Source organism: Campylobacterota bacterium, assembly GCA_040752835.1.
GTDB lineage: Bacteria > Campylobacterota > Campylobacteria > Campylobacterales > Sulfurimonadaceae > Sulfuricurvum.
This window is the reverse complement of sequence record JBFMGG010000006.1, coordinates 1-57,671: the sequence shown is the minus strand read 5'-3', so window position 1 is coordinate 57,671 and position 57,671 is coordinate 1. Positions and strand designations below refer to the sequence as shown.

Below are 57,671 nucleotides of genomic sequence, written 5' to 3'. Positions count from 1 at the left end.
GATTTACCGCACCAACCGCGAGACGGTGGAGGCTTTTTTGCTCACGACGATCAGTGACAAGCCCTACGCGCAATTCGACGAGTCGCAGGTGCGCGCGACGTTCAAAAACCTCCCCTGTCTGAGCGATCTCTACGTCATCGACGCGCAGGGGGTGCAGATCACCCCCACATGGCGCCGCAACGCCCACGATACGTCGATGAAAGGGGCCGATAAAGGGTATTTTATCAACCGTATCCGCTTCGACGAGCACGGGAATTACGTCTCCAATCCCTACATCTGCGCCCATTCGGGCCAGCCCAAGGTGTCGGTCGCACGGCGTTTTGCCGACGGGACGGTGGTCGTATTCGACCTCGATCTTGTTTCGGTGATGACCAGGATGCACCTGATCGACAGCGACCGGCTTATTTCGAAACTTTCGGTATGGGTCTATGCGATGCTCGGCGGCGGACTGGTGCTGCTCGCCCTCTTTTTGGGAGTGTACGGCCTTGTCGGATTCGTCAAGGCGCTTTCCTCGTTCGGCGACGAGATGCTCCAGCACGTTTTTAAATCGATCATCGGGATCACGCTGGCGATCGCGATCTACGACCTGGCGAAAACGATCCTCGAAAAAGAGGTGTTCTTCCGTTCCCTGACACTCGAAGAGGGGAACGAGTACGCGACGCTGACGAAGTTTCTCACCTCAATCATCATCGCCCTGTCGATCGAGTCGCTGATGGTGGTGTTCAAAGTCGCGATCAACGATATCGGCCAGATGAACTACGCCCTCTACCTGCTCAGCGGGGTGGGGATACTGATCGTTTCGATGGCGATCCTCACCTTCGTCAGCCGTAAAAAGGCCGAAGCCAAAGAGTGACGTCGCCGAAACGGTTCAGCTGATTGCGGGCGGCTGAAAGCGTGCGAATTTTTTGCGCATCGTTTTGATGTGCAGGAACGTCAGGCCGCTGAGGACGAGGATCAGGAGGGTAAAGCGGAAGGTATCGAGCCCTCCGCTTTTGGCTCCGATGGCCATGCCGAAAAGGAGCAGCAGAAAAAAGGTGATAAATCGGGCAAAAAGTTTGGTTGTTCTCATGGTAGCACTTGTTCGAAATTGAATCAGCCATATCGGCAGGGAGAAAAAAATCTTGAGCGGAAAATGGTACAATCGGTTAAAACCGTTCGGAAAGGGGGCTCGATGTTGCGTGCAGGCCGTATCGTGATGCCCGTTCTGGACCCTCTCTACGACGCCTCCCCCGAACGTTGGAAGGCATTCGAGGAGTGGGACCGTCCCTCGCGGACCCTCCAGATCCGTTCCGTTACCTTGCTGACCGGGCTGCTGTACATCGTTTTTTCGTTCATCGACGCTCTGTTGCTGCCCCAAGACATCCTTCCGTTCGCGACGCTGATGCACCTCTATATCCTCCCCCCGCTGCTGTTTATGATCAGCGCGATGACGTACATCGGGCGCTTGTACCGCGTCACCGTTGCGGTACTCGCCGTGTCTCCCGTCGTCGCGAATCTGGGGAACCTCTATCTCTACGGTCTGCTTTATCCGCTCTCTCCTTACCTGGCCGAGATTTATACCCCGGAGGTGTCGTTGAGCATCATCTGGATGTTTGCGATTTCGGGGCTGCGGCTCCCCCAGGCGCTGCTGAGCGCGACGGTGACGGGCGTGGCCCATCTGGCATACGAGCTCTACCTGGGGATTCCCCCCGAAGTGCTTTGCATCCATACGCTCTGGATCGTCGCGGCGGTATCGTTCGGCATTCTCAGCGCCCTCATTCTCGACAAAAAAAACAAACAGATTTTTCTCGATTCCAGAGAGCTCGAGCACCTCGCCACGACCGACAAACTCAGCGGCCTTTACAACCGGATGAAGATCGAGGCGGACTGTCTTGAGGAGATCGAACGGGTCAAGCGTTACGGGGGGACTTTTTCGATTATTCTCCTCGACATCGACCATTTCAAAGAGATCAACGACACCTGCGGGCACAACGTCGGCGACCACGTGATCCAGAAACTGGCGCAGATCATGGACGAATCGGTCCGTTCGGTTGACCGGGCAGGGCGCTGGGGGGGCGAGGAGTTTTTGATCCTCCTCCCCGAAACTGCGGGGGAACAGGCCTTCAGAGTCGCCGAACATCTCCGAACCCGTATCGAACACAGCGACTTTTCACCCGCATGCCGGGTACTCATCAGTGCCGGGGTGGCCGAATACGCCCGCGGCGATACGATCGAAAAGATCGTCCAGAGAGCCGACGAAGCGCTCTATGCGGCCAAAGAGGGAGGGAGGAACCAGACCCGTATGCAAATCCCCGCTTAGCGGCTATGGAAATGGCGAAAAGAACGCGCTACAATGGCGCATTGTAAATGAAAGCGAACCAAGGTACGAGATGAAAGAGTTGACGTTAACCGATTTGAAACTGGCATTCGAGCAGGATCTCAAAATGTCCCTGTACGTGCACGAGCGCTACAACGTCGATGCCAGCTTTGCCCTGATCGCATGCGACGAGTACGACATCGACAAAGCCCATCTGACCGAAAATATCCGCCACAGCGACGTCGCCAAGCGGCTCAACGAACACTACGTCGGCGTTTTGTTTACGTTCGTCGACCACATCGGCGCACGATGTGCTCTTGAAAAGCTCATTACCCGTTATCCCCAGTACGAGCTCAAAGGGTGCCTCGTCACTCTCAACAAGGGGGACACCATCGAGTCGGTCTGCGAACGCGCCATCGAAGCGAACCGCTACATCCACCAAAATCCGCAGGCCCGGATCGTGGACGAGTTTCAGCGGATCGGATGAGGGTGTGCGTGGAAACGATCACTCTGGATTATTTTGAAAACGTCGACGGGGAGCCCCGGAAAAAAGAGCTGGTTTTCTCTTCTTCGCTGATCCAGCACCCCTATACCCCCGCGTCGCTCTTCGTTATCCGGGTGGAAGGGCAATCGATGGAGCCTGTTATCCGGCACGATTCGCTGGTCGTTGCCGATCTGTCCCAAAAAGATTTTGAGGACGGAGCCATTTTTCTGGTCCATAAAGACGATCGGATGTGGATCAAAAAAGCATCGCTGGTAGAGGGAGAAGAGTATTTTGTTTCCATCAACGAGGGGTATGAACATCTGGTCTACCGATCCGGGGACGTCAGGATCGTTGCCAGAGCGTTGCTGACGTTTACGGGGCTGTAAATGAAAACGGAAAGTGCTCGATGGGGAAACGAGACGCTTAACCGCGTCCCGTGACTTCGAGCAGGTGGTATCCGAACTGGGTTTTGATCGGTCCGTAGAGGACGCCGACGTCGCCCGTAAAGACCGCCCGGTCGAACTCGGGAACCATCTGACCCGGTCCGAAACGGCCTAGATCGCCTCCCTTGCGTCCTGATGGGCATTTGGAGTTTTGAACCGCCGCTTCCGCGAAATCAAGACCCTCTTCGATTTGTGTTTTGAGTGCGTTGCATTCTTCTTCCGTCGCTACGAGAATATGTCGTGCGGTTGCCCATGCCATGGTATGTCCTTTTGTTTTTTGTAATTGTACCCAATATTGGAGTAGGCTTCATTTCTGCGCTTCAGAGTGGGAACGAGGGGAAAATGCCAGTTCTTTTTTATGATTAAACCATCTGAATCTGTAATCGTTTTCCCATTGCATTGACCGCACTTTCGATCGTTGCGAGGGTGATCGAGGTATTGAGTGGGTCAAGGAGACGGTCGATGGCACTGCGGCTGGTTTTCATCCGTTTTGCCATTTCGGTTTTGGTAATATGCTCTTTTTTCATCGTCTCGGCGAGCTGATAGGCGATGACGCGTTTGATCGCAACCGCTTCGGCTTCTGCGAGCATCCCCTCTGCTTCCAAAAAATCATCGAAACCGGTGCCGATTCCTTGAGGTTTCATCGTATCTCCTTGAGGCGTTTGATCGCCAAATCTATCTCTTCTTTCGGGGTTTGTTGGCTCTTTTTGATAAACCCGTGGAGCAATACCATCCAATCATCCATGATCGTAAAGATCACCCGCGCGATCCGTTTATCGGAAATATGACTCCGCACCTCGTAGAGTCTGTTTCCGAGCGGACGTGATACGGGCATCCCGATAGGCCATCCGTATTCGACGGTTTTTATATCACAGCCGACGATCTGACGATCATGCGGTTCTAATGATTTGAGCCATTCGCGCACGGGTTCGTTACCGGATGGGCTTTGATAAAAAACGACATTTATTTTTTTACTCATCGGATTGTACCATTTTTGGTACGATGTGTCAAAAGTTGAAGATATTTAGGAGAAAAAGTATGTAGCATCAAAACTCCCTTTTTAAAGATGAGTGTAATACTTTGATAGGGTGTTTGGAAAATATATTGCAGCATGAAAGATTATGTCCCTTTCTTTTTAGAAAAGAAAGGAACCAAAGAAAAGCGCCCCCGCAACAGGTCGCTTGACCGGCCGCTTCACCCTGCGGCGAGCGGCCTGGCTCTGGGTGTGTTGCGGGGGCAGGGAGTATTTGATGGGACTGATTTTCGCGGTACGCGAAAATAAATCAATCGACAGTTTTGTCCCCCGTGCATCCTTGGAAGCCGCACGCGAAGGCTCTGCCGAAAGTCGTGCGAGCGATTTGCTCGGGGGACGAGGTTTTTTGGGTTACTTTTTTTGCCGGAACAAAAAAAGTGACAAGGGTTTTAAATTTGTCGGAGAGTCTGCATTCCCAACGAGGACGTTGGGAACGAGGGAAAAATTATATTCCTGATGGTTTATCAAATTCATCAAATAATTCTTGCTTATTAATATTTTTAAGGAAAAAGTAAAGAGTTGAATCAATTACCTTTAGTTTCCGAGTACTTCTGTCATAATCAAAAAGAGGAGGAATAATATTTTTTTTAATTTGGTTTGTAGTCAAATTATGTAAAAAATAGCTCATATCGGATGGCCTTACATCATCAGGTCGGTGATGAAGAGCCTGTATTCCTGATTGGATATCATTACGTTTGAGTCCTTCTTCAATTGTTTGTGAAGCTAGATTAAAAAGATACTTAACGAAATAATAAGCAATATATAGTGGTATTTCATCTGCTTTTTTCACTTTTTGTTCAACAAAAGTTTCTAAGCTTCTTATATGTCTTCCTGAATAATCTTCAACTTTTTTTTGAATAGCTGAATCTAAGTTATCTTTAGTAATGACTTTATGATTAGATTGAATTGTTTCAATTCCTGCGGATAGACAGCATTCTTTACATAATTCTTGAAAAACTCCAATACTATCATATGAATTTTCAATGATATCTTCTAAAACATTCTCAAATGATACATGTAATAACTGCCCACCTTTATCAGCTACCATTTGAAAATGATGTTTAGTCCATGGTTCAACAGGAATTTCAATTAATCTATCCTGTAGATCACCATTAAACTGAGCTAGACGATTTTTTTCTCTCCATATTCCTAAAATAATGAAAAGGATATTATAGTCTTCAAAGATTCTTAGATGAAATGCCATTTCTTGTTGAGCTGATTCTTCGAGATAATGAAAGTTTTCAAGAATAATTCTTTTTGAAAAAGAAATGCTTTTCAAAATTTCACTAATATCTTGGGGTAATGCTAAATTATATTCAACATTCTTATATTTTGTATGCTCTTCTGTAGAGCTTTTCCCACCAACACCACCATTTAATTCTACTGATACAATTGGAATTTTTACTGTTGTTTTAATTCCTGCTTGACCTGAAGATTCAGAAGATGATTTAATTGTTCTGTCTTCGATAAACTCAAAGTTCAGTTGTCGAAGAATAGACTTATAGATATCGATGGGTGCAGTTTCAGGAGAACAATTGATTCTTACAAAATGTTCTTCTGATAGATGCTTATTTGTCAGTGATGTTTTACCCTGCTTAGAAGAACCGAAAACAATTATATGTTTGTTGCGTTCGAGACCCTCTAAAAATCTAGCATCAACATCTGGCCTTTCAATATAAGATTTGATATTACTATTTGATACACCAAAAACTTCAGTAGTTTTCATATTTTGTATCCTTAATTAAATAAACCAGTGATTGTAATAATCTTTAACTGAATGTATTATGAATAGTGTTAAAGTAATATCCCGCAATTGCGGGAATTTGAAGTAAAAAAGAAGAAGAATTTTTACAGCGCCTTAGCCATAATCCGATTCAACCGCGCGATAAACCCAGCGGTATCTTCGAGAGTTTCCCCCTCATAGAGTTTCGCCTGATCGAGCAGCACATGCGCCGCATCCTCGATGAGGTTCATGTCGGCTGAATCGCTGAGTTTTTTGATCAGCTCGTGGTTCGGGTTGATCTGCAGGATCGGTTTGATGGGGGGTACGTCGCCGCCCATCTGCCCGAACTGCTTCATCATCTGCGCCATCATGTAGCCGGGGTCTTCCTTGTCGATTTTGAGGCATACGGCGGACTCGGTCAGGTCAAACGTCGTCTCGACCTTTTTGACCTTCTCGCCGAGGGCGTTTTCGAGCTGCGTCGTGAACGATTCGAGCCCTTTGGCTTTCTCTTCCTGCTCTTTTTTCTCCTCTTCGCTCGCTTCGAGTTTCGCGTCGGCGACGTTGATAAACTTGTACTCATTGTACTCGCTTACCATCGGGAAGACGATCGTGTCGATCTCTTCGTTGAGGACGAGGACGTCGATCCCTTTGGCCTTGAAGCGCTCCAGCGCCGGAGAGTTTTTGAGCATCTGGAGGCTCATTTTCGCCGTGATGTAATAGATCTCTTTTTTCTCTTCGTCCACATTTTTCACAAAGTCACCGAACATGACGGGGGTGTCGGAGTTCAGGGTATTGAGTTTGAGGAGTTCGAGGATCTTCTCGCGGTTGCCGAAGTCGCTGTAAAGCCCCTCTTTGAGGACGTTGCCGAACTCTTTGTAGAACGCGTCGTATTTGGCTGCATCGTTTTCGGCCAGTTTGGCCAGTTCGCCGAGCACTTTTTTGACCGAAGCGTTTTTGATCTTTGCCATCACCTTGTTGCTCTGGAGGATTTCGCGGCTGACGTTGAGCGGCAGGTCGGCCGAGTCGATCACCCCGCGCAAAAAGCGCAGGTAGGTCGGCATGAGCTCTTTTTCATCGTCGGTGATGAAGACGCGGTTGATGTAGAGCTTGATCCCGCTTTGGTAATCGACGCGGTAGAGGTCCATCGGCGCTTTGGAGGGGACATAGAAAAGGGTGGTGTATTCGAGCGATCCCTCGGCTTTGTTGTGCATCCACAGGAGCGGTTCGGAAGAGTCGTGGGCGATGCTGGAGTAGAAATCCTTGTACTCTTCGTCGGTGATGTCGTTTTTGCTGATGGTCCAGAGGGCGTTGGCCTTGTTGATCTGCTTGTTGACGGTTTCGTTGTGCCCTTTCTCTTCTCCCTCTTTGGGAGCGACCCACTCTTCTTTGTCCATGAAGATCGGGAAGGGGATGTGGTTGGAGTATTTTTTGATGATGTTTTCGATCCGCCATGCGTCGAGGAACTCGGACTCGTCTTCTTTGAGGTGCATGATGATGCTCGTACCGTGGCTCTCGCGGGTAGAAGGCTCGATCTCATATTCGCTTCCCGCCATGGACGACCATTTGTAGGCGTTCTCTTCGCCCGCTTTGCGGCTGATGACCTCGACGCGGTCGGCGACCATGAACGACGCGTAGAATCCGACCCCGAACTGACCGATGAGTTTGGAGTCTTTTTTCTGATCGCCCGTGAGCTGCTCGAGGAACGCTTTGGTCCCCGATTTGGCGATGGTCCCGAGGTTCTCGACAAGGTCGGTTTCGTTCATCCCGATTCCGGTGTCGCTGATCGTGAGGGTTTTGGCCTCTTTGTCGATGGAGATGTCGATGCGGGGTGCGAACGCGATCCCCTTGTACTTATCGTCCGTGAGGACAAGCATGTTGAGTTTGTCGAGGGCGTCGGAGGCGTTCGAGACGAGTTCGCGGACGAAAATCTCCTTGTTGGAGTACAAAGAGTGGATCATGAGGTGCAAGATTTGTGAGACTTCAGTCTGAAACTGATGTTTTGCCATGTGACTGTTTCCTTAGTAAAGATGAAATTTTTGAACGGTGATTTTAACGAAATAGATTTAATAATGCAAGAAATATCAAATAGTTTTAGTGCTATTGACTCAATAGTTGACGCGGGAGAGGTACAGCCCGTTGTGCGGCGCGAGGTCGGAACAGTGACGATAACGGCATGCGAGCTGATCGATGAGCTGCTCTTTGGTCGCTTTGCCATCGCTGATCCGCAGCAAAAAACCGACCATAAGGCGGATTTGGGAACGCAAAAAGCCGTTGGCGTCGAAACGCAGGATCAGGTAGCCCCGTCGACGGTAGGCGTAGGCGCGGAACACGGTGCGGACGTAGTGGGTCGTGTCGGAGCCGGTTTTTTTGAAAAGGTCAAAATTGTGCTCTCCCTCGAAAAGGGCGATCGCATCGATGATCGACTCCTCAGCCAGGCGCGGAACGAAGGTGACGAAATCGGCTTCGAAAGGGTTGGATTCCCCCGCTTTGAGGATGTAGCGGTACGAACGCACCCGGGCGCCGTAGCGGGCGTGGAAATCGTCGCCGACGTGCTCGATGCGCCGGATGCGGATCGAGTCGGGGAGCTGGAGCGAGAGCATTTCGCGCAGCTTTCGCAGGTCGTGCCAATAGGGGGGAAGATCGAGGTGGACGACCTGGCGCGTCGCGTGGACGCCCCGGTCGGTCCGCCCGCTGCCGATCGGGACCGAATCGATACCCAGGCGCTTTAATGCGGCGCTGAGGGTTCCTACTACGGTGTTGTCGGTCGTGGTCTGGGACTGGAAGCCCATGAACGCCGCTCCGTTGTAGCTGAGGGTGAGTTTGGCGCGGCTCAAAAGCGTCGGCCTACCAGGCGTCGGTAAAAACCGTACGAGAGGATGAACCATACAAGGGCGGTAGCCCAGATCGTGTGGAAATCAAGCCATTTCTGGATCACGATCGCAGCGGCGTAGAAACCGACGATGGAAAGAAACATCCAGAGGTAGATCCACCGTTTCTGGTGGCGGGCGTGGACGACTCCCAGCGCGATCATGAGCCATACCGAGAGGAGGGGAAATAGGCTCAGCAGCGTGTTGGTGATGAGCAGCTGGTCTTTTTTGTCGCGGCGGTCCGTATTCGTCCAGTAATCGAGGGTATCGACGTAGCGGGTCTGGTCGGTGCTCATCATGTCGTTGATGTAGGCCGTTTCGAACGGCATCTGCTTGAAGACTTCGTCGTTGTAGCTGTAGCTTTCCCCTTTGCTCAGGCGGAACTGGAGTATGCCGTTGTTGTTGATCAGTTCGGCGCTTTTGGCCGAAATCAGGATTTCGTCTTTCATCTCTTTGCTGAACAAGACGATGTCGCCGTAGGCGCGCTCGGCGTTGTCGCTTTTGTTGATAAAGAGCATCCACTCGCCGAAGTTGTGCCCGAACTCCGAAGCCGAGAGGTTGAATTTCGCTTCGGCTTTTTTCTGGTCGAGGAAGTTGGCCGAGATCGTTTTGATGTAGGGGGTGACGACCAGATAATCGATAAACAGCAGCAGCGAGAGCAGCAGTGCGGGGGCGGCGAGGACCCGGGCGATAAAGCGCGGAGGGATCCCGAGCGAAAAGACGACGACCATTTCGTTGTCGTTCGAGAGGCGATAGAGGGTCAGCGCACCGCTGACGAAAAACGAGATCGGCAGGGTGTAAAACAGCAGTTCGGGGAGGACGAAAAGGTAGAGTTTTCCCATCTCGGCGAGGGTGAGCTGGATGACGGCGGTATAGGTCGCCAGCTTGATCATGAAAATGACCGACGCGATCGCAAACAGCGGCAGAAAGATCGAAAAGAACAGCAGCGAAAGGTTCGAGAGGATATAGCGACGTAGTTTATCCATAAAGGCCTGCCAGATAGGTAGTGATGTATCCGTCGAACATGAGGGCGATCCATGCCCCCATCGCCAGGAAAGGGATGAACGGGAGCTGCTGCGATTCTTCATCCTCGCTGCGGGTGAGGAGGAGTGCGGGGAGGGCAAGCAGCGCCCCGATGAAAATCGCCGCCAGCGCGAGCTGGATTCCCAACATCGCCCCCATCGTCGCCGCGATCATGATGTCGGCTTCGCCCATCGCCTCTTTTTTGATCGCGTAGGAGAGGTAAAAACGCAGCAGCGTGAATCCCCCCGCGAAGAGGAGGGCGTTTTGAAAATTGTAGGCCAGATGGGCGAACGAGGTCGCGCTGATCACCGCGAGGGTGAGGGCGGCGAGGTTGAGGCTGTCGGGAACCATCTTGTAGCGGTAGTCGATGAGCGAAAGGGCCAGCAGGAGAACAAAGGCCAGAGCGATTCCGGCCGCAGGGAGGGAAATCCCCAGCTTCATCGCGCAGAGGAGGAAAATGAGCCCGCCGAGCAGCTCGACGAAAGGGTACTGCAGCGAGATCTTCGCACCGCAAAAGCCGCATTTCCCCCGGAGGAAAAGCCACGAGAAGATCGGGATGTTGTGGTAAAAACGCAGCGGCGTGTTGCAACTCATACAGTGGGATGCGGGAAACGAAACGCTTTCGTCTCTGGGGAGACGGAGGATGACGACGTTCATGAACGAACCGATCGCCGCACCGAGAAGAAATACCAGTATCCATTCCATCAGTTAAGCCCTCCGAAGCGTCTTTCGACCGTTTTGAATTTTTTGATGATCCGTTCAAACTCCGCGGTCGTAAAATCGGGCCACAGCGTATCGGTAAAGAACAGCTCGGCGTATGCCGACTGCCACAGCAGGAAATTCGAGAGGCGGTGGTCTCCCCCTGTGCGGATGAGGAGGTCGACGTTTTCGTCCGTATCCAGGGCGCGCCCGAGCGATTCGGCGCTGATTGCCTCGCCCCGCTCGAGCAGTGCGTTCGCGGCCCGGACGATCTCATCCTGTGCGCCGTAGTTGAGCGCGAGGCTCTGGACGAGTCCGCTGCATCGGGCCGTCTCTTCGCGCACCCGTTCGATCGTCTTGCGCAAAGAGGGGGAGAAGTGGGAAAGATCCCCGATCGGCTCGAAGCGGATATTCCCCTCGAGGTAGGTTTTCAGCTCGTTTTTGAGATATTTGTCGAGGAGCTTCATCAAAAATTCCACTTCGAGTTTGGGACGTTTCCAGTTTTCGGTGCTGAACGCATAGAGGGTCAGGCGCTCGATTTCGTCGTTTTCGGCGCAGAAAGTGGTGATTCTGCGTACCGTTTCGGCCCCTTTTTCATGGCCGGCGGTGCGGCTTTTGCCCTGGGCCTGCGCCCAACGGCCGTTACCGTCCATGATGATGGCGATGTGGCGTGCGCGGTTGCTCATAAGGTACAGGCTTGTGCGTGATGTAAAATTTTGTCGGCAAGGTCGAATTTGGTATGGCGTCCCAGATCGATCTGCTGTTCGGGGGTGATGAAGGTGATCGTGTTCTCTTCCCCACCGAAACTTTTGGCGTCATCGAGCAGATTGTAGCAAACGGCGTCGACCGCTTTTTCCCTCAGCAGCTTTCGGGCGTTTTCAAGCCCCTCTTGGGTATCCATTTCCGCTTTGAAAGCAATCGTGGTGACCCCGTCGCGTTCCTGCGCTAGGGTACTTAGGATGTCGGAGGTCTGGGTGAGCTCGATCTGCCAGTGCTCTCCGAGGGTCGATTTTTTGAGTTTCCCCCGCTGGGGGAATTTGGGGGTGAAATCGGCAACCGCCGCGACCATGAACAAATAGGGGCGTTTTTGGATGAGCCGGATCGCTTCGGTGCTGGTGAGCGAAGGTTTGCTCAGTTTCCCTTTTTTGGCGACACGGACCGCATCGCGGGTATACTCCAGCATTTCGGCGGCATCGTCGACGTCGATCGTATAGATCCCTTTGGGGAGGCCTTCGGCCCCTTTGGTCGTGATGTAGCAGACGTCCGATCCTTTGAGGTAGAGCGAAAGGGCGATCGCTTTGGCCATTTTCCCCGAAGAAAAATTGGAGACGTAGCGCACTTCGTCGATTTTTTCTCTGGTTCCGCCGCCGGTAACGACCACGCGGCGGTCTTCCCAGAAAGGGTCTTTGAGCAATACTCTTGCCGTTTCGTAAAAGATGTCGAGGGGTTCGGCCATCGCACCGTCGCCCGTCGTCTGGCAGGCGAGCTCTTTGGTCTGGGTCGAGACGCTCTCGTAGCCCGACATCGCAAGCATTTTGAGCGATCCCTGGATCATGGGGTTTTGGATCATGTTCGTATTGGCGGAGGGGGCCAGCACTTTGGGCCCCGCAAACGCCAGGGCACACTGGGTGAGGATCGTGTCGGCGATCCCGTTGGCGAGTTTGGCGATGGTGTTGGCGGTGGCGGGAGCGATCACCATGACATCGGCCCACTGCGAAATTTTGATGTGGTTGAAATCGTCCGACCACGATTCGTTGGTATCGTCAAGTACCGCGTTGCGGCTGAGGGCTTCGAAACTGAGAGGCTGGACGAATTTTTTGGCCGCGGGGCTCATCACCACGCGTACGTCGGCTCCCGCTTTCGTAAAGAGCCGCACCAGCTCGAGCGTTTTATACGCCGCGATCGATCCGGTCACCCCCAAAAGGATTTTTTTGCCCGCAAGCAGGGTCGGTGGAATCAGCATTCTTTCCCTTTGCCGAAAAATTTGGCGAAGAAGCCCGCGACTTTACGGACAGGGGTGCGGCTGAGGACGAGGATGCCGCTTTCGTATTTGCCGGCGGTGAGGGTGGTTCCCGCGGCGATCATGACGTTGTCGGCGATTTCGACGGGGGCGACGAGCTGGCTGTCGCTGCCGACGAAGACGTTTTTGCCGATCACGGTGCGGTATTTTTTCATCCCGTCGTAGTTACAGGTGATGGTCCCCGCGCCGATGTTCGTCCCCTCGTCGATGTCGGCATCCCCCAGATAGCTCAGGTGCCCGGCCTTCACTCCGCGGAGGTGGGATTTTTTCACTTCGACGAAGTTGCCGACGTGGGTGTTTTCCAGCACGCTCTGCGGGCGCAGGTGGGCGAGCGGCCCGACGTCGGAATTTCGGAGGGTCGAATCTTCGATGACGCTGTGGGCTTTGACGTGCGAATTCTCGATGAGGCTCTCTCCGCACAGACGGGCACCGTTTTCAACGATGCACTCGCCGACGAAGCGGACCCCTTCTTCGATGTAGATCGTCTGGGGAAGCTGCAGGATCACCCCAGCGTCCATCCACGCTTTGCGAATCCGTTCCATCATGATCTCTTCGGCGTGGGCGAGATCGGCTTTGGAATTGACCCCTTTGAACTCCTCTTCGCCCACATACAGCGGGGCGATGGAGAGGCCGTCGCCCCGCGCCATCTCGATGACGTCGGTGAGGTAGTATTCCCCCTGCGCATTGTTGTTGGAGAGGCGGGGAATGTAGTTTTGCAATACGTGGTGTTTGAACGCGTAGACTCCGGCGTTGACCGTATTGATCGCTTTTTGCGCCTCGGTGGCGTCTTTTTCTTCGACGATCCGTTCGACACTCCCCGCTTCGATCACGACGCGGCCGTATCCGCTGGGATCATCGAGGGGGATGACCGACATGACGATGTCGGCGGGATTGGCGAGGAAACGCTCGATCGAGCCGCGCGTGATGAGGGGCATGTCGCCGTTGAGGACGAGGACGTCGTCGTATTTGGGGGTCACTCCCTTCATCGCTCCGCCCGTTCCGGGGAAGTTTTCGGCATCCTGCACGACAAAGGTCAAGCCTTCGAAATGGCGTTCCATTGCCGCTTTTACCGCCTCTTTTTGATGGGCGATGACGACGATAACGTCGTCGGTGATCTCCCGGGCCGCCTTGATGCTGTAATAGAGCATTTCGCGCCCGCAGATCCGATGGAGGACCTTGGCTGTGGGCGATTTCATCCGACTCCCTTTTCCGGCGGCGAGAATGACGATAGAAAGAGAATGGGACATAAAAGCTCCTGCATTGATTTGATGCAATTTTATCAGAATTTAATCGAGATACACCCTTAGTTTGTGGTATTATCGCCTCATTAAAAACAATTCATTTTCGAAAGTGCGGGGTACGGTTTGGGTCGTTTGGTCTTTTTGCTCTTGATGATCCCGTTGATGCTGTGGGCCGAAGACGCCCAGGTACCGGCGATGAACTTCAACCTGACCGCCCCCGAAACGCCCGAAGAGGTGGTGAGCTCGCTCAACGTCCTCCTCGTCCTCACGGTCCTTTTCCTCGCCCCGAGCCTGGTGCTCGTGATGACGACTTTCACCCGTTTTGTGATCGTGTTCGGGTTTTTGCGCCAGGCGCTGGGAACCCAGCAGGTCCCGCCGACGCAGCTGCTCGTGATGCTCGCGCTCATCCTTACGGTGTTCGTCATGGAACCCGTCGCTACCAAAGCCTACGATGAAGGGATCAAGCCCTACAGCGAAGAGCTGATCACCTACGACGAGGCGTTCGAGAAAACGACCGAACCGTTCAAAAACTTCATGGTCCGCAACACCCGCGAAAAAGACCTTGCGCTCTTTTTACGGATCCGGCACATGGAAAACCCCCAGTCGATCAAAGAGGTGCCTCTTACCATCGTGATCCCGGCGTTCGTCATCAGCGAACTCAAAACGGCTTTTGAGATCGGGTTTCTCCTCTTTCTCCCTTTCCTCGTTATCGACATGGTTGTCGCGTCGATACTGATGTCGATGGGGATGATGATGTTGCCCCCCGTCATGATTTCGATGCCGTTCAAGATACTCGTCTTTGTGATGGTGGACGGCTGGAACCTCCTCATCGGCAATCTTATAGCCAGTGTCAAATAGCGCTTTAAAGGTCTTTCGTGCAGTGTAATTATTTCGGGGTCTGCGGCAGCTGCCGCGATTATGAAAGCGGATACGAGGGGCAGCTCGAACACAAGCTCGCACACGTTCGCGACATGTTTGTTCCGCTCTACGGAGGGGAAATAGAGGTTTTTCGCTCCCCAAGCCAACGCTTCCGCTCCCGCGCCGAATTCAAAATCTATCACGACGACGAGGGGATGAGTTATGCGATGAATCGCCTCGATCGGCAGGGGATGCTCCGGATCGCAGGATGCGGCATCGTCTCAGAACCCATCGCGGATGCTATGGAGCGCCTTCTCCCGGCCGTTTCCGAGCTCGGAATGGGATACAAACTTTTCGGCGCCGATTTTCTCGCCTCGCGGGATAATGAGGTGCTGGTCAGCCTCCTGTATCACCGCAGACTCGACGACGCGTGGCTTTCGCAGGCACGGCAGCTCGAAGAGCGGCTGGGCATCGGGGTCATCGGGCGCAGCCGCGGGCAAAAGATCGTTGCCAGCCGCGATTACGTTACCGAAACGATTCGGGTAGGGGAACGCGATTACCGTTACGTCCATATCGAAAACAGCTTTACCCAGCCCAATGCACAGGTCAACGCGGAGATGATCGGCTGGTCGCTGCAACAGCTGGGTGGAATCGGCGGCGACCTCCTCGAGCTTTACTGCGGTGCGGGGAACTTTACGATACCGTTCGCGTCACGTTTCGATCGGGTCCTCGCGACCGAAATTTCCAAATCCTCCATCGCCGCTGCCAGAGAGAACATGAAACTCAACGGCGTCGACAATATCGATTTTGTCCGGATGAGCGCCGAAGAATTTACGATGGCGCTCGACCGCGTGCGCGTGTTCAACCGAATGGAGGGGGTCGATCTGGATGATTACCGCCTCAAAACCCTTTTCGTGGACCCGCCGCGCGCGGGGCTGGGTGAAGAGCCCTGCGCGTTTGCGGCACGGTTTGAGCATCTCCTGTATATTTCCTGCAACCCCGAGACTTTGGTGCGCGATCTCGAAATCCTCGAACGGACCCATAAAATCACCGGGATGGCGGCATTCGATCAGTTTCCCTATACCCACCATCTGGAGATGGGAGTCAAACTGGTCAAGAAAGAAGGGGTGTTATGAAGACGCTGTTTGCAAGTTTGATCGCCGCGGGGTATCTTTACGGGGCAGGCGGAGAGACGCAGAGCATACTGGGCGACGTCGCGAAACTGCGCCAAAAATACGAAGAGTGCCGGCAGTCCCAGGAAGCCAATCCGAAGATCAAAGGGTATCAGACCCGAATTGCACGCCTCGAAGCGCAGATCAAAGAGAACGCCGAACAGCTCAAATCTCTCCAGCAACGCAACCGCGAGATCGAGCAGGAAATCGGGCGTAAAAAAGGGGTGATCCAAAGCCTGGAAAAAACCCTCACCTCGCGCGACGAGCAGTTGCGGTCGGTTGCGGCCCGCAGCGAACGGCTGGCCAAAGAGGCCAATGCGGTCAAAGTAGGCAAAATCGAGCGGGAGAACCTCACCAAAGCACTGGCCAAGGCCAAAGAACAGGTTCGTCTTCTGGAAAACGACCTGAAAAAGAGTTCTGCCGCATCATTGCGCAAAGAGGCTGCCGACGCACGGGTCGAAATCGCCCGGCTGCGAAAAGAACTTGCCGCCGCACATACCGCGGCGAAACCGGCGACTCCCGCCGTATCGGCCGCCGAATCCCAGCAGGTACAGGCGCTCCGGCGGGAACTGGAAAAAGCCAACGCCGCGATTCAGCGGCTACAGAGCGCTCCCGTGCGCGAAAAAGTCGTCACCAAAGTGGTCGAACCGACCGACAAACTCGCATCGCTCCAGCGCGAGCTCTCTGCCGCCCGTGCCGAAATCGCCAACCTCAAAGCGTCCAAACCGGTGACGTCACCGTCGGTCAAGGTAGTTGAAAAAGTCGTTTACCGCGACCGTCCGGTCGAGAAAATCGTGACGAAAACGGTACAGCCGACCGAGCAGATCAAAGCGCTGCAAACCGAACTCGCATCCGCGAAAACGACGATCGAGAAGCTTAAAAAAGCTCCCGCAACGAAAGAAAAAGTGGTCGAAAAAGTAGTTTACAAAGACCGCATCGTGACGCAGGAAAAAGTGGTTTACAAGGACCGTCCGGTAGAGAAGATCGTCACCAGAACCGCCGAAACCCCCCAGCAGGTGAAGGCGCTCCAAAGCAGGCTTGTACAGGCCGAAGCGCAGATTGCCAAGCTCAAAAACGATCTTTCCGCCGCCCAAAGCCGCAAAACGTCGGTCGCCGCCGTCCCGGTGCGCGATGCTCGCCCCGTGGCCAGAAGCGTCTCTCCGGAGCCGGCGAAAGCGGCGGCTCCCGCACCGAAAAAAGGGGGATCGTCCGCCTACCGGATGGCTTCGAACGCGCCGATTTACAATGCTCCGGGAGGGTCGGTCGTCGATACGTGGGAAGCGCGCCGCTCTTTCACTGCCGGTTCCCCCTCGGGAGGATGGGTCCACATTACGGGGTATTTCGTCAACCGTGTATGGCAGCCGACCCGTCCGGATGAAAACCTGTGGGTTCGCGAGAGCGACGTTATCCGGCGATAGAACGCAAAAGCGGTAAAAGTTCGACCAGCTCGAACGCCAATACCGCCAGCCACGCAAAGATGCTAATTCCCGCCGCTGCTGCGGCAATGTCCTTGATGATGAGGATTTTTTCGTTGTAGCGGGTCTCCATGAAATCGCACATCGCTTCGATTGCCGTGTTGAAAATCTCCGCCGAGAGCATTACCCCTGTTGCCAGAACGATCAGCGACGCATTGAGTTTGTCGCTGAAAATCATCACGGGAATCAAAACCGCGACCGAGAGGATGATTTTGTAGAGGACGCTGAAGTCGTAAATAACGGCAAAGCGCAGCCCCGAGAGGATAATCCGAAACTTCCGCCACGGATGGTATCCGCGCTCCCCCGTTCCCAGGAATTTGTTTTTCATCGCACCGCTCCCGATTTGACCGCCAAAACTGCAATGGCGGCCCAGATCAGCGCAATCAGGGTTCCCGCCACGACGTCGGTCGGAAAATGGACCTGCAGGTACATCCGCGAGAGCACTACCCCTACCGATATCCCCAGCAGCACCGCACTCAGGACCAGATTGCCCAGCGTCGGCCCGGTGTAGACGACGATCCACAGCAAAAGGCTAAACGCGATGATCTGGGTCGTGTGGGCGCTCGGAAATGCCGGATCCAGCGGCAGTTCACCGATCGGCCCGAAAAAATGGGGACGTTTGCGCTCAAACAGGTACTTAATGACGTAGGTCGTAATGATCGCGCCGAAAAAGCCGATCCCCATCACCCGTTCGACGTGTTCGAAACTTTTCGAGAGGCTCAGGACCAAAACGACGTAGGCGGGGAGGAGGACCCAGAGCGATCCAAGCCACGTGATCGACGAGAAAAAACGGTCCAGAGAAGGGTTTTTGAGCTTGTGAAATCCCCCCAATACCGCCTGATCCAGGTGCAACAGATGTCCGCCCCGAACCGCGAGGGTGAGAGCGCCCAGCGCCCCCAGCGCAAGAACCATCACGGCGAGGAGCAAAAAACGCTCATCCGGCGTGAGCTTTTCATGAAAGTTCATGATTCCCCCCTTATTCTTCGACACATCATTACGGAAGAATCCTTAAAGAACGCAATAACAAAAAAGGGGACAGGTAAAAAAAATGGGGAAACAGGGGAGAAAGGAGGGGGAGGGGTTAGAACCCGTCCCAGGGCATTTTGGAATCTTTCCAGCCGAACATGAAGCCGTTGTCGAGGTTGTAGGCCTTGATCCCCTCTTTGGCCAGTACGTTTGCGGCCGCTTTCGAGCGCGGGCCGCTGCGGCAGACCAGGATGACCGACTGGACGTTGCGCAGTTTCATCGCCTTCATGACGTCGCTGACGAAGTTTTTATTGAAGACCTCTTTGGCGTCGTAGAGTTTCTGTATTTCGACGTGCCCTTTGACCTTGTCGTTTTTAAGTTCGTATTCGGCACTTTTGACCCGTTCTTCAACCGATTTGGGGATATAGGTCCATTCGTAGGCGGGGATGTTGATGAACCCTTCGCCGTGTCCGGTGTAGATGAACTCAAGGGTGGTGCGTACGTCGACGATGATCGCTTCCCCTTTTTTTTGCATTTCGTGGGCTTCGGCAGCGGTGAGGTCCCCTTCGTAAACGTCTTCGGCGCTGAGCGAGACGCAGGCGAGCAATACAAGCAGCAGTTTTTTCATGGCGTGTGTTCCGTTGTGCAGGTAAATTTTTCGGTGATTGTATCGGAAAAAGATTACACCCAGATGAAAATCGAACCATAAATATAATCAAAGTGATGCTTTAGTGATATTTTTTGGATATTATTACCGGAAAAAATTAGTTTTAATGATTTGTGTTAATTAAAGGAAACGTGTTGCAAACGGACGATCGGCAGGGTTGGCATGATTGAAAACATCGGGATCACGTATGTCACCGACTGGGAAACACAGGGGGAAAAATCGACCGAGCTCGATCCTTTCGTCGAAACGCTTCGGACCCTGGGATGCCGCCTGGAAATCCTCCCCGAACTCCCGTCCCATCTCGAAACGACCGATCTGCTGATTCTCCATCCGCGCACGATGGTCCCGGAGATATTCGAGACGATCCGCATCAGTAAAGAACGCTATCCCGCCATCAAAACGATCGTGATTTCGAGCGCCCACGGCAGCGACCTCTTTTTGCGGGCCATCGACGTCGGGGTCGATAAATACCTCCTTAAACCCCTCTCCGCCAGTGCCGTGCTCACGGTGGCCCAGCGGCTGGTCCGACAATCCGTTTACGCCAAAGAGGCGCAGCGGGCGTTCACCCACATCCAGCTGATGCACGCCGCGATCTCGAAAACGTCGTTTGCCGCCCATCTCGATCACAAGGGGATTATCCTCGAGATCAACGATCTGCTTGCCGCCAGACTGGGAAGACCCGTCGAAGAGATCGTTGGGGTCCACTGGTTCCATTTCATCGCGCGCCGTTTCCGGGTTTTTTTGCGTGCACTGGTCAACGAGCGGCTCAAAGCGGGAGAGATTTATCGCGGGATTATTGAATTCATCGATCCGCACGGCGATTCGGTGATGGTCGATACGACGCTCTACGCGATTCTCGGAGACAGCCGCGAGGTCGACGAAATCGTTTTCATCGGGCACGACATGAGTGAAATGAACCGCTCGATCGTTTCGAGCATGAAGCAGATGATCGACCACGATACTTCCCCCGCGGTTCTGTACAACTACCGTTACGAACCGATCGCCGTCAACCGCAATTTTTCCGAGCTGGGCGGCTATGCGGGGAGCGATGAGTGTTTCGCCGCCTACAAGGCGTGCGACTGGTTCCGGGAAGAGGGGGAGAGTCTGATCCCGATCCTCGAACATCACAAAAAACCGAAAAAAGCGCTCGAGAAGATTTTCGCCCTTTACCGAGGGGGGCAGTTCAACAGCCGTGCGGTTCTGGTACGCCCCGATCAGGACAAACGCTATTTTCAGCTTCATACCGCCGAAATGCCCAATCCGATGATCGCCGACGATCATTATCACATCCTCTATTTTGTCGACGTGACCGATTATGAACGCCTCAAGGAAGAGAAACTCAGCGACGCCAAACTCATGACGGTCGGCAGGCTCGCGGCGAGTATCACCCACGAGATCAATACCCCCATCACGTACATCAAAGGGAATCTTGAGCTTCTGAAATTCGAATGTTCCGAAAAGCTCCCCGAAGCGGAGGGGTTGTTCCGTCCCATCGAAGAGGGGATCGAACGGATCCAGTCGATTGTCGCGTCGATGTATGAATTCGCCGGCACCGGCAAGGAGGAGATGAAGTCCTGCAATCCCTACACGACCCTGGTTTACGCACTGCGGATCGTCATGAACCGTTCCCGTCACATCGTCCCCATCACGATCAACGGGGAGCCTTTTTCGTACGAAACGAAATACGACCGGTTCGAAGAGTGCAGAACGCTGGGGATCGCGACGCGGCTCGAGCAGGTGTGGATCATTATCGTGAACAACGCGCTCGATGAGTTCGAAAAAGGTAAAATAGCGTATGCTGATCGACGGTTGGACATTGCGTTCGAGTGCGACGATGTGCGGATCCGGGTCAAAATTTCGGATAATGCCGGAGGGATTCCCGAGGGGATACTGCCGACGATTTTTGATTTTGCGGTCGGAGGGGAAAAGAAAAAAAGCATGGGAATCGGATTGAACGTGGCCAAGGCGATCATCGACAAACACGGCGGGAAAATCAGCGTGGCCAACCGCAACCGGGGTGCGGAATTTGAAGTCGTATTAAAAACCTATCAGGAGAAGGAGTAGTATGTTTTTCGGAAACGAAATCAAAAGATACCGCGACGAAGCCGCCGAGCTTCGCGCCGAACGCGACCGTCTGGCCGCCGAGCTGGAACTGTACAAGGAGATCGCCGCGCTGAGCGACAAGGAAGCGGTTGTCGTCGTCGATGCGAACAACGAGGCAGTGTTTTTCAACACCCGTGCCGAAGCGATTGACGACAAGGCTTCTCTCGTCCGCGCCCTCTCATCGGGAGTGCACGAAGTGATCGTCGGCGAATGCGAAGCCGACGTCGTCCAAAAAAGCCTTCGTAACGGCTTCAAAGGGTTCGTCCTGCACAAATCCTCGACGGTCAGCGGCGAAGAGGGGGGATTGCTCGAGATGCACCAAAAAAGCATCCGCGGCGCACTTGGTGCCACGCAGAAAGTCTTTATCGACATCCTCGAAAAACTCAAAGACATGACCGAACAGTCGCGTGAAACGGCCAAGGGTTCCCAAGAGGGGCTTCGACTGGCCAAAGAGGTTGACGAGGGGATGAACAAACTCGCCGAACTGATGGAGGGGACGATGGCGACGACGGCCAACCTCGTCAGCCGCTCTCACGAAGTCTCGAGTGTCGTGGCGCTGATCAAAGACATCGCCGACCAGACCAATCTCCTTGCCCTCAACGCCGCGATCGAAGCGGCACGTGCCGGCGAACACGGACGGGGATTCGCCGTCGTCGCCGACGAGGTGCGCAAACTGGCAGAGAGGACCCAGAAAGCCACCAAAGAGATCGAAATCGTAATCCAGTCGATGACGCAGGATACCAGCGAGATCGAAACGGCGACCGGAGAACTCTCGGGGATCGTTTCGGAGACCAAAGACGACGTTTCCCAGATGGGCGGGCGGATGGAAATATTCCAGCGTAACGCGTCGCGCAGCGTTTATGAGATCATGGACATCAGCAACTATATTTTCAGCAACCTCGCCAAAATCGACCACGTCATCTACAAAAACAACGTCTACGCTTTCTTGTTCGGGCAGGAGAGCGATTTCAAACCCGTCGATCACCACTCCTGCCGTCTGGGCAAATGGTACGATGGCGGCGTAGGCAAAGAGCAGTTCGGGCACCTGAAATCCTACAGCCGGCTTGAAGGCCCCCATGCGCAGGTCCATACCCAGGCCAATGCCCTCATTGCCGATTGCGGCGACGGCAAAAAACTGTGTTCGCGTACCCAGATCGAGGAGCGTATCCGCAAAATCGAGGAGGCCAGCCACGGTGTCTTCGAAGCGCTTGACGTGCTGGTAGCGGAAAAAACCGAGGACTTGATGGAACACGCGATTGATAATTTGTTTGGAGGTAATGAATGATCCGTTTGATGATTGTAGACGATGAAGCGTCCATCGGGACGATGCTGGAAAAAGCGCTTGGGCGTGCGGGAGACATCAAAGTGACCTATTTCGACAATCCGTTGAGCGCCCTGAGCCGTTTCAAGGCCGGAGAGTTTGACGGCGTGCTGCTAGACATCATGATGCCGCAGCGCGACGGATTGAGCGTGCTCGAAGAGATCAAGGCCAAAGACCCCGATTGCGTCGTCATCATGATGACGGCTTATTCGACGCTCGACAAAGTGCTGCAAAGCCATAAAATCGGTGCGGACCACTACGTCCTCAAACCGTTCGATTCGCTTGCCGCCGTGGAGAAAAAGGTTCGGGAACTGATCCCGAACCGCTGATACCGCAGAAGGGGGGAGAAATCCCCTTTTTTTATTTCCCTCCTTTTTATACCTTAGTAATTCTGTATGGATGCTTGACAATAAGAAAAATCTATTTTACTATGGCGAAAAAAAAGAAGGGGTCTTTCATGGCTCAACAATGCCCACTGATTTTCCGGCAGGTCGATGCTACGGTGACGCGGATCAACACGCTTTTCGTGATGAGCGGGGTAGTCGCGTACCTGGTAAGCGGGTTCGTAGCGATCCTGTTTTTTTTGACGATTGATTTTGCACTTCGTCTTTACGGCGTCAAACATCTCAGCCCGATCCAGAACGCTTCGCTGTGGATACAGCGCCGTCTTGCATTGCCCAGCCGGATGGAAGATGCCGGGGCCAAACGGCTGGCATCGTTGTTCGGGGTCGGGTTTGTCGCCGCGATGGCGCTGTTTCATCTTCTGGGAATCGCATGGGCGGTCAACGTCGTCGCGGCGATTTACCTTTTCTGCGCGGCACTGGACCTGTTTTTCGGCTATTGCATCGCGTGCAAACTCTACCACTGGGCCAAAAAAATCTATCCGAAGGGGTTTGAATAATGGCAATGCTCTCTTCAAAGACGATTTACGGCCTTGCCGCCATGCATGTTCTCTCCCACGCGCCGTACGGCCGCGCGATGCAGGTACGCGAAATCGCCGCGATGACCAAAATTTCCCACGGTTATCTTGAACAGCTTCTTTCGATGTTGCGCCGCAACCATCTGCTCAACAGTACGCGGGGTGCCAGCGGCGGTTACAAACTGGCGCGCGCTCCCCATGAAATCGAAGTGCTGGAAATTATCGAAGCGTTGGAAGGGCCGTTCTACAAAATCGACGGAAACGTCGGATCGAGTCTGATCCTTGAATATTTCTGGGGCGATATCGAAGAGAAGATGCGCCGTCTCTTCGGGATGAAACTCTCTGAAATCGACCAGGCGTATCAGCCCTATCATTACGACATCTAAGGCTTAATTCCCCCGTCCCCGTTTGGCCTCGATCAGTTTGCGGTTGTTCCGCATCATCGATTCGATCTCGGAAGCGTCTTTGACGAGATACTGCTGGCGGAAACTCTGGGCGTTTTTGGCGTCGACTTCACGGTAAAACTCTTCGAGGGTAGCCCCGCGACTTACGGTTTGGGCAACGAAGGGGCGGGTTTCTATTTTTACCGAGGTCGGGGTATAGCGGTCGATAATCAGGTCGCGGGCCGTTTTTTTACGCATGGACAACTCTTTGTGGATTCATAGTTGTTTATGACAAGCAAATAGTGTACCCGAAATGAGAGCTTAAAGCCCTTCGTTGATGACGTACCACAGCCGTTCCACTTCACGATCGTCCAAAAAGAGGGTAGACGCGTGTTCGTAGAGCCATTCGAGCCCTTTGGGATTGATGCTCAGGGTATGGGAACAGTGGCGGTGGGCGGGGAGAAAAGCGCGGATCAGCGAGATTTCCCCTTCGATGGGGAGGTCGCAGAAAAAGCAGTGCATCTCCCGGTGCAGCCGCCCTTCGTGTTCGAGGAGGCGTATGTAGGCCTCGACGGCTACCCGCTTGGGGTTTTGCTCTTTCCATTTGGATGCCGCGTCGTCGAGAAGGGCGAAGTAAAAGCCGCCGATCTCTTCGGAGTCTTTGAGGTGAGGGTAGAACAAGGAGATGAACTGCTGCCACAGCCGCATCCGTTCAAAGTCTCCCAGCCAGGGATACCCAAGATGAATAACGTCGCGCAGGCGGGCAATGGAGGATTTGAGGGAATGCTCCGCTTCGAAATCGATTTTGTAGCCGACGTTGATCGGGCTGTGCCGTGCACCGTAAAAACGATAAAGCGTCTGTAAGCTTTCCTCGGCTATGATGGTAACGATCGTATCTTCTTCCCGCGCACGGTTGAGGCGGATGATAAAGCCCTGCATATCTGGTTCTACTCTACACAAAAATCTGACAAATTTCTAAATCGGTCCGTTATTTTAACCTTTTTTAACCTGACAAGCGGTATAATTTACAAAATTTTGACCTCTATAAACTACTTATGTTTAAAAAGAGATTAAAAAATAACAATTTGCCGAAATTGTTCCGGTGAAAGGTGACGATTCCAGTGGAATACCGAGATTTATTACGTTCATTCAAAGACAACTGCGGGTTTGGTCTGATCGCCAACATCAAAAACCGCCCTTCGCACGAAAACCTCGAAAACGCGATTACCGCGCTCGAGCGGATGATGCACCGCGGCGCCGTCGCGGCGGACGGTAAAACGGGGGACGGCAGCGGACTGCTCCTCTCCCTCCCCCGCGAGTTTATGCGCGCTACCGCGGCGGAGCTGGGGGTCGAACTCCCTAAAATGTATGCCGTGGCGGTCGTTTTCACCCGTGACGCGTCCCAACTCTCGACGCTGGCGAAAGTGTGTGCCAACAACGATCTGAAAGTGGTTCTGGACCGTGTCGTTCCGGTCGATACGAATGCGCTCGGAGAACAGGCGCTCGCCACCCTGCCTGAAATCCACCACATTTTTATTACCCCCAATTCGCTGATGGCGTCCCAGCGTTTCGACGCGCTCGTTTACCTGAGCCGCAAGGAGACCGAACACGCCCTGGTCGACGATCCCGATTTTTACATCGCGTCGATGTCGACCCGCGTCGTCTCGTACAAAGGGTTGATCATGCCGACCCACATCAAAGAGTTTTATCCCGACCTGCAAAACGAGAAATTCAAAATCTCGTTTGCGCTCTTCCATCAGCGTTTTTCGACCAACACCCTTCCAAAATGGCGTCTTGCCCAGCCTTTCCGCGCGGTTGCCCACAACGGTGAGATCAACTCGGTCGAGGCGAACCGCTTCAACGTCGCGGTCAAATCCGAATCGATCAAAAGCGACGTTTTCACGGACGAAGAGATCGAGCGCTTGTTGCCGATCCTTCAGCCGGGCGGTTCGGACAGCGCCAGCGCCGACAATTTTTTCGAATTCCTGATCGTCAACGGTATGGATTTCTTCAAAGCGGCACGGGCCGTCATCCCCGCACCGTGGCAGAACGCTCCGCACATGGACCCCGAGCTTCGTGCATTCTACGAGTACCATTCCACCGTTTTCGAAGCGTGGGACGGTCCCGCGGCGTTCTCGCTCACCGACGGGCGTTACATCGGGTGTGTTCTCGACCGTAACGGACTGCGTCCTTCCAAATACATCATCACCGACGATGATACCCTTCTTATCGCCAGCGAATACGGGGTTATCGACATTCCCGAGGAAAAAATCCGCGAACGGGGACGTCTGCAGTCGGGGCAGATGATCGGGCTTGACCTCAAGTTCGGGAAAGTGCTCAAAGACGAGGACATCAACAACTACCTCAAAAGCTCCAACCCGTACATGAAATGGCTCAACGACCACATGATCTACCTTCAGGAGCACGTCGAAGAGCAGTACGTTACCCGTTGCGACTACGACGCCGCCAACCTGGTTGCGCGTCAGCGCTTTTACAACATCACCCAGGAGGTGGTCGAACAGGTGATCGAACCGATGATCCGCGACGGCAAAGAAGCGGTCGGATCGATGGGAGACGATACGCCTCTGGCCGCATTCAGCAGCGTTCAGCGTAGTTTCAGCGATTATTTCAAGCAGCGTTTCGCGCAGGTGACCAATCCGCCGATCGACCCGATCCGCGAAAAAGTGGTGATGAGCCTCAACACCGGCTTCGGAGAGACCCACAACATTCTCGACGAAATCCCGTCGCATGCCCACCGTCTGAAAGCGACGTCACCGGTCATTACCCGCGAAAAACTCGACGTCCTCAAATCGTTCGGAGACAAAAACTCTCCACGGTTCGAGCCGTTCTATGCCAACCGCACGTTCTCGACCGCGTACAAAGGTCCTTTGAAACCGGCTCTGGAAGCGTTGGTAGACGAAGTGGTCAAGGCGGTTCGCGAAGAGGGGATCCGTATCGTCATCCTCGACGATGCGGGATTCGGCCCCGAGCATAAAACCATTCCGATGCTGATGGCGGTCGGACGCCTGAGCCGGGCGCTGCTGGACGAAAAAATCCGTCACCTCACGTCGATCGTCGCCTGCACGAGCGAAGTGATCGATTCGCACGGTGCGGCAACCCTGATCGCCTACGGTGCGAGCGCCGTTTATCCGTCGCTTCTGTTCGCGACCGTTGCGGCGCATCTGGATGAGCACAACAAAGAGATCAGTTGCTCCGAAGCGTTCAAATCGGTTCATCACGCCATCAATTCCGGACTCCTTAAAATCATGTCCAAAATGGGTATTTCGACGATCGCCTCGTACCGTAATTCGGGTCTTTTCGACGTCATGGGACTCAGCCGCGAGATGGTCGAGGAGTGCTTCGGCGATTCGCACGTCCTGATTCCGGGGCTCTCGTACGACGATATCGACGCCCGCCTGGAGCGCAACCACAAAGAGGCGTTCGCAGCAGGCGGATTCAACCGTATGTTCCCGCTCAAAATCGGGGGATTCTATAAATTCTACAACGGGCAGGAACATCACGATTTCAGTCCCGACGTCATTCACGCGATTCACCGCGTTTCCAAAACGGGGAAACGGGAAGATTTCGACCGTCTCAGCGCACTGGTCAACGGCCGCGGCCTGAAATTCATCCGCGATTTCTTCGAGTTCAAATCCGATCGCGCACCGATCGACATCAGCGAAGTCGAGCCCAAAGAGGCGATTTTCAAACGTTTCGCCTCTGCGGCGATGTCACTGGGATCGATCTCTCCCGAAGCGCACGAATGCCTCGCGGTCGCGATGAACACGATCGGCGCGCAAAGCAACTCGGGTGAGGGGGGAGAAGACGCGGCGCGTTTCGGAACCCTCAAAAACTCGAAAATCAAGCAGGTCGCATCGGGACGTTTCGGGGTTACTCCGGCATACCTTCGCAGCGCCGAAGAGATCCAGATCAAAATCGCCCAGGGTGCAAAACCCGGTGAGGGGGGACAGCTTCCGGGGCACAAAGTCAGCGGCCTGATCGCGCGACTTCGCTATACGATGCCCGGCGTCACGCTGATTTCTCCGCCGCCGCACCACGACATCTATTCGATCGAGGATCTGGCGCAGCTTATTTTCGACATGAAGCAGGTCAATCCAAACGCCAAAGTGGCGGTCAAACTCGTTTCGGCCGCGGGTGTCGGTACGATCGCGGCGGGGGTGGCCAAAGCCTATGCCGACAAGATCATCATCTCCGGCGGCGACGGCGGTACGGGAGCGGCTCCGCTGACGTCGATCAAATTTGCGGGGAATCCGTGGGAACTGGGACTTTCCGAAGCCCATAACGCCCTCAAAGCGAACAACCTTCGCGGACTCGTCCACGTTCAGACCGACGGGGGACTCAAAACCGGAACCGACATCGTCAAAGCGGCCCTTCTGGGTGCGGAGAGCTATGCGTTCGGTACGGGTGCGCTGACCATTATCGGATGTAAGATGCTCCGCATCTGCCATGTCAACAAATGCTCGGTCGGGGTTGCGACGCAGAACGAAAAACTCCGCAAAGAGTATTTCACCGGAACGGTCGATCAGCTGATCAACTATTTCACCTATCTGGCCGAAGACGTGCGTAAAATCATGGCCCAACTGGGATACCGGACGATGGAAGAACTGATCGGACGCAGCGACCTGCTCCGCGTCGTCGACGACGAATTTGCGAAAAAATTCGATTTCAGCTCCGTATTGCACCGCGAAGAGGGTGTGGATACCTGTCAGGCAGCCTCAAACGAGCCGTTTGACGACAATGCGTTCGAGAAAAAAGTGCTCGCCGAAGTGATGGACGCGATCAAGCATCCCGAGCGCACGGTTCGCATCGTCCGCGACATCTGCAACCTCAACCGCAGTTTCGGTGCCCGCATCAGCGGCGAGATCGCGCAATACTACGGTGACGCGGGACTTAAAGAGGATACGATCCGCATCGATCTCAAAGGGATCGCCGGCCAGGCACTGGGAGCCTTTTTGATCAACGGCGTCTCGATCCGTCTGGACGGCGTAGCGAACGATTACATCGGGAAAGGGATGCACGGCGGTAAAATCGTTATCAAATCCCAGAATCAGGGGGAGGCGTTCAGTGCCGGCGGTAACACCTGTCTCTACGGTGCGACGGGCGGTAAACTCTTTATCGCCGGTTCGGTCGGTGAGCGTTTTGCGGTTCGTAACTCCGGCGCGCTTGCGGTCGTCGAAGGGACGGGTGACAACGCGTGCGAATACATGACCGGAGGCGTCGCCGTGATCCTCGGCAAAACGGGGATTAACTTCGGTGCGGGGATGACGGGAGGGTTCGCGTTCGTGTACGACGCCGACCACAGTTTCGTTGAAAACGTCAACCGTGAGCTGGTCGACGCGTTGCGGATCGATACCGACGACGGCGACGAAGCGCGCCATTATCTCAAACGTCTTCTCAAAGAGTACGTTACCGAGACCGAGAGCGAAAAAGCGAAAGAACTGTTGAAAAATTTCCGTGTCGAAATCCGTAATTTCTGGCTCGTCCGCCCGAAAAACCTAACCAAACTCCCACTCAATCCGGACAAAGGGGACTAAACCATTATGAGAGAATTTTTAACGATTGAGCGTATCGATCCCAGCAAACGGCTGGTTGTCGAACGTCTGAAAGATTTTAACGAGATTTACGAGCAGATGGGGCAAAACGACGCTTCGGCACAAAGCGACCGCTGCATTCAGTGCGGTGACCCGTTTTGTCTGAACAAATGTCCGCTGCACAACTACATTCCCCAATGGTTGAAGTCGGTAGCCGAAAAAGATTTGAAATTCGCGTTCAAACTCTCCAACGAGCCCTCGCCGTTCCCCGAAGTGATGGGGCGCGTATGCCCGCACGACCGCCTGTGCGAAGGGGACTGTACCCTCAACGACGGACACGGGGCGATCACGATCGGATCGGTCGAGACGTTCATCAACGAAGAAGGGTTCCGCCAGGGACTCAAACCCTATTTTCCGGGGATCACGACGGATAAAAAAGTGGCGATCATCGGTTCGGGTCCTGCGGGACTCTCCTGTGCGACCTATCTGCTCCGTTCGGGAATCGCCGTAACGATGTACGAGCGCAGCGACCGCGCGGGCGGGCTGCTCACCTACGGCATCCCCAACTTCAAACTTGACAAAAAAATCGTCGAGCGCCGCGTCGAACTTCTCAAAGAAGCGGGTCTGAACCTGGTTCTCGAATGCGAAGTCGGCAAAGACGTCGAGTTCGGCGAAATTGCCGACAAACACGACGCCGTATTCGTCGGGATCGGCGCGACCAAAGGGAAATCGGCCAAAATCGCGGGCGAAAACGCTTCGAACGTATTTGTGGCGATGGACTACCTTACCGCGATCCAGCGCAAAAATTTCGGCCTCTCCTACGATAAAAAGTTCGACTTCAAAGATCTTGACGTCGTCGTCATCGGGGGAGGGGATACGGCGATGGACTGTGTCCGTACCGCACGCCGCGAAGGGGCGAAAAACGTTACGTGCCTTTACCGCCGTGACGCGCACAACATGCCCGGATCGGTCAAAGAGTACAAAAACGCGATCGAGGAAGGGGTGGAATTCGTATTTCACGCTTCCCCCAAAGAGGTTATCCTCGGAGACAACGGCAGAGCGGTCGGCATCCTGATGGCCAAAACGGTCCTGGGCGCCAAAGACGAAAGCGGCCGTCAGAAAATGGAAGAGGTCAAAGGGGGCGATTTCAAAGTCAACGCCGACGTCATCATCATGGCGCTCGGATTCGATCCGGTCGTTCCCCCCTTCCTGGCCGAAAACGGGATCAACGTGAACGGCTGGGGCGGTATTGTCGTAAATGAGAAATACGAGACAACGACCCCGGGTATTTATGCCGGCGGAGATTGCCAGCGCGGTGCCGATCTGGTCGTTACCGCGGCCTACGACGGCCGTGAGGCGGCCAGAGCGATCGCCAAATCACTGCTGGGCTGATGAGCCGCTTTATCGATTCGGCCGTTGCGGCGTGCCTCGAAGTGCGCCGTATCTGCGGCGAGGAGGGAATTTCCCATTTTACCGCACACGACCGCGGCTTCGGCGGCGACGTCAGCAGCGGCATCGACCTCAGAGCCGAATCGGTCTGTTACGCGCACCTGCACCCGTATGGATCGGTGTTTTCCGAAGAAGCGGGATGGATGGACCCCCCATCTTCGGTGAACATTATCCTCGATCCGATCGACGGCAGCGACAACTTTCTCTCCCGTTTCCCCTATTACGGCATTTCCATCGCCCTGGAAAAAGAGGGCAAGACCCTCGAATCGCTGGTGTGCAACCTGGCCAACGGCGACCTCTTTGTCCGTACGCCTGATGCATATTACCGTACTTCGCTCGAAGCCCCCCAAAACAGAGAAGCGGTCGCATCGAATCCTTATGCGAAAATCGGCCTTTTCGAAAAGTCTCCGAACCATCCCGAACTTGCGGCCAAACTGATCGACGAGGGGTTTAAATTCCGCTCTCCCGGAGCATTGGCCCTCTCGCTCGCTTACGCCCCTTATGTAAAATATGTGCTATTTTTGGGTACAATGCGCCCATACGATATACAGGCGGGTCTGCATCTGAGCCGCCATCTGCACACGTTTCAAAACGACCGTTTCTTGCTCGTAGCCCAAGAGGTCGAAGTGTTTGAGCGTATTCTAGCGATTGTACAAAAGGAGATTTTTTGAGTCTATTCAACCTGTTCGGTGACTCCGAAAAGAAAAAACAGCCTACGAAAAGCGAGGCACCTTCGCACTGGGTCAAATGCCCATCGTGCCAGTCCCTGATGTACTACAAAGAGATCGAAAAGCAAAATCACGTCTGCCCCAAATGCGGCCATCACCTGCGTATCGGTGTCAAAGAGCGTCTGGCCCTTATCGCGGACGAGGGGAGTTTTGTCGAATTCGATGCGAATCTCAGACCTGTCGATCCGCTCAATTTCGTCGATAAAAAAAGCTATGCGGCCCGTGTCGAAGAGGGATACGCCAAAAATGGGACCTACTCGTCCGTTGTCAGCGGCGAATGCACCATCAACGGCGCTCCCGCCCAGCTGGTGGTGTTCGATTTTAACTTCATGGGCGGATCGCTCGGTTCGGTCGAAGGGGAGAAAATCGTCCGCGCCATCAACCGTGCGATTGACAAACGGATGGGACTCATTATCGTCAGCGCCAGCGGCGGGGCACGGATGCAGGAGAGTACCTTTTCGCTGATGCAGATGTCCAAGACTTCCGCCGCATTGGCCAAACTTGCCGAAGCGAAGCTTCCCTATATCTCGCTTCTCACCGATCCGACGATGGGCGGGGTGAGCGCCTCGTTCGCGACGCTGGGGGATATCATCATTGCCGAGCCCGGCGCACTGATCGGTTTCGCCGGCCAGCGGGTTATCAAACAGACCATCGGAAGCGACCTCCCCGAAGGGTTCCAGCGGGCCGAATTCCTCCTCGAAAAAGGTTCCATCGACATGGTGGTTTCCCGTGACGAGCTCAAAGATACCCTCGGCGACCTGCTGAACCTTCTGCTCCCCTGATATGCGCCTTTACGCACTCTGCGACGCCGACAATCTCAAGGTCAAAGGGGCGGATATCAACGCTTTCGTGAACCGTGCGAACGCACTGGGGGCCGAAGTGATCCAGTATCGGAATAAACATGCCGACATCGCCGCGATCAAAGCGGACCTGATCGTTCTGCGGCGGTTGTGGGACGGCTTTCTGATCGTCAACGACCACTACGAACTCGCCCCGTTTTGCGACGGCGTCCACATCGGGCAAGAAGACCTCTATGCCATCGACCCTGACCCGCTCAAAGCGCTCAAAATCCTCAGACTCTCAATCGGAACGGACAAGATCGTCGGCCTTTCGACGCATAACGAACGCGAGATCGCGGTGGCGAACACCCTCGAACTCAATTACGTCGGGCTGGGCGCCTACCGTGCCACCGCCACCAAATCCGACGCGAAAGTATTGGGAGAACGCCTCGACGCCATCGCCGCACTCTCGCGCCATCCGGTAGCGGCGATCGGCGGGGTACGGCTGGATGACCGGTTTCAAAACGTCACGTACCACGTGATGGGAAGCGGCATCCTGTGAACATATCCGTCATCTCCATCGCAAAAAAGGAGCGTTCGCTCTACGATCCCCTTTACCAGGAACAGATGAAAATGATCTCCCGATTCGCCAAAATCGAGGACATCGAACTCTTTCCCAAAGAGATCGCCAAGGCGCATACCATCAGCGCTGAGGCATCGCAGGGAGCGTATACGAAACTCCTTGCGCCGATGCTGGGGAAAAGCTATTCGATCGCGCTGCATCCGGAGGGGAAAAAACTGGACAGTTTTGCATTTAGTAAGCTTATAAGTGATAAAATCGCCTTGCAATTTTTTATAGGCGGCGCATACGGCTTTGAAAAAAGCTTTGTGGAGCGGTGCGACAGTGCGATCAGCCTGTCGGATCTGACGATGAGCCACAAAATCGCCAAGGCGGTCTTGCTCGAGCAGATCTACCGTGCCTATGCATTGGCTGCAAACCATCCGTATCACAAATGAGGAGCATTGATGAGAGACCATGAGTTGCATTATTTCGAGGAAATATTGCTGACCCGGAAGGCCCAGATTATCAAAAACATCACCGGCGTTGAAAGCGAAATGAATCAACTGCGCGAGCTTGAGCTCAACGACGAAGGTGATTATGCGTCCGTCAGCAACGACAACATGGTTGAAAATGCCATCGGTGCCCAGCAGATGCAGGAGTTGCAGGAAATTGAAGCCGCTTTGGCCAAAATCAAATCCAAACAATACGGTATTTGTGAAATGTGCGAAGACGACATCGGCTTCCAGCGCCTGAAAGTGAAACCGCACGCCAAATACTGCATTGTGTGCCGCCCGATCGTTGAAAAAAACAAACACTAAAAGCGAGGTAGAGAATGCAGCTTAAACGTTACACCCTGGCATCGCTGCTGCTGATGCTGCTGGTTGCGGCCGCGACGTACAGCATCAACAACGGCGCCGTATCTTTCGATCTGCTGGGAATGCACTTCCCGAACCTCCCGATCGCCTTTTGGGTCGTCGTTCCTCTGGTGATCATGTATTTCGCCAGTCTCCTGCACATGGGCGTATACGCGCTGGTCGGCAATTACAAGCTCCGCCGCCTGGGCAAAGATCACGAAAAGATGATGGACGCACTGCGCGATTCCCTGCTGGGAACGGGAGAACGCAATTACGTCTATAAAAGCGATGCCTACAAACTGATGGGGAAACTGATCGACAACAGCCTCATTCTCCCTTTCGAAACCCTCCGTTCGATCGGAAACGAAAAAATCGACGAAGCGCTTGAACTGATGCGCGACGTCAAAGAGAAGAAAAAAGTGGACATCAAAAAGTTCCACCTTCCCTCAACGGCGTCAATCGTAATCCAGAACAACCTTAACCGGCTGGAACGGGGAGAAATCGATGCGGATGCGGTGCTTTCACGTCCTGAGAGCTACGGCGACATCGTTTGCGCCAAAGCATTCGAGGAGTACGTTAAAAAAGCCTCTGCCGGCTCGATCCTGAAGTTCAAACGTTTCTTCACGAAAGCCTCTTTGCTCACGTTCGTGCAGCGGGTCAATGCGGCGGAAAACGGCATCGAGATTTCGAATGAGGAACTGATCGGTTTGTTCGGCACCCTGAAACTGCAGGGTGCGGACTGGCTGGACCTCTCTGAATCCATGGCTAAAAACATGCTCCCCGAGCAGCGCATCCGCCTTTTTGAAATGCTCAGCGAGAACAACGACGATGCGATGGAAGGGTACCTGTACACCCTTTACGATCTGCAGATGAACGATACCGCCAACGAGATCCTCAACAACACGTCGCACGACGAGTACCAGATCTTCAAAGCGTACCGCGACCTCAAAAAAGCGAACAAACATTACGACATCGCCATCTTCCTTCGCCGGAGCTGCCATTAATCACGGCAGCCAAACGGCTCTGACACTTCGCCCTCCGGGCGAAATAACCGTTTTACAGGTAAAACATCATGACTCCCAAACTCGATTTTTCAAGCCCCGTCTACGCTCTTGCACCGCTCGCGGGATACACTGACCTTCCGTTTCGCAACGTCGTCAAAAAATTCGGCGCCGACCTCACCGTCAGTGAAATGATCAGCTCCAACGCTTTGGCGTACGGTTCGCAAAAGACGATCAAAATGCTCGAACGCAGCCCGAATGAAGACCCCTACTCGGTCCAGATCGCTGGGGCGGACGAAGAGGTCGTACGTCGCGCGGTAGAGGTCCTTAACGCGCAAGAAGAGATCGACATCATCGACCTTAACTGCGGCTGTCCCGTTCCCAAGATCGTCAGCCACGGTTCGGGAAGTTCACTGCTAAAAGACCTCCCTAAAATGGCCCGCATCATCCGTACGATCAAGGAAACGTCGAACAAATCGACCCTCAGCGTCAAAATCCGCCTGGGATTCGAGTCGAAAAACCACCTTGAAATCGCCAAAATCGTCGAGGATTGCGGCGCCGATTTTCTCGCCGTACACGGCCGTACGCGTGCGGGAAAATTCAAAGCTCCGGTCGACTACGACGCGATCGCCGAGATTAAACAGGCCGTGAATATCCCCGTCATTGCCAACGGCGATATCGATTCGTACGAGAAAGCCCAGTGGGTGCTGGAACACACCGGGGCCGACGGGGTAATGATCGGACGCGGCGCGGTAGGTGCGCCGTGGATTTTCCACCAGCTCAAAACGGGATCGGCCACCGTCGATCCCCTGATCAAACACGCAATCATTATGGAACATCTTGACGGTATGGTCCGTTTTTACGGACCGCGCGGCGTCGTAACGTTCCGCAAGCACGTCCATACCTATTCCAAAGGATACGAAGGGGCTTCGGCGATGCGCGACCTTGTCAACCGGATCGACGATCCCGTCCATTTCCGGGAAGTCGTCGACGAATTCTTCCTTACCCACCGCCAGATTTCCGAAGGGTTCAGTGCATCGGATCTTGCGTGCGAGTGCTGAAGCGGACGGGCATAGGGTGAGATAAAGGGAGGCGGGATTATTAAGAGGTCCCAAAGACCGGAAGGAGAGGGGAGCTTTTAATAAACTCCCGACGCTTTTTCCTTGTAAGCGTCAAAGGGTTCGTCGGCCGCCGAACCGAGCTGAAAGAAACCGTCGAGTTCACGGTGTTTGGATTGCAGGAGCGATTCGAATTCGTTTTGGGTGACGGGAATGTTGTCCTGGAATTTGTCCAGCAGTACGGTATTCGTCCCGATCAGGACGAGATAGCTTTGGGTACCGTAGTCGAGCATCGCGACGCTGTTGATCGCGTCGAGACTTTTTTGGAAACGGATGTGTATCCCTCCGCTCTCTCCCGCTTTGATGGGGGAAATCGGCATAGCCGGTGCCGATACGGATTGTACTTCGGCGGCGGGTTTGTTGAAAAGCCAAGGTGTTTTGGGCTGTTGCGGCTGGATCACACCGGTCCGTTTGGCGATGCTTTGCTTCAGCCACAGCAGGATCCCGATCCCGATGACGAGGATCGCGATGACGACGTAATAGCTTTGCTCGAACTCATTGCTTTTTTTCGTCGGAAGGCCGGTAAGAGCCGTTTCGTCAACCGGAGAGGGAGCGGTGGAACTTGCAATCCCCGCGGCACTCATAAAGCGCAGGCGGAGGCCGTACGAATCGGAAGTTTTCGACGCCTGCATCGTGACGTCGGGAGAGACTTTGGCGATGATCTCGAGGTGTTCTCCCTGCGGTGCGATGGTGAGTTTGTTCAGATAGGCCGAATTGACGTCTTTGGTTTTGGAAGCTTCGATAAACGCTTCTTCGAGCTTTACGACGATCGTGTCGCCCTGGCGGTTCTGGCGCAGGACCCCTTCGTAGGGGGTATCGAAGGTGAGCATGACGTCGACACGGTCGTTACGATCGTAAACGTTATAGCTGAGGACTTTGGCTCCCCAGAGCATCGGGGTGAGGATAAACAGGGCGATCAGATATTTCATAGTCTCTCTTTTGAAAGATAGTAGAGTACGGCGCTCGAGTCGAGTACCTCGTTGATACGGATGGCAAGGTTTTTTTCATAGACCATGACTTCCCCTTTGCCGATGATGCGGCGATTGACGTAGGCTTCTACGCTTTCCCCCGCCGGTTTTCCCAGATCGATAGGGTCCCCTTTTTTGAGTCTCAGGATCTCCCCCAGCGTAAGGGTCGTCTGTCCCAGGTCGGCGACAAACTCGACTTCCATGTCAAGCAGCCCTTCGTAGTCCATCCATTCGAGCTCTTTTTCGAGATCGACGTGCTCGGCCTCGTGGTGGAGGGGGATTTCGGTTTCGGGTGTTTGTGTTTCATCCATCTTTAGAGCCTTTTCAACGCTATCGTCAGTTCGCCGTCGTTAATCCCGATGCATTGCAGCGCGTCGGGCCGGATCTGCGAGAGTTCCTCGGAAACGAAAAACGGGGTTGCGATCATCATCGAGGTGTCGTATGCTTCGGCGGCGAGTACTTTGGCACTGCCGACGATCATGTTCGCCGTCTCGAGGAGCATATCGGTCAGGGTCTGCTCATCGCTTTCGTCTTCTCCGAGAAAAATCTCGGCGATGGTCTGGATCAGGGTCGGATCGCAACCGATATAGGCCCTGTGCGTACTGCCGTTCGATTCGATATCGATAAAAGCAAAAAGTGTTCTCTTTTTGGGGGGCAATTCGGAAATCTCGTAGGGAAGGCGTATCTGATGAAGGCAAAAATTGGCTGCGGCTTCGACGATGATCGGTAACATAATCCCTCGTTTCTTATTCTAAAGTATCAGAAATCATTATAGCGTAAAACAAACCGATTCGAAAAGGTTTCCCTGAAGCGACAAAGGGGTATAATCGCGCGACCGGAAAATCAATACAAAGCAATGATATGACGCTGGAACTGGCACTATTGGGAATCGGGATAGGGACCCTGTCGGGTTTCTTCGGGATCGGGGGCGGGACGGTGAGCGTCCCCGTCCTGCTTTATCTGGGATTCGGGATCAAAGAAGCGATCGGGATCTCGGTGACCCAGATGGTGGCGGGGTCGTTGATGGCCGCTTTGATCCATAAACGCCGGCAGACCTATTCGGTCGGGGAGGTCAAATATTTCGGCTACGGCGGGATCGTCGGTGCAGCGGCGGGCGGTTACCTTGTCAAGATTCTGGATGCGTCGGTTCTGGAATGGCTCTTTCTGTCGATCGTCGCCTTTACGCTCGCGCGGCTGGCGTTTTCGGCTCCCGTTCCGACACGCCCCGAAATCGTCAACCGTCCCCTTTATTCGCTGATAGGGGGCGGAGTGGGGGTCTTCTCCGGCATGCTGGGGGTCGGCGGATCGATTCTGATGACCCCGATCCTGGTAAGTTTTATGGGCTTCCCGCTGAAAAAAGCTTCCGCAGTCGGGTTGTTTTTCGTCATGTTTACGTCGGTATCGGCGTTTGCCGCCCTCGCGTGGCTGGGGCTGATCCATTTTTACGAAGGGCTTGTAATGGCCCTTTCGTCGCTGGTGGGGATAATCCTGGGCATCGCGTTGCTCAACCGCATCAAGGTTGCCCGATACAAGCAGATCCTGGTGGTTTTTTACATTCTTATTTTTGCCGTCACGGCATACAAACTAATTGCGGGGTAACGTCTATGGATACGATCAAAATTATCGGTGCCAAAGAGCACAATCTTAAAAATATTTCTCTGGAGATCCCCAAAAACGCCCTCGTCGTCTGTACGGGCATCAGCGGAAGCGGCAAATCGACGCTCGCTTTCGACACCCTCTACGCCGAGGGACAGCGTCGCTACATCGAATCGCTCTCCTCGTATGCCCGCCAGTTTCTCGACCGTGTCGGAAAACCCGACGTCGACAAGATCGAAGGGCTCACCCCCGCCATCGCCATCGATCAGAAAACAACCTCCAAAAACCCCCGTTCGACGGTCGGGACGATTACCGAAATCTACGACTATCTGCGTCTGCTCTACGCCCGCGTAGGGGTGCAGCACTGCCATCTGTGCGGTAAGAAAATCTCGAAAATGTCGGCGCAGGACATCATCGACCAGGTGTTGAAACTTCCCGAAAATTCGAAGATCGTCATCCTTGCGCCGCTGGTGCGGGAGAAGAAGGGGACGTTCGCCGATATCCTCGAATCGCTCCGTCACAAAGGGTACGTCCGTGCGATGATCGATGGGGTCATGGTCCGCCTCGATGAGGAGATCGACCTCGCCAAGACGAAAAAACATACCCTCAAAGTCGTCATCGACCGCCTTGTCGTGCGCGCCGATAACCACGACCGGATCGCGCAGGACGTTGAAAAAGCACTCAAAGAAAGTTACGGCGAGGTGGAGATCGAGGTGCAGAACCATGAGGAGATGGGGCTACGGGAGGCCCTGATCCATTACAGCGAGCACAGCGCCTGTTTCGACTGCAAAGTGAGTTTCGACCCTCTCGAACCGCTGTCGTTTTCGTTCAACTCTCCCAAAGGGGCCTGTCCCGAGTGCGACGGTCTTGGGATCCGCTACGCGCTCGATTACGACAAGATCATCGATTCGGAGCTTCCCATCGAAAAGGGGGCGGTGAAGATCGTCTACGGCTTCAACAAAGGGTATTACTTCACGTTCCTCAAAGCGTTCTGCGCCGCCGGGAAAATCGACATCACCGTGCCGTTTTACACCCTTGAGGAACACGAGAAAAAAGCGATCCTCCACGGCAGCGTGGAGGAGGTCGAATTCAAATGGCAAGACCATCCGATCAAGCGGACCTGGCCGGGAATCGTCCGGATCGCCTACGACATTTTCAAGGACGAAAAAGACCTTGCCGACTACATGAGCGAAAAGCCCTGCAGCGTGTGTAATTCCCACCGTCTCAAACGCGAGTCGCTGGCGGTGCGCGTTGCCGAAAAAGGGATCGGAGAGGTGATTTCGATGCCGCTCAAAGAGACGTATGAATGGTTTGCGGAGCCGCGGACGTTCGAATATCTCAGCGATCAGAACGCGATGATCGCCGCCCCGATTCTGAACGAAATCCGCGAACGTCTCTTTTTCCTCTACGACGTGGGGCTGGGGTACCTTTCGCTCAGCCGAGACGCCCGTACGATCAGCGGCGGCGAAGCGCAGCGGATCCGGATCGCCAGCCAGATCGGAAGCGGGCTGACGGGGGTCATGTACGTTTTGGACGAACCCAGCATCGGGCTGCACGAGCGTGATACCCTCAAACTGATCCGGACCCTGCGCTCGCTGCAGGAAAAAGGGAATACCGTGATCGTCGTCGAACACGACAAGGAGACGATCGAGCACGCCGATTTCATCGTCGATATCGGACCCGGGGCCGGGAAATTCGGGGGGAACGTCGTATTTGCCGGAACGCTCGAGGAACTCAAAAAGTCCGGTACGCTCACCGCCGACTACCTCTCGGGGCGAAAGCAGATCAAGTACTTCTACCGCCGTCCCCAGGAGGCGTGGATGAGTATCAAAAACGTTTCATTGAATAATATCAAAGACCTCGACGTCCGGATCCCGCTGCAAAACTTCGTCTGCGTGACCGGGGTGAGCGGAAGCGGGAAAAGTTCGCTGATTCTCCAGACGCTTCTGCCCGTGACGCGCGAGATTCTCAATCATGCCCGCAAGGTCAACCGCATCGCGGGTGTCGAAGTCGAAGGGCTCGAGAAGCTCGACAAGGTGATCTACCTCGACCAGAGTCCGATCGGGCGGACTCCCCGATCGAATCCGGCGACCTACACGGGGGTAATGGACGAGATCCGTAACCTCTTTGCGAAAACGAAAGAGGCACAGATCCGCGGTTATACCTCGTCGCGTTTTAGCTTCAACGTCAAAGGGGGACGATGCGAGAAATGCCAGGGGGAAGGGGAGATCAAGATCGAGATGCACTTCCTTCCCGACATCATGGTCAAATGCGATGCGTGCCACGGCAGCCGCTACAACCTCCAGACGCTGCAGGTCGAGTACAAGGGGAAAACGATCTCGGATGTCCTGAATATGAGCGTCGGCGAAGCGCTGGAATTTTTCGCCCCGATCCCCAAGATCAAGGCGATTTTGCAGACCCTCAGCGACGTCGGGCTCGATTACATCACGCTGGGGCAGAACGCCGTCACCCTCTCGGGAGGGGAAGCGCAACGGATCAAGCTGGCCAAGGAACTCAGCCGCCGCGACACCGGTTCGACCCTCTACATCCTCGACGAACCCACGACGGGGCTTCATTTCGACGACGTCAACCGTCTGACCAAGGTGCTGCATAACTTCGTCGAACTGGGCAATTCGGTGCTGGTGATCGAACACAATCTCGATATGATTAAAAACGCCGACTGGATCATCGACATGGGGCCTGAAGGGGGAAGCGGCGGCGGGTTGCTCGTCGCCGAGGGATCGCCTGAAACGGTTGCCGCGGAGTGGGAGAAAACGGGAAGTTTTACCGGAAAATATCTCGCTCTTGAGTTGGATAGGGTATAATAGTCCAAAAGTGTTTTATAAGTGTATACGAGGGTGAATAATGAAAAGTTCGATTGTCAACAGTATTAAATCTCTGCCGCCGCTTCCGAAGACGGTCATCGACATGCAACGGGTTTGCAACGACCCCGACGGCTCGATACACGAGATGGTTAAAGTCGTCGAACAAGACCCTATGATCGTTGCCAACCTGCTCAAGGCCGCGAACTCTCCCCTTTACAGTTTTCGCCACGAGATCACGAACGTCGGACAGGCCGTCTCGCTGTTCGGGATGAGCATGACCCGCTCGATCGGTCTGGGGAATTCGGTCCGTAAACTGCTCAACGTCGATATGGAGCCCTACGGTATCACGTCGGAGCGGTTTGCGGAAATCTCTTCGATCCAGGCGGCATTGATGCACAAATGGTACGCCCAGATCGACCGTGCCAAGGCCGACAAGCTCTTTCTCGCCTCGTTCTTGCAGGAAACGGGGAAAATTCTCATTGCCAGCGACGTGATCCAAGAACACATGGAAACGAGCTTCCGCTCCGACATCGATACGGCGATCGATATCGCGCAGGTCGAACGCAACTACGTCGAGGAGACTACCGCGACCGTAACCGCGGCAATATTCACCCACTGGAATTTCGACGAGGAGTTCGTCGACATGATCCGTTTCTCCGATGCGCCCGAAGAAGCGCCCGAAGCGGTGGCCGAATTCGCCGTCGCCCTCAACATCGTCAAAACGATCGTCCCGGTCAACAACCCCTTCGGAGACCACCCGCTCACCCAGGGGCTTAAAAAAGCCGAAACGGCGGGGTACGACGTCTCAAAACTGCAAGAAGCCGTCGACGCGATCCGTGAAATCGAATTGGTATAACAAAGCCGACCGATGGGACAGCCGACCGTTACGATTATCGATACTTTCGGATTTTTTTTCCGCAGTTTCTACGCACTTCCCCCCCTTTCGAACCGACACGGCTTCCCTACGGGGCTTTTGACCGGGTTTGTCAATTTTATCGCCTCGCTGCACAAAGACCACGGCAGCGATTACCTGATTTTCGCCCTCGACGCTCCGGGGCCCAGTTTCCGGGCCGAGATAGATCCGCAGTACAAGGCCAACCGCTCTCCTGCACCCGAGGAGCTGAAAAAACAGCTCCCCGTCGCGATCGAGTGGATCGAAAAGATGGGATACAAGTCTCTTTCGCGCATCGGGTTCGAAGCCGACGACATGATCGCTTCCGTCGTGGCCCAGGCACGGGCCAAAGGGTATCTGGTCCGTATTGTTTCGCATGACAAAGACCTCTATCAGCTTATCGAGGACGACGTCGTCGTCCTCGTCGACGCGATCTCGAAAAAAGTGCTCAACGAGCGCCACTGCGACGAAAAATACGGCGTCCATCCGACCCAGTTTATCGATTACCAGTCCCTGATCGGCGACAGTGCCGACAATGTTCCCGGCGTCAAGGGGATCGGAAAAGTGACCGCCCAGAAGCTGCTGGCGCAGTTTGGCAGCCTGGAGGAAATCTATGCGCGTCTGGACGAAGTGGCGCCGCCGCGGATACGCGGACTGCTCGAAACGTACCGCGACGACGCGTTCCGTTCACGGGAACTGGTCCGTCTGAGCGCCGATGCGCTCGAACCGCTCGATTTCGGGCAGTTCGCGATGCATTTCGAGAATCCGTTTCTCCCGATTTACGATGATCTCGTCCATTACGAGATGAACGCGGTATTGCGCAGCCTCAAGGCCAAAGCACTTTTCGAAGAGTCCCAAAACGGTTCCGTACCCGAACCGGTGCGCTCCGTTGCCCCGACATTTCCGAAATGCGATCATCCCGAAGGGTGTGCCGTACTGATCGACACCGATGAAACGCTCTTTTCTACGATTGAATCGATCCCGAACGACGCCGTGGTCGCATTCGACACCGAGACGACGGGGCTCGATCCCCGAACCGACCGGCTGGTGGGGTTCAGTTTCAGCTGGGACGGCAAAAACGGCTATTACGTGCCGATGGCCCACAGTTATCTCGGGGTCGGACCGCAGGTGAGCCGCGAAGCGGCGAAAAAGGCAATTCTCGCACTGTTCGATCGCAGAATTATCGGGCACAACATCAAATTCGATCTCCACTTCGTCACCCGTTTCCTGGAGTGCGAACGGCTTCCGATTCTGGCCGACACGATGGTGATGGCATGGCTCTGCGACCCCGCGCGTTCGCTCTCCATGGACAATCTTTCCGCATCGCTGCTGCATCACGAAATGATCCATTTCAAGGACACCGTCAAAAAAGGGGAGAATTTCGCATCGGTCGAGATTGAGTCCGCATGCCGCTACGCCGCGGAGGATGCCTACATCACCTACCGCCTTTACGACGTCCTGCGGGACCAGCTGTTTCAGCGGGGCGGACAAAAAGCGCTGGATGAAGCCTACGATGTGGAATTCCCCTTCACCCTGACGTTACTATCGATGGAAAAAGAGGGGATTGCGGTCGATTCGGCGGTCCTGGAGGCATTTAAAAAAGAGGTTGCCGCCGAGATCGCGACGCTGACGGAGCGGATACACGCCGAAGCGGGGAGCGTTTTCAACCTCAATTCGACCAAACAGCTGGGAACGGTGTTGTTCGAAACGCTGGGGCTGCCGTCGGGTAAAAAGACGAAAACGGGCTACAGTACCGACGAACAGGTGCTCGAGGGGCTTCGCCACGAACATCCGGTGATTCCGCTGCTGTTGCAGTACCGCGAATATCACAAGCTCTATTCGACCTACATCGAGCCGCTGATCGCGCTGGCGCAAAACGATCCCGATTCGCGCATCTACACTTCGTTCATCCAGACGGGGACGGCAACGGGGCGTCTGAGCTCGAAAAACCCGAACCTTCAGAATATACCCGCCAAAACGGCCCTCGGTCTGCGGATACGCGAAGCGTTTGTCGCAGGCGGGGGGAGGGTGCTGATCGGCATCGACTACTCGCAGATCGAATTGCGGCTCTTGGCCCATTTCAGCGAAGACAGCGTCCTCGTCGATGCGTTCAATCACGGGCGCGACATCCATATGCAAACGGCGATTGCGCTGTTCGGGGAAGCCGAAGCCCCCTCCAAGCGCCACATCGCCAAAACGGTTAATTTCGGCCTTTTGTACGGCATGGGGCAAAAGAAACTTTCCGATACGCTTGGAATCAGCACCAAAGAGGCCAAAACGATCATCGAACGTTATTTCGAAACGTTCCCCAGCGTCAAAGGGTATTTTGCCGGGGTTGTGGAACAGGCCAAAGCGGCGGGTTACGTCGAAACCCTGCTGGGACGCCGCCGCTATTTCGATTTTGCCGCGGCCACCCCGATGCTCAAAGCCGCCTACGAACGGGAGTCGGTCAACACCGTATTTCAGGGGTCGGCAGCCGATCTGATCAAGCTCTCGATGAACAAAATCGACGCGATGATCCGCGAAGAGGGGATGAAAGCCTCGATGCTCCTTCAGATCCACGACGAACTGATTTTCGAAGCGGACGAAAACGAGGCGGAAGGGTATGCCCGCCGTTTCGTGGAGGCGATGGAGACGGTTGCGCAACTGCGGATCCCCCTCAAAACCTCGATGCACATCGGCAGACACTGGGGCGAACTGAAATAACAAAGGATACGGTATGGTCGAACAAATTCTCGCGAATCTGAAACAGTCGAACGTCAATACCGACAATACGTTTTTGCAGGCGGTCGGCGAAGTGCTCTCGTCGCTCGAACCGATCGTCCAAAGCGATCCGCGCTATGAACGCTACGCAATTTTGGAACGTCTCGTGACCCCCGACCGGGTGATCCAGTTCAAAGTTCAGTGGGTAGACGACCAAAGCCGCGTCCACATCAACAACGGCTACCGGATCCAGTTCAACAATTCGCTGGGACCGTACAAGGGCGGATTGCGATTCCACCCCAGCGTCGATACGGGGATCTTGAAATTCCTGGCTTTCGAACAGATTTTCAAAAACTCCCTGACCGGGCTCCCTATCGGCGGGGCGAAGGGGGGCAGTGATTTCGATCCGAAAGGGAAAAGCGACTTCGAGATTATGAAGTTTTGCCGTGCTTTCATGCGCGAGCTTTACCAGTACATCGGTGCGCGGGTGGATGTTCCCGCAGGCGACATCGGGGTCGGAGCCCGTGAAATCGGCTACCTCTACGGTGAATACAAACGGATCACCCGCAACTACGACGGGGTCCTCAGCGGCAAACCCTACGAATTCGGAGGATCGCTCATGCGTCCGCAGGCGACCGGGTACGGGGTCGTCTATTTCGCCGCCGAGATGCTTTCGCAGGAACTTCAGGAGACGCTGGAGGGGAAAACGTGCTGCGTCAGCGGGGCGGGGAACGTGGCGCTCCACACGATCGAAAAGCTTCAGCAGATGGGGGCTCTGGTCGTCACCTGCAGCGACAGTGAGGGGACGGTCTTTGATCCCAGGGGGATCGACCTGTGCGTCGTACGCGAGCTGAAGAGCAACGGCTCCCGTGCGTCGCTGGAGGGGTACGCGGCGCGTGTTCCGGGCTCGGTCTATACCGCCAAAGCCGATTATCCCGAAGGGGGGCATGCGGCATGGCACTATCCCTGTTTCGCGGCGTTCCCGTGCGCAACGCAAAACGAGCTCGGCCGGATCGACGCCGCCAAACTGATCGAAAACGGCTGCGTTGCCGTGGTTGAAGGGGCGAACATGCCGACCACACCCGACGCCATCGAGCTGTTTCAGCGCGAAGGAGTCCTCTTCTCCCCGGGCAAAGCCTCCAATGCCGGAGGGGTCGCGGTGAGCGAATTCGAAATGAGCCAGAACGCGTCGATGGAGAAATGGGATTACGACAAGGTCGATCGCAAGCTGCAGGAACTCATGGCACAGATCTACAAACGGGTTTCGCTGACGGCCAAAGAGTACGGATGCGAGCGCAACTTTGTCGACGGGGCCAACATCGCGGCGTTTAAACGGGTTGCGGAAGCGATGATTCTCGAAGGCGTGTAACTATTTACACGGGGTTAACAAATATTTACCGGATTGCGACTACAATTGCACCGATATTACAGGACAGGTCTTTCAATGAATAAAATACTCTCCCTTCTGGGGTCCATGAAAACGATGGCCGTTTTGATGCTGATTTTCGCCGTCTCAATCGGCTATGCGACCTTCATCGAAAACGACTACGGCACCATGAGTGCGAAAGCCGACGTTTACAACGCGCGCTGGTTCGAAGTGCTCCTGGCACTTCTGGCGCTTAATCTGACGATCAACATTGTCAATTTCAAAATGGCACGGCGCGAAAAAGCGCTGGTGCTTTTGTTCCACGTCGCTTTTTTGATTATCCTTGTCGGCGCGGCGGTGACCCGTTACATCGGATATGAGGGGATGATGCACATCCGCGAAGGGGAAAAGAACGACGCGATTACCAGCGCGGAGCCCTACATTACGTTTTCGGTTCTCAAAGGCGACAATACCTACACGTTCGAAGAGCCTCTTTTTCTCTCCAAGCGTTCAGCCAACGATTTCGAGCGGACGCTTGACGTCGGCGGTGAATCGGTGAGCGTCAAGCTCGAAGCTTACATGGGCGACGCGTCGTACGAGATGGTCGCCGATCCGGCCGGCAAGCCCGTTATCGAGCTGATGGTAACGGGTGCGGCGGGGGCCCAGCAGGTTCAGCTCGTACAGGGAGAGTTCGTCGAAGCCAACGACGTGGTAATCGATTTCGGTTCGGGGAAAACGTTTGAAAAGCCCGTTGTCGCTCTCAGCGTCGAAAACGACCAGCCGTACTTGACTACGCCGCAGCCGCTGATGACGCTGAGTATGGATACGCAGCAAAGCGCACCTCTCGCCGGCGGTAAACACCTTTTTGCGGGACGTACACTCTACCAAAGTCCTCAAAGCGGGTTCGTCATGCGCAGCTTCCTCCCCAAAGCGGTGAAAAAACTGGTTTCGCTCCCCGCCAAAGGCCCGATGATGAAAGGCTCCGATGCGCTTACGCTCAGTTTTACCAAAGGAGGCGAACGCGCCCAGGCACTCGTCATGGGAACGCCCGGAGAGATCGGCGAAGCGGTTCAGGTGAAGCTCGGAGAGATGATGATTCAGGCTTCGTACGGTTCGATCGAGCGTAAACTCCCCTTTGCCGTAGCGTTGCGCGATTTTCAGCTTGAGCGTTATCCGGGATCGATGTCCCCTTCCTCGTACGCCAGTGAAGTGACGGTGATCGACGAGGCAAACCAAAAAGAGTTCGACTTCCGTATTTACATGAACCATGTCCTGGATTATCAGGGATACCGCTTTTTCCAGTCCTCGTACGATCAGGACGAACTGGGAACCGTCCTCTCGGTCAACCGCGATCCGGGAACCCTTATTACCTACATCGGGTATCTGTTGCTCGCGATCGGCCTTTTTGGCGTATTGTTCGTCAAAACGGGCCGTTTCAACGCCCTGGGTGAAAAACTCAAATCGATCAACGCCCAAAAAACGGCGGCTTCGCTCCTGATTGCCCTGATGGCATTCGGATCGACCGATGCGGTCGCTTCGGACGAGTCCAACCCGGTCATCCAGACCGCCAAGGCTTTCGACAAAGCCCATGCCGACCAATTCGGCCGTCTCGTCGTGCAGGATGCCAGCGGACGGATGAAGCCGATGGACACGCTGACCCACGAAATCCTTGCCAAGCTGGGCCGCAGCGACACGTTTATGGGGCTCACCTCCAACCAGGTCGTTCTGGGGATGATGCTCCGTCCCGACGCATGGCGCGAGATCGCAATGATCCGTACGGGAGACAAGGAGATCAATAAGCTCATCGGACTTCCCGAAAATGCGAAAACGGCCGCTTTCTCGCAGTTTTTCGAATTCCCCGACGAAATCGCGGGTTACAAACTGGCCAAACTCGTCGACGAAGCCAACCGCAAGTCCCCCGGCAAACGGGACAAACTCGACAAGGCGCTGCTTCAGGTCGACGAGCGGGTGAACGTCGCCTACATGGTCTACACCGGCTCCCTCGTGCGGATGTGGCCCCGTCCGAACGATAAAAACCACAAATGGGACGCAACGATCGAAGCGCTCCAAACCCTGCAGCCCAAAGAGGGCGAAGTGGTGCGCCTCCTCGCCATCGGCTATTTCAGCTCCATCGACGCCGCGATCAAAAGCGGTGACTGGAAACAGGCCGATGAAGCACTCGCGCGCATCGACAAATACCAGCGTTTCGTCGGGGCGAGCGTCTATCCCGCCGACATGAAGCTCAAAGCCGAGATTTTCTACAACAAGGCGAACATCTTTGAACAGCTCTGGCCGTTGTATTTCGTCGTCGGGTTCCTCTTGCTGATCCTGTCGTTCGTCAAAATCCTCAAGCCGTCGTTTGCGATGGCATGGTTTACGAAGATGTCGTTCGGGCTGTTGGTGCTCTTTTTCGCCGCGCATACGGTGGGACTTGCGATCCGCTGGTACATTTCGGGTCACGCTCCATGGTCGAACGGGTACGAGTCGATGATCTACATCGGATGGGCTACGGTGCTCGCGGGATTCATTTTCTCGCGCCGTTCGGTGATGACGATGGCCGCGACGTCGATCCTGACGGGCCTGATCCTCTTCGTCGCCCATCTGAACTGGATGGATCCGCAGGTTACGAACCTCGTTCCGGTATTGCAGTCGTACTGGCTTTCGATCCACGTGTCGATGATTACGGCCAGTTACGGGTTCCTCGGTCTGGGAGCGCTGCTGGGGATGATTACCCTGCTGCTGTTCGTCTTTAAACGGGGCGAAAACGCCGGACGGCTCAACCTCGCGATCAAAGAGCTTAACGCCATCAACGAAATGAGCCTCATCATCGGTCTGGTCCTCCTGACCGTCGGAAACTTCCTCGGCGGCGTCTGGGCGAACGAGAGCTGGGGCCGCTACTGGGGCTGGGACCCAAAAGAGACATGGGCGCTCGTGACGATCCTCGTCTACGCCGTCGTCATCCACCTGCGCTTTATCAAAGGGGCGTACAGCGACTACGTCTTCAGCGTTGTCTCCCTGCTGGCGTTTACGTCGGTTCTGATGACCTATTTTGGGGTAAACTACTACCTCGCAGGGCTTCACTCGTACGCGAAAGGCGACCCTGTACCGGTTCCCGATTTCGTCCCCGTCACCTATGCCGTTATCGCGATCGTGATCGCAATGGCATACCCCAAACGCAAAACCGCGTAATTCTTTTCTTTTTTTCCTTTTTTCCTTATCGCCGCTTTGTATGGCGGCGATTTTCTCCATTAAAATTTTTCCAAAGTCTAAAAATTGTTCACATAGCAGCCTCGACAAATATTTTTAATTGTTTTAAAATATTTATAATTAATGAATAATTAAATAAAAAGTGTTTACTATTTGTTAATTTTAAACATGAGAAAACATTGATTAATAAAATATTGTCATTTTTTTTGATATTTATGTTTGGCGTTTTGACCGGACATGCAGCCACTGATACGATGGTTCCGTTTTTGAAAGAGGAACAGCGCAAACTCTATCAGAAGCTTGAAAATGTAGATACCGCTATACCTTCGTCAGAAGGTATTGTCCCCGAAGTCAATGTATCCGAAGAAAAAAACGATACGGTATGTTTCATAACACGTACCATCAACGTGAAGAATGCTACATTGATTCGAAAAGAAGAGTTTGAAGCAATCACAAAAGAGTATATCAGCCGATGTAACGGTATTCGTGCGCTCAATTCATTAGCCGATGCGTTTACAAAACTTTACATAGATAAAGGATATGTCACCTCACGAGTCTATCTTCCTACGCAGAATATCGCAGAAGGTAAGATTGAAATGAATGCGGTTGAAGGGAAGGTAGGCCGAATCCTTTCCGACAGCAAAAGAACGAGCGGAGCATTTATTGGTCTGGCAGATGCAGTGTTGCATCTCGGAGATCTTGAAAGTGCATTGGAACAGGTGAATCGGTTGCGATCCGGCGAGACACGGATGCGCTTGGTGCCTGGTGAGAGAGTCGGAAGCAGCGATATCGTTTTGAATACCCGTGAAACCGCTCCTTTATTCGGCTCATTGGGACTAAATAATTTTGGTTCGGAAGAAACGGGAAAATATCAAATTTCGGGCGGGGTAGTATGGGAAAATTTTTTCGGTTTCAGCGATATTCTTGAAATTGCGCTTAATACGACTGATAAACAACAAACCGGACGCAAAACTTTTGGAAATTCATACACCTATGGTATCCCTTTAGGAAAATGGCTTTGGGAAGCGGGATTATCCCGTTTTACCTATTCCCAGACGATCAGGGGCTTGAATGATTCATATATCTCTCATGGAGAAAGTGAAGTTTATTCTCTCGACACAACTTATAAACTTTTTCATACCCGTACCAAGAATGTTGAGCTGTCCGGATCTCTGGCCCAAAAGAAGACACTCAGTATGATCGAAGGGGCGGTGATCGATTCGTCAACTTACAATTTAACAGTCGGTAAAATCGGTGGAAAATTCGTTTATCGCAATCCGTCTTTGGAATCGTATCTCCTGTTGGATTATTACCACGGCTTGAATCCGTTTCATCCGACAACCGACGGTGCGCTTAAACATGATTTCTCAAAATGGACGCTGGCTGTTGGGAGTACCAAATATTTTTCTTATTCCCTTCCCGTGACATATCGATTTTCTGCCTTTGCCCAGTATAGCAATGATCTGCTTTATAGCGTTGAGCAGATAAGTATCGGGGGAGCGTACAGCGTTCGGGGATTTCAGAATCGCAACATCAGCGGTAACAGCGGATGGTATGCCCGTAATGATTTTGCATTTCAACTTTCAAAATATATCGCTCCTTATTGCGCGTACGATCTCGGTCGGATACGTTCAGGTGAAGATACTTCAGGCGGGATGCTTACAAGCGCTACCTTGGGGCTTCGTGGACAGTATCGTTCTTTGAATATCGATCTTTATCATGCGATTCCTCTTACCGCCCCGGATGCAACATTTGACGTAGAACCGTTTATCGGGATAAGCGCTTCGGTCAATTTTTAGGAGACACTATGTTTACTCACCTCTATCGCCAATCGATTTCATACGCACTTGCTTCGGTCCTGCTGGGGAATACCTTGTTCGCTGAAGCTATTGTTGTGGATGAAGCGGCCCCGCTTTTCAATCAGCCGCAGATGGATGTGACCGCAAACGGAATTCCTCTTGTCAATATCGTCACACCAGGCGTAAATGGTTTGTCACATAACAAATTCAGTGCGTTTAGTATCGAACAAAAAGGAGTCATTCTTAATAATGCAACCAATGCCGTCCAGACACAACTTGGCGGATGGGTTCAAGGCAACGCCAATCTGGGAACGACTCCCGCACGAGTAATCCTTAATGAGGTGACCGGGACAAATCGCTCATTATTGCAAGGTTATGCAGAAGTGGCAGGACATCGTGCCGATTTAATCATTGCCAATCCTAACGGCATCACGGTAAACGGAGGCGGATTTATCAATACCGCGCGTGCAACACTTACGACAGGTATGCCTCAGATCAGCGGCAATACGTTGTCGGGATTTTATGTACGGCACGGAGATATTTCCATCGAAGGGGATGGTCTGAACGCATCTAATATCGATCGCGTCGATCTGTATACTAAGGCATTGTGCCTTAACGCTGAAATCCATGCGAAAAAACTGGATGTGGTGACTGGGCAAAATAGTATTGCTCTTGATGGTACCGTTGTAGCTGATGAGGTGGTAGGAAATGCCGAATTTTCAATCGATTCGGGTGCTTTGGGGGGAATTTATGGTGAAATGATCCGTTTGGTAGGTACGGACAAAGGAGTCGGTATCAATCTGCCCCCGATTGCATACGCAGGAGATTCATTGGAATTGACTGCGGATGGAGAAATTGTAATTGCTACGGCAATCGCGGAACATTCGCTCCGCTCCCAATCCAGTGAACTCATTGTCAATAAAAAAATGTATGCGGGTAATATTGATGTCGAAGTGTCGGATGCTATGCGCAATAAAGGTGCCATAATCGCGGATACGCTAAATATTTCGGGTGGAGATATAGTCAATGATGGGGGAATAATAGGGACTGACACGTTTTTGGCGCATACACGGCAAATGACCAATAATGGAGTACTTTACAGTGCAAAGAAAATCGATATTGCGGCGTCTGACCTCTTACTGAATGCCGAAGGTGCTTATATCGTTTCAGGAGGTGATATTATAATCCACGATTCGGGAACGGTGCGTAACGAAGCCGCAACGATAGATGCGCAACAGGATCTCAGCATAGATGCTTTATCGCTCGAAAATTTTTCGACAAACGTTCCGGACAAATCGAGCGTTACATCCTCGATCAGTATTACCGATTATTTTGCACCCGAATTTCGTGACCATCGTACAACGACGACTACGATCGAAGCGATTGACAAAACAGGATTTTCACCCGCTTATATCATGAGCGGCAACGATATGATGATTGATGCGGCGATACATAACCGATATTCGATGATTTCGGCCAATAGAGATTTGTACTTGTCAGGTTCGTTGAACAACGAAGCGGCAGTTAATGCCCATGAAATCATTGATATTTCCCATTATGTCGAACACTGGGAAAAACATGGAAAATGGGGAAAACATGCATGGTACCATAATTACAGTTATTATGAACACTCCGATACGATTCTGGATCATGTATATTCGACAATATGGGCCGGCAGAAATCTTCATGGTAATTTGATCGGCATTAATAATGCCGATGTCGTTGCAGGAATCGCGCCGATCAATATATCATCCAATGAGATTCCCGAATCATCGCATTTTACCGATCTCATCGCTGATGGAAGTTATACCCTTCCCGAAGGAGACTATGGGCGATTTGTTGCCGTATCGAATCCATCTCTTCCATATCTGATTGAATCCAATCCGCTGTATACGGATTTCAATACGTTTATCAGCTCCGATTACATCATGGATAGGTTGCATCTCGATAGTGCCGCCAATACCAAACGCCTAGGCGATGCAACATATGAAACACAGTTGGTGCGTGATGCGGTGTTTCGCCTGAGTGGAGAACGCTATCTGGCCGGATTCGGCAATGATACAGCACAATACCGGGGATTGATGGACAATGCTCTCTTGGCACAAGGTGACTTGAATCTGGAATTTGGGGTAACTCTCAGTAGTGAGCAGGTGAGGGCGCTTAACCGTGACATCGTGTGGATGGAGGAGCGAGAAGTTTCAGGTCAACGTGTATTGGTTCCGGTGGTCTATCTGGTATCACTAAAAAACCAAGAGCTGACACAAGGCGGCAAGATCATTGCCGGAGGGGATGTCGCATTGGCACTTGATGGAGCACTTAGCAACGCCGGAGAGGTCAGAGCGGGTGGAGTTCTCCTTGCACAAGCCGATCGTATTTCCAACACAGGCGGAACGATCAAAAGCGCTAGTGATATGCTCCTGCGCACGACTAATGATATCACCAACACGAGCGGAACGATCAGAGGCAATAACGTTGCGCTCATCAGTGACAACGGTAATATCGTTTCACAGAGTGCTACCAAGAGTATCGATTTGAATGAATATGCCGGAACAACCGGAAACCTTTCAGCGGTAGGGGAACGCGCAGAGATTTGGGCAAAGGGCAACCTTATCGCCGGAGCGGCTAAAGATATCACCCTCACGGGAGCCGAAACGTCCGCAGGGGGGAATATCGCTCTGAGCGGTGAAAACGTCACCCTAAGCGTCCTGGAACAAAATTCCCTCTACAAAACAACATGGGCACAAGGTTCCAGCGAGATAGAAAAGATCAAACAACATACGAGTATTCTAAGTGCAGGAGGAGACACCAATATCGATGCAGCTAACGATATCACGGTGAATTCTTCTAATATAGCAGGTAAAGAGCTTGCTTTGAACGCGGGAGGAAATATTGCCGTCATTGCTTCGAACGATCGTGAATTTACGGATGTCCGGACCAGCTATAAAGGGACATTTTCTTCCGGTTCTTCCCGTGATACAACCCTCAAAGAGTCGGTCGTCTCTTCGGCGATCAACGGGAATAATATTGCTATTACCAGCGGCAAAGACACCACGTTGCAAGCCGCAAACCTAAAAGCAGCTCAGAATATTCAAGTGGATGCGGCAGGGGACATCAACGTCCTCGCCAAGGCTTACCGTGAAGCAGAACTTCATCAAGAGTCCAAAAGCAGCTTCGGCGGTCTGGTCAGTTCCGTATCGCTGGACAGCACCGATGCAGTAAAGCGTCATGAAGCGACGCTAAAAACCGAGGCCAAAAACATCATCATGAATTCGGGAAAAGATCTTACTATCGTGGCATCGAATGTGAGTGCGGGAGACGCAATCGGACTGGCAGCAATTCAAAACGTCAATGTATTATCCGATGAGGAGCAAAAGACTAAACAATACTACAGTAAGAAATCAGGACTTGGTTTAGGTTTGAATGACGGCATGCTGACGGTTTCAGAAGAGAAACAAACACAAGATGCCAAAGCCGATATCACGCAAAAAAGTGCAATATTGAGCGCGAATACGGTAGTAGTTGAAGCGGGACAGGATGTGACATCCATCGGATCAAATATTGTTGCTTCAACCATTGACGTGAACGCACAAAGAGATGTAAATATCCTTTCAGCTACAGAATCCGCCAGCCATCAGCATAAAGAATCTATAGCAAAAGCAGGTATCGGTGTAACGCTAAATATGAACGAAGCCTCTATTTTTGCCGGAGTCATCACCAAATCCGACAAACTGGGAGAGGGACAAACGCAAGAGGTAAGTACACAACTTCTCGGTGATAATATCATAGTGCATTCAGGTAATAATACCAATGTTCTTGCATCAAATGTTTTTGCCAACAATGATGTCTCCATCCATGCTGATAAAAATATCAATATTCTCTCGGAGGATGCAACCGCCTATAAAAATCAGGTTCACGAAGAACTAAAAGCGGGGATCAAAGTCGGGGTAGAACAACATGTTACCAATGCCGCAAAACAACTCTCATCAAATGCGCAGTCGCTGTCTAAATCGGACAACGCGGTCAATGCCGCTTCGATGGTGCTGAGAAGTATCGATTTGGTTAGTAATACACTGTCACATTCCATCAGCGTGGGATTTGATGCGATTGCCGAGATGTCCAAAAGCGAAACATCCATTCAAAGTACCTCCGCACAAAGCTCTACCATTGCTGCTGGGCATGATGTAACGTTAGATGCCGGGAAAGAGGTCACCGTTGCAGGTAGTGACGTCATCGCGGGGAATAAAATCTCGATGAACGCAGAATCGATTACCCTGAAATCTTCGGCACAAAATACCTCTTCCTCGTTATCAGATAAATCGGGATCGTTCAAAGTAACCTTGTTCGGAACACGTGAAGGTCAAGTGGATGCATCATATGCACAGGCTAAAAACCAATCCAACGATACGACCCAAAGAGATGCTTATGTGAGTGGTAACGATGTCCTCATCAACACCTCAGGAGATACGACGCTTAAAGGTGCTCATGTATCCGGTAATACCGTTACGGCAAATGTCGGCGGAAACCTTAATCTCATTAGTGTCCAAGACACCGGAAGCTCCAAAGGCGACAGCAATAGCATTGCCATCAGTACCGGAGGAAGTGTCAATGTAGGTGCAGGGAAATCGAGCCGTTCCAAAGCATGGGTAGAAGAGCAAACAGGTATCATCGCAACCAAACAAGCCGATATAACCGTAGCCGGCAATACCGATCTAAAAGGAGCGATCATCGCCACCATCGATAGAAACGGAAATGACGTAAACAACGTTCATCTCACGACGGGAACCCTCAGCGCAAGCGACATCGCCGATTACGACAAATCAACCTCGATGAGTATCGGTCTGGGAAATATTACCGCCGCACAATTCCAAACGAACAGTAAAGAGACTACCGGAGGAACCCTCGAAGCGGGATACGGTTACAGCGATAAAGAGCAAATCAACCGTGCGACGATCGGAGGTGGGACAATTGCCCTGACTAGCCAAGAATCAGTATCGGGCACGCTCAACCGCGACATCGCCAAAGCCCAAGAGATCACCGAAGACGAGAGTAAAAACTACGATATATATGCGAGTGAAAACTCTATCAACTCGGTGCTGAACCCTACCCAAACTGTCGAGAAATGGAAACAAGCGGCAAAAGACATCGGACTAAGCGTACGTAAAGAGATCACGGAAAATCTGCCGGGGTCGAATGATAACGGATTAGCAGGAGTAGTGGGCGGAGGGCTGGATGCTATCAGTGGTTTAGGAATCCTCCCATCGCAAAGAAACGGCGGAGGGTATGTGACGCAGATCGCCATACAGCTCTTCGGAGATAATAGATCAATATTGCAAAGTAAGGATGAAGCAAAATTTATAGCTTTAGGACTTAGTAAAGAAAATAAAGATTACAGCGAGATAAAAAATTCAGATGGAACTATTAGCTACGTTACAAATCCAAATAAAACCGTACGACTTACGAAAAATGCTGAAAAAGATGGAAACTTTGATGACATGAAACTCTATATCGATGAAACCAAAGCAATTGCACTTGGACTGGATAAGCTTTTTACAAATGGTATCATGAACAGCGTGGCTGAAGCATTGCAAAATCAACGCGAGCAACAAGGAAATCCGAGCATAGCATTACTAAACTATAACCAGACCCATGGTATTGTCGGAGATTTGATCGAAGTAGGACAAGATAAGCTTGCAGTTACAACCAATATGACTCAACTGGCTACGGGGGGAGCACGACAAAGCGGAGAGATCAAAACACAATTGACTAAACTTACAAACGGAAACCTCAACTCGGCCGCGCATTCCGCAGGAACGGTGCAGGATTATCTGGGCACGAAACTAAACCAGGACGAAATCGGTTCAATCGTACAAAACAATCCAAATGCGAAATTCACGACCCAATATGACGGTTCTCCGGTAAGCTCTGATGCGGCAGGGGAGTTTTTTCGTGAGATTTATGGGGGAGAACAAAGACTAAAAGATCAGCATGGAAGTAAAGATATTGAAAATATTTTCAAATCTTCCGTCAATCCGGGGGATTTGGTGGCAATGCTGGGGGGGAATAGCGCAGGAATAAACAATCGCAACGATTTTTGGAAAAATTTGGGATACGATTTGACCCGAGGATTACCGACTCTTTTTAACGGCGGACTGGAAGCCAATTTGGATAATCCGGATCAAACATCTTCGCATTCAGGATATAAGTGTGTGATAGGGTGTGGGGAAAGTGGAATAACGCCTAGTGATAAAAGATATTATTTCGATCCAGCGACAAATTCTGAACTTACTCTCGATAGTTTTTATCGAGCAATTCATACTGATCCGAGCTATTCAAATGTCTATATTCCACAAGCAGGAGATAAAAAGTGAAGCATTTATTACTTATTGGGATGATTCTGCTGATAAGCGGATGTTCAGAGCCCCATATGTCAACCATCTACCCCGATGACAAGCAGATGATACTAAAAGATCGCGCAGTGGATTTACCGATGCCGTTTTACGATCTATCAATGAAAAGCCAAGACTATCCACGGTGCCATAAAAAAGGTTTTTGTTCATTATTTCCTGAATTCAGAGAGAG

The 57,671-nt window shown here is 53.1% G+C and carries 51 protein-coding genes (1 of these 51 running past the window's edge); 31 read left to right on the top strand and 20 right to left on the bottom strand.

Translation table 11 applies throughout. The features are described from left to right. Nucleotides 1–853, top strand: partial view of a PDC sensor domain-containing protein gene (locus AB1763_04590; protein MEW5832094.1) — the 3' portion only. It extends 17 nt beyond the left edge of the window; 853 of the gene's 870 nt are visible here — the last part of the coding sequence; its start codon lies off the left edge, out of view; its stop codon occupies nt 851–853. A gap of 15 nt (nt 854–868) precedes the next feature. Here AB1763_04590 and AB1763_04585 read toward each other — a convergent pair whose 3' ends face one another. Beyond that, nucleotides 869–1,069, bottom strand: a complete 201-nt coding sequence (locus AB1763_04585) for a hypothetical protein (protein MEW5832093.1) — start codon at nt 1,067–1,069, stop codon at nt 869–871. A gap of 102 nt (nt 1,070–1,171) precedes the next feature. On the opposite strand from AB1763_04585, the gene AB1763_04580 reads away from it, so the two are divergent. From AB1763_04580 to AB1763_04570, 3 genes are all read left to right on the top strand, one after another. Continuing rightward, nucleotides 1,172–2,299 carry a GGDEF domain-containing protein gene (locus AB1763_04580; GenBank protein ID MEW5832092.1) on the top strand — a complete coding sequence of 376 codons (1,128 nt, stop codon included), beginning with the start codon at nt 1,172–1,174 and terminating at the stop codon, nt 2,297–2,299. Nucleotides 2,300–2,369: 70 nt separating this feature from the next. Next, on the top strand, nt 2,370–2,783 hold the full coding sequence (locus tag AB1763_04575; protein ID MEW5832091.1) for a hypothetical protein: 414 nt from the start codon (nt 2,370–2,372) through the stop codon (nt 2,781–2,783). A gap of 8 nt (nt 2,784–2,791) precedes the next feature. Next, the gene (locus AB1763_04570; GenBank protein MEW5832090.1) at nt 2,792–3,166 is read left to right on the top strand and encodes a S24 family peptidase; all 375 of its coding nucleotides are present in this window, start codon (nt 2,792–2,794) and stop codon (nt 3,164–3,166) included. 37 nt (nt 3,167–3,203) lie between these two features. Here AB1763_04570 and AB1763_04565 read toward each other — a convergent pair whose 3' ends face one another. From AB1763_04565 to AB1763_04555, 3 genes are all read right to left on the bottom strand, one after another. Further along, entirely contained in the window at nt 3,204–3,482 is a 279-nt protein-coding gene (locus AB1763_04565) for a peptidylprolyl isomerase (protein ID MEW5832089.1), read from the bottom strand. Nucleotides 3,483–3,585: 103 nt separating this feature from the next. Further along, nucleotides 3,586–3,867, bottom strand: a complete 282-nt coding sequence (locus AB1763_04560; GenBank protein MEW5832088.1) for an XRE family transcriptional regulator — start codon at nt 3,865–3,867, stop codon at nt 3,586–3,588. Continuing rightward, the gene (locus tag AB1763_04555; GenBank protein ID MEW5832087.1) at nt 3,864–4,202 is read right to left on the bottom strand and encodes a type II toxin-antitoxin system RelE/ParE family toxin; all 339 of its coding nucleotides are present in this window, start codon (nt 4,200–4,202) and stop codon (nt 3,864–3,866) included. The genes AB1763_04560 and AB1763_04555 overlap by 4 nt, the downstream gene beginning before the upstream one ends. Before the next feature lie 132 nt (nt 4,203–4,334). Here AB1763_04555 and AB1763_04550 point away from each other — a divergent pair, with 132 nt between their 5' ends. Continuing rightward, nucleotides 4,335–4,505, top strand: coding sequence for a hypothetical protein (locus AB1763_04550; protein MEW5832086.1), 171 nt, complete (start codon nt 4,335–4,337; stop codon nt 4,503–4,505). A gap of 196 nt (nt 4,506–4,701) precedes the next feature. On the opposite strand, the gene AB1763_04545 is transcribed toward AB1763_04550, so the two are convergent. The 8 genes from AB1763_04545 to glmU form a co-directional block, all read right to left on the bottom strand. Then, entirely contained in the window at nt 4,702–5,982 is a 1,281-nt protein-coding gene (locus AB1763_04545) for a hypothetical protein (protein MEW5832085.1), read from the bottom strand. A gap of 122 nt (nt 5,983–6,104) precedes the next feature. Then, the gene (gene htpG, locus AB1763_04540) at nt 6,105–7,985 is read right to left on the bottom strand and encodes a molecular chaperone HtpG (GenBank protein ID MEW5832084.1); all 1,881 of its coding nucleotides are present in this window, start codon (nt 7,983–7,985) and stop codon (nt 6,105–6,107) included. A gap of 99 nt (nt 7,986–8,084) precedes the next feature. Then, a complete protein-coding gene (gene truA / locus AB1763_04535) occupies nt 8,085–8,813 on the bottom strand; it encodes a tRNA pseudouridine(38-40) synthase TruA (protein ID MEW5832083.1) in 729 nt (242 codons plus the stop codon). Then, a complete protein-coding gene (locus AB1763_04530) occupies nt 8,810–9,832 on the bottom strand; it encodes an LptF/LptG family permease (protein ID MEW5832082.1) in 1,023 nt (340 codons plus the stop codon). The genes truA and AB1763_04530 overlap by 4 nt, the downstream gene beginning before the upstream one ends. Then, nucleotides 9,825–10,574 (bottom strand): prepilin peptidase, encoded by a 750-nt coding sequence (locus AB1763_04525; protein ID MEW5832081.1) that lies wholly within the window; start codon nt 10,572–10,574, stop codon nt 9,825–9,827. Before AB1763_04525 ends, AB1763_04530 begins: the two co-directional genes overlap by 8 nt. Continuing rightward, a complete protein-coding gene (locus tag AB1763_04520) occupies nt 10,574–11,254 on the bottom strand; it encodes a di-trans,poly-cis-decaprenylcistransferase (protein ID MEW5832080.1) in 681 nt (226 codons plus the stop codon). Before AB1763_04520 ends, AB1763_04525 begins: the two co-directional genes overlap by 1 nt. Then, on the bottom strand, nt 11,251–12,531 hold the full coding sequence (gene coaBC, locus AB1763_04515; GenBank protein MEW5832079.1) for a bifunctional phosphopantothenoylcysteine decarboxylase/phosphopantothenate--cysteine ligase CoaBC: 1,281 nt from the start codon (nt 12,529–12,531) through the stop codon (nt 11,251–11,253). Before coaBC ends, AB1763_04520 begins: the two co-directional genes overlap by 4 nt. Further along, nucleotides 12,525–13,835, bottom strand: a complete 1,311-nt coding sequence (gene glmU / locus AB1763_04510) for a bifunctional UDP-N-acetylglucosamine diphosphorylase/glucosamine-1-phosphate N-acetyltransferase GlmU (protein MEW5832078.1) — start codon at nt 13,833–13,835, stop codon at nt 12,525–12,527. The genes coaBC and glmU overlap by 7 nt, the downstream gene beginning before the upstream one ends. A 117-nt stretch (nt 13,836–13,952) precedes the next feature. Here glmU and fliP point away from each other — a divergent pair, with 117 nt between their 5' ends. Genes fliP through AB1763_04495 form a run of 3 tightly spaced genes read left to right on the top strand, consistent with a single transcriptional unit; the run spans nt 13,953 to nt 17,277 of the window. Then, a complete protein-coding gene (fliP, locus tag AB1763_04505; GenBank protein MEW5832077.1) occupies nt 13,953–14,687 on the top strand; it encodes a flagellar type III secretion system pore protein FliP in 735 nt (244 codons plus the stop codon). A gap of 17 nt (nt 14,688–14,704) precedes the next feature. Further along, nucleotides 14,705–15,823, top strand: coding sequence for a tRNA (uridine(54)-C5)-methyltransferase TrmA (gene trmA / locus AB1763_04500; protein MEW5832076.1), 1,119 nt, complete (start codon nt 14,705–14,707; stop codon nt 15,821–15,823). Then, nucleotides 15,820–17,277: a hypothetical protein gene (locus AB1763_04495; protein MEW5832075.1), complete on the top strand. Its 1,458-nt coding sequence runs from the start codon at nt 15,820–15,822 to the stop codon at nt 17,275–17,277. Before trmA ends, AB1763_04495 begins: the two co-directional genes overlap by 4 nt. Here AB1763_04495 and AB1763_04490 read toward each other — a convergent pair. From AB1763_04490 to AB1763_04480, 3 genes are all read right to left on the bottom strand, one after another. Continuing rightward, a complete protein-coding gene (locus tag AB1763_04490; GenBank protein MEW5832074.1) occupies nt 17,264–17,662 on the bottom strand; it encodes a diacylglycerol kinase in 399 nt (132 codons plus the stop codon). The two genes, AB1763_04495 and AB1763_04490, sit on opposite strands and share 14 nt — an antisense overlap. After that, a complete protein-coding gene (locus AB1763_04485; protein MEW5832073.1) occupies nt 17,659–18,300 on the bottom strand; it encodes a phosphatase PAP2 family protein in 642 nt (213 codons plus the stop codon). The genes AB1763_04490 and AB1763_04485 overlap by 4 nt, the downstream gene beginning before the upstream one ends. A gap of 115 nt (nt 18,301–18,415) precedes the next feature. Beyond that, nucleotides 18,416–18,928 (bottom strand): rhodanese-like domain-containing protein, encoded by a 513-nt coding sequence (locus tag AB1763_04480; GenBank protein ID MEW5832072.1) that lies wholly within the window; start codon nt 18,926–18,928, stop codon nt 18,416–18,418. Nucleotides 18,929–19,129: 201 nt separating this feature from the next. Here AB1763_04480 and AB1763_04475 point away from each other — a divergent pair, with 201 nt between their 5' ends. The 5 genes from AB1763_04475 to AB1763_04455 all read left to right on the top strand — a co-directional run bounded on the left by AB1763_04475 (nt 19,130) and on the right by AB1763_04455 (nt 23,696). Continuing rightward, on the top strand, nt 19,130–21,031 hold the full coding sequence (locus tag AB1763_04475) for an ATP-binding protein (protein ID MEW5832071.1): 1,902 nt from the start codon (nt 19,130–19,132) through the stop codon (nt 21,029–21,031). Nucleotide 21,032: 1 nt separating this feature from the next. Then, entirely contained in the window at nt 21,033–22,355 is a 1,323-nt protein-coding gene (locus AB1763_04470) for a methyl-accepting chemotaxis protein (protein ID MEW5832070.1), read from the top strand. After that, complete coding sequence (locus AB1763_04465) at nt 22,352–22,720, top strand: response regulator (GenBank protein MEW5832069.1); 369 nt, start codon at nt 22,352–22,354, stop codon at nt 22,718–22,720. The genes AB1763_04470 and AB1763_04465 overlap by 4 nt, the downstream gene beginning before the upstream one ends. A gap of 128 nt (nt 22,721–22,848) precedes the next feature. Then, on the top strand, nt 22,849–23,292 hold the full coding sequence (locus AB1763_04460) for a DUF4395 domain-containing protein (protein MEW5832068.1): 444 nt from the start codon (nt 22,849–22,851) through the stop codon (nt 23,290–23,292). Further along, nucleotides 23,292–23,696 (top strand): Rrf2 family transcriptional regulator, encoded by a 405-nt coding sequence (locus tag AB1763_04455; protein ID MEW5832067.1) that lies wholly within the window; start codon nt 23,292–23,294, stop codon nt 23,694–23,696. The genes AB1763_04460 and AB1763_04455 overlap by 1 nt, the downstream gene beginning before the upstream one ends. Nucleotides 23,697–23,699: 3 nt before the next feature. Here the strand turns inward: AB1763_04455 and AB1763_04450 are convergent, their stop codons facing one another. Together AB1763_04450 and recO are read right to left on the bottom strand one after the other, a co-directional pair. Beyond that, complete coding sequence (locus AB1763_04450; protein ID MEW5832066.1) at nt 23,700–23,951, bottom strand: hypothetical protein; 252 nt, start codon at nt 23,949–23,951, stop codon at nt 23,700–23,702. 63 nt (nt 23,952–24,014) lie between these two features. Continuing rightward, nucleotides 24,015–24,632, bottom strand: a complete 618-nt coding sequence (gene recO, locus AB1763_04445; GenBank protein ID MEW5832065.1) for a recombination protein RecO — start codon at nt 24,630–24,632, stop codon at nt 24,015–24,017. Nucleotides 24,633–24,814: 182 nt separating this feature from the next. On the opposite strand from recO, the gene gltB reads away from it, so the two are divergent. The 9 genes from gltB to dusB all read left to right on the top strand — a co-directional run bounded on the left by gltB (nt 24,815) and on the right by dusB (nt 35,679). After that, nucleotides 24,815–29,248, top strand: coding sequence for a glutamate synthase large subunit (gene gltB, locus AB1763_04440; GenBank protein MEW5832064.1), 4,434 nt, complete (start codon nt 24,815–24,817; stop codon nt 29,246–29,248). Between the two features lie 6 nt (nt 29,249–29,254). After that, nucleotides 29,255–30,637: a glutamate synthase subunit beta gene (locus AB1763_04435; protein MEW5832063.1), complete on the top strand. Its 1,383-nt coding sequence runs from the start codon at nt 29,255–29,257 to the stop codon at nt 30,635–30,637. Beyond that, nucleotides 30,637–31,365: an inositol monophosphatase family protein gene (locus AB1763_04430; protein ID MEW5832062.1), complete on the top strand. Its 729-nt coding sequence runs from the start codon at nt 30,637–30,639 to the stop codon at nt 31,363–31,365. The genes AB1763_04435 and AB1763_04430 overlap by 1 nt, the downstream gene beginning before the upstream one ends. Continuing rightward, a complete protein-coding gene (gene accD, locus AB1763_04425) occupies nt 31,362–32,204 on the top strand; it encodes an acetyl-CoA carboxylase, carboxyltransferase subunit beta (GenBank protein MEW5832061.1) in 843 nt (280 codons plus the stop codon). Before AB1763_04430 ends, accD begins: the two co-directional genes overlap by 4 nt. A 1-nt stretch (nt 32,205) precedes the next feature. Beyond that, on the top strand, nt 32,206–32,763 hold the full coding sequence (locus AB1763_04420) for a thiamine phosphate synthase (protein MEW5832060.1): 558 nt from the start codon (nt 32,206–32,208) through the stop codon (nt 32,761–32,763). Continuing rightward, nucleotides 32,760–33,218, top strand: a complete 459-nt coding sequence (locus tag AB1763_04415; protein ID MEW5832059.1) for a 23S rRNA (pseudouridine(1915)-N(3))-methyltransferase RlmH — start codon at nt 32,760–32,762, stop codon at nt 33,216–33,218. Before AB1763_04420 ends, AB1763_04415 begins: the two co-directional genes overlap by 4 nt. Before the next feature lie 9 nt (nt 33,219–33,227). Then, on the top strand, nt 33,228–33,581 hold the full coding sequence (gene dksA, locus AB1763_04410; protein ID MEW5832058.1) for an RNA polymerase-binding protein DksA: 354 nt from the start codon (nt 33,228–33,230) through the stop codon (nt 33,579–33,581). A gap of 14 nt (nt 33,582–33,595) precedes the next feature. Continuing rightward, on the top strand, nt 33,596–34,621 hold the full coding sequence (locus AB1763_04405) for a hypothetical protein (GenBank protein MEW5832057.1): 1,026 nt from the start codon (nt 33,596–33,598) through the stop codon (nt 34,619–34,621). 68 nt (nt 34,622–34,689) lie between these two features. Next, nucleotides 34,690–35,679 carry a tRNA dihydrouridine synthase DusB gene (gene dusB, locus AB1763_04400; GenBank protein MEW5832056.1) on the top strand — a complete coding sequence of 330 codons (990 nt, stop codon included), beginning with the start codon at nt 34,690–34,692 and terminating at the stop codon, nt 35,677–35,679. Between the two features lie 77 nt (nt 35,680–35,756). On the opposite strand, the gene AB1763_04395 is transcribed toward dusB, so the two are convergent. From AB1763_04395 to AB1763_04385, 3 genes are read right to left on the bottom strand one after another with little or no spacing between them, the layout of a single operon-like run. Next, nucleotides 35,757–36,665 carry a hypothetical protein gene (locus AB1763_04395; GenBank protein MEW5832055.1) on the bottom strand — a complete coding sequence of 303 codons (909 nt, stop codon included), beginning with the start codon at nt 36,663–36,665 and terminating at the stop codon, nt 35,757–35,759. Continuing rightward, nucleotides 36,662–37,015, bottom strand: coding sequence for a flagellar motor switch protein FliN (gene fliN / locus AB1763_04390; GenBank protein MEW5832054.1), 354 nt, complete (start codon nt 37,013–37,015; stop codon nt 36,662–36,664). The genes AB1763_04395 and fliN overlap by 4 nt, the downstream gene beginning before the upstream one ends. A 2-nt stretch (nt 37,016–37,017) precedes the next feature. Then, entirely contained in the window at nt 37,018–37,437 is a 420-nt protein-coding gene (locus AB1763_04385; GenBank protein ID MEW5832053.1) for a chemotaxis protein CheX, read from the bottom strand. A gap of 128 nt (nt 37,438–37,565) precedes the next feature. Between AB1763_04385 and AB1763_04380 the strand changes: the two genes are divergently transcribed. The 9 genes from AB1763_04380 to AB1763_04340 all read left to right on the top strand — a co-directional run. After that, nucleotides 37,566–38,303, top strand: a complete 738-nt coding sequence (locus tag AB1763_04380) for a sulfite exporter TauE/SafE family protein (GenBank protein MEW5832052.1) — start codon at nt 37,566–37,568, stop codon at nt 38,301–38,303. 5 nt (nt 38,304–38,308) lie between these two features. Then, nucleotides 38,309–41,125: an excinuclease ABC subunit UvrA gene (uvrA, locus tag AB1763_04375; GenBank protein MEW5832051.1), complete on the top strand. Its 2,817-nt coding sequence runs from the start codon at nt 38,309–38,311 to the stop codon at nt 41,123–41,125. A gap of 40 nt (nt 41,126–41,165) precedes the next feature. Beyond that, nucleotides 41,166–41,981 (top strand): HDOD domain-containing protein, encoded by an 816-nt coding sequence (locus tag AB1763_04370; protein MEW5832050.1) that lies wholly within the window; start codon nt 41,166–41,168, stop codon nt 41,979–41,981. A gap of 12 nt (nt 41,982–41,993) precedes the next feature. Continuing rightward, complete coding sequence (gene polA, locus AB1763_04365) at nt 41,994–44,723, top strand: DNA polymerase I (GenBank protein ID MEW5832049.1); 2,730 nt, start codon at nt 41,994–41,996, stop codon at nt 44,721–44,723. Between the two features lie 13 nt (nt 44,724–44,736). Next, nucleotides 44,737–46,089, top strand: coding sequence for an NADP-specific glutamate dehydrogenase (gene gdhA, locus AB1763_04360; GenBank protein MEW5832048.1), 1,353 nt, complete (start codon nt 44,737–44,739; stop codon nt 46,087–46,089). 75 nt (nt 46,090–46,164) lie between these two features. Continuing rightward, nucleotides 46,165–49,275 (top strand): cytochrome c biogenesis protein CcsA, encoded by a 3,111-nt coding sequence (ccsA, locus tag AB1763_04355; protein MEW5832047.1) that lies wholly within the window; start codon nt 46,165–46,167, stop codon nt 49,273–49,275. Between the two features lie 197 nt (nt 49,276–49,472). Further along, nucleotides 49,473–51,092, top strand: a complete 1,620-nt coding sequence (locus tag AB1763_04350) for a ShlB/FhaC/HecB family hemolysin secretion/activation protein (protein MEW5832046.1) — start codon at nt 49,473–49,475, stop codon at nt 51,090–51,092. A gap of 8 nt (nt 51,093–51,100) precedes the next feature. Continuing rightward, nucleotides 51,101–57,460 (top strand): hemagglutinin repeat-containing protein, encoded by a 6,360-nt coding sequence (locus tag AB1763_04345; protein MEW5832045.1) that lies wholly within the window; start codon nt 51,101–51,103, stop codon nt 57,458–57,460. Continuing rightward, the coding region (locus AB1763_04340) for a hypothetical protein (protein MEW5832044.1) at nt 57,457–57,671 on the top strand (215 nt) is incomplete at its 3' end. The genes AB1763_04345 and AB1763_04340, both read left to right, overlap by 4 nt.

Bases quoted from the DNA above. Each gene is read 5' to 3' on its own strand.
- AB1763_04585 (MEW5832093.1), bottom strand. From the start codon at position 1,069: ATGAGAACAACCAAACTTTTTGCCCGATTTATCACCTTTTTTCTGCTG.
- AB1763_04580 (MEW5832092.1), top strand. From the start codon at position 1,172: ATGTTGCGTGCAGGCCGTATCGTGATGCCCGTTCTGGACCCTCTCTAC.
- AB1763_04575 (MEW5832091.1), top strand. From the start codon at position 2,370: ATGAAAGAGTTGACGTTAACCGATTTGAAACTGGCATTCGAGCAGGAT.
- AB1763_04565 (MEW5832089.1), bottom strand. From the start codon at position 3,482: ATGGCATGGGCAACCGCACGACATATTCTCGTAGCGACGGAAGAAGAA.
- AB1763_04560 (MEW5832088.1), bottom strand. From the start codon at position 3,867: ATGAAACCTCAAGGAATCGGCACCGGTTTCGATGATTTTTTGGAAGCA.
- AB1763_04555 (MEW5832087.1), bottom strand. From the start codon at position 4,202: ATGAGTAAAAAAATAAATGTCGTTTTTTATCAAAGCCCATCCGGTAAC.
- AB1763_04550 (MEW5832086.1), top strand. From the start codon at position 4,335: ATGAAAGATTATGTCCCTTTCTTTTTAGAAAAGAAAGGAACCAAAGAA.
- AB1763_04545 (MEW5832085.1), bottom strand. From the start codon at position 5,982: ATGAAAACTACTGAAGTTTTTGGTGTATCAAATAGTAATATCAAATCT.
- htpG (MEW5832084.1), bottom strand. From the start codon at position 7,985: ATGGCAAAACATCAGTTTCAGACTGAAGTCTCACAAATCTTGCACCTC.
- AB1763_04530 (MEW5832082.1), bottom strand. From the start codon at position 9,832: ATGGATAAACTACGTCGCTATATCCTCTCGAACCTTTCGCTGCTGTTC.
- AB1763_04525 (MEW5832081.1), bottom strand. From the start codon at position 10,574: ATGGAATGGATACTGGTATTTCTTCTCGGTGCGGCGATCGGTTCGTTC.
- AB1763_04520 (MEW5832080.1), bottom strand. From the start codon at position 11,254: ATGAGCAACCGCGCACGCCACATCGCCATCATCATGGACGGTAACGGC.
- coaBC (MEW5832079.1), bottom strand. From the start codon at position 12,531: ATGCTGATTCCACCGACCCTGCTTGCGGGCAAAAAAATCCTTTTGGGG.
- glmU (MEW5832078.1), bottom strand. From the start codon at position 13,835: ATGTCCCATTCTCTTTCTATCGTCATTCTCGCCGCCGGAAAAGGGAGT.
- AB1763_04495 (MEW5832075.1), top strand. From the start codon at position 15,820: ATGAAGACGCTGTTTGCAAGTTTGATCGCCGCGGGGTATCTTTACGGG.
- AB1763_04490 (MEW5832074.1), bottom strand. From the start codon at position 17,662: ATGAAAAACAAATTCCTGGGAACGGGGGAGCGCGGATACCATCCGTGG.
- AB1763_04485 (MEW5832073.1), bottom strand. From the start codon at position 18,300: ATGAACTTTCATGAAAAGCTCACGCCGGATGAGCGTTTTTTGCTCCTC.
- AB1763_04480 (MEW5832072.1), bottom strand. From the start codon at position 18,928: ATGAAAAAACTGCTGCTTGTATTGCTCGCCTGCGTCTCGCTCAGCGCC.
- AB1763_04475 (MEW5832071.1), top strand. From the start codon at position 19,130: ATGATTGAAAACATCGGGATCACGTATGTCACCGACTGGGAAACACAG.
- AB1763_04470 (MEW5832070.1), top strand. From the start codon at position 21,033: ATGTTTTTCGGAAACGAAATCAAAAGATACCGCGACGAAGCCGCCGAG.
- AB1763_04465 (MEW5832069.1), top strand. From the start codon at position 22,352: ATGATCCGTTTGATGATTGTAGACGATGAAGCGTCCATCGGGACGATG.
- AB1763_04460 (MEW5832068.1), top strand. From the start codon at position 22,849: ATGGCTCAACAATGCCCACTGATTTTCCGGCAGGTCGATGCTACGGTG.
- AB1763_04455 (MEW5832067.1), top strand. From the start codon at position 23,292: ATGGCAATGCTCTCTTCAAAGACGATTTACGGCCTTGCCGCCATGCAT.
- AB1763_04450 (MEW5832066.1), bottom strand. From the start codon at position 23,951: ATGCGTAAAAAAACGGCCCGCGACCTGATTATCGACCGCTATACCCCG.
- recO (MEW5832065.1), bottom strand. From the start codon at position 24,632: ATGCAGGGCTTTATCATCCGCCTCAACCGTGCGCGGGAAGAAGATACG.
- AB1763_04435 (MEW5832063.1), top strand. From the start codon at position 29,255: ATGAGAGAATTTTTAACGATTGAGCGTATCGATCCCAGCAAACGGCTG.
- AB1763_04430 (MEW5832062.1), top strand. From the start codon at position 30,637: ATGAGCCGCTTTATCGATTCGGCCGTTGCGGCGTGCCTCGAAGTGCGC.
- AB1763_04420 (MEW5832060.1), top strand. From the start codon at position 32,206: ATGCGCCTTTACGCACTCTGCGACGCCGACAATCTCAAGGTCAAAGGG.
- dksA (MEW5832058.1), top strand. From the start codon at position 33,228: ATGAGAGACCATGAGTTGCATTATTTCGAGGAAATATTGCTGACCCGG.
- AB1763_04405 (MEW5832057.1), top strand. From the start codon at position 33,596: ATGCAGCTTAAACGTTACACCCTGGCATCGCTGCTGCTGATGCTGCTG.
- dusB (MEW5832056.1), top strand. From the start codon at position 34,690: ATGACTCCCAAACTCGATTTTTCAAGCCCCGTCTACGCTCTTGCACCG.
- AB1763_04395 (MEW5832055.1), bottom strand. From the start codon at position 36,665: ATGAAATATCTGATCGCCCTGTTTATCCTCACCCCGATGCTCTGGGGA.
- fliN (MEW5832054.1), bottom strand. From the start codon at position 37,015: ATGGATGAAACACAAACACCCGAAACCGAAATCCCCCTCCACCACGAG.
- AB1763_04385 (MEW5832053.1), bottom strand. From the start codon at position 37,437: ATGTTACCGATCATCGTCGAAGCCGCAGCCAATTTTTGCCTTCATCAG.
- AB1763_04380 (MEW5832052.1), top strand. From the start codon at position 37,566: ATGACGCTGGAACTGGCACTATTGGGAATCGGGATAGGGACCCTGTCG.
- uvrA (MEW5832051.1), top strand. From the start codon at position 38,309: ATGGATACGATCAAAATTATCGGTGCCAAAGAGCACAATCTTAAAAAT.
- AB1763_04370 (MEW5832050.1), top strand. From the start codon at position 41,166: ATGAAAAGTTCGATTGTCAACAGTATTAAATCTCTGCCGCCGCTTCCG.
- polA (MEW5832049.1), top strand. From the start codon at position 41,994: ATGGGACAGCCGACCGTTACGATTATCGATACTTTCGGATTTTTTTTC.
- gdhA (MEW5832048.1), top strand. From the start codon at position 44,737: ATGGTCGAACAAATTCTCGCGAATCTGAAACAGTCGAACGTCAATACC.
- ccsA (MEW5832047.1), top strand. From the start codon at position 46,165: ATGAATAAAATACTCTCCCTTCTGGGGTCCATGAAAACGATGGCCGTT.
- AB1763_04345 (MEW5832045.1), top strand. From the start codon at position 51,101: ATGTTTACTCACCTCTATCGCCAATCGATTTCATACGCACTTGCTTCG.